The organism is Photorhabdus sp. RM323S (assembly GCF_042879375.1).
Classification (GTDB): domain Bacteria; phylum Pseudomonadota; class Gammaproteobacteria; order Enterobacterales; family Enterobacteriaceae; genus Photorhabdus; species Photorhabdus tasmaniensis.
In genome coordinates this window covers 173,015-230,685 of record NZ_JBHFKZ010000001.1, presented here as the reverse complement: position 1 = coordinate 230,685, position 57,671 = coordinate 173,015, and the positions used below count along the sequence as shown (strand labels likewise).

Annotated in this window: 48 protein-coding genes, 1 tRNA gene and 4 pseudogenes (2 of these 53 running past the window's edge); 21 read left to right on the top strand and 32 right to left on the bottom strand. The window is 42.4% G+C overall.

Annotated features, from left to right (window positions below; genetic code table 11):
* Window positions 1-476: the 5' portion of a prenyltransferase gene (locus ACGF7G_RS00965; protein ID WP_387462933.1), read on the bottom strand. 469 nt of this gene lie to the left of the window's left edge; the window shows 476 of its 945 coding nt (coding positions 1-476); it begins with the start codon at window positions 474-476; the stop codon falls past the left edge of the window.
* 610 nt (window positions 477-1,086) lie between these two features.
* Here ACGF7G_RS00965 and ACGF7G_RS00960 point away from each other — a divergent pair.
* Together ACGF7G_RS00960 and ACGF7G_RS00955 are read left to right on the top strand one after the other, a co-directional pair.
* A complete protein-coding gene (locus tag ACGF7G_RS00960; protein ID WP_387462932.1) occupies window positions 1,087-1,428 on the top strand; it encodes a hypothetical protein in 342 nt (113 codons plus the stop codon).
* Window positions 1,422-1,925, top strand: coding sequence for a GNAT family N-acetyltransferase (locus ACGF7G_RS00955; RefSeq protein ID WP_387462930.1), 504 nt, complete (start codon window positions 1,422-1,424; stop codon window positions 1,923-1,925). Before ACGF7G_RS00960 ends, ACGF7G_RS00955 begins: the two co-directional genes overlap by 7 nt.
* Here ACGF7G_RS00955 and ACGF7G_RS00950 read toward each other — a convergent pair.
* On the bottom strand, window positions 1,894-2,208 hold the full coding sequence (locus tag ACGF7G_RS00950; RefSeq protein ID WP_387462929.1) for a GIY-YIG nuclease family protein: 315 nt from the start codon (window positions 2,206-2,208) through the stop codon (window positions 1,894-1,896). The genes ACGF7G_RS00955 and ACGF7G_RS00950 overlap by 32 nt on opposite strands.
* Before the next feature lie 275 nt (window positions 2,209-2,483).
* Here ACGF7G_RS00950 and ACGF7G_RS00945 point away from each other — a divergent pair, with 275 nt between their 5' ends.
* Both ACGF7G_RS00945 and ACGF7G_RS00940 read left to right on the top strand, forming a co-directional pair.
* On the top strand, window positions 2,484-2,735 hold the full coding sequence (locus ACGF7G_RS00945; protein WP_387462927.1) for a DUF1471 domain-containing protein: 252 nt from the start codon (window positions 2,484-2,486) through the stop codon (window positions 2,733-2,735).
* A gap of 123 nt (window positions 2,736-2,858) precedes the next feature.
* Window positions 2,859-3,290, top strand: a complete 432-nt coding sequence (locus tag ACGF7G_RS00940) for a YhbP family protein (protein WP_133813795.1) — start codon at window positions 2,859-2,861, stop codon at window positions 3,288-3,290.
* 2 nt (window positions 3,291-3,292) lie between these two features.
* On the opposite strand, the gene nrdG is transcribed toward ACGF7G_RS00940, so the two are convergent.
* From nrdG to argF, 6 genes are all read right to left on the bottom strand, one after another.
* Window positions 3,293-3,757, bottom strand: a complete 465-nt coding sequence (gene nrdG, locus ACGF7G_RS00935; protein WP_387462925.1) for an anaerobic ribonucleoside-triphosphate reductase-activating protein — start codon at window positions 3,755-3,757, stop codon at window positions 3,293-3,295.
* Window positions 3,754-5,913, bottom strand: coding sequence for an anaerobic ribonucleoside-triphosphate reductase (gene nrdD / locus ACGF7G_RS00930; protein WP_387462923.1), 2,160 nt, complete (start codon window positions 5,911-5,913; stop codon window positions 3,754-3,756). The genes nrdG and nrdD overlap by 4 nt, the downstream gene beginning before the upstream one ends.
* 256 nt (window positions 5,914-6,169) lie before the next feature.
* Window positions 6,170-6,556, bottom strand: a complete 387-nt coding sequence (gene ridA, locus ACGF7G_RS00925; RefSeq protein WP_133813792.1) for a 2-iminobutanoate/2-iminopropanoate deaminase — start codon at window positions 6,554-6,556, stop codon at window positions 6,170-6,172.
* Between the two features lie 92 nt (window positions 6,557-6,648).
* The gene (gene pyrI, locus ACGF7G_RS00920) at window positions 6,649-7,113 is read right to left on the bottom strand and encodes an aspartate carbamoyltransferase regulatory subunit (protein ID WP_387462921.1); all 465 of its coding nucleotides are present in this window, start codon (window positions 7,111-7,113) and stop codon (window positions 6,649-6,651) included.
* An 842-nt stretch (window positions 7,114-7,955) separates the two neighbouring features.
* Window positions 7,956-8,879, bottom strand: a complete 924-nt coding sequence (pyrB, locus tag ACGF7G_RS00915; RefSeq protein ID WP_133813790.1) for an aspartate carbamoyltransferase — start codon at window positions 8,877-8,879, stop codon at window positions 7,956-7,958.
* Window positions 8,880-9,191: 312 nt separating this feature from the next.
* Window positions 9,192-10,208: an ornithine carbamoyltransferase gene (gene argF / locus ACGF7G_RS00910; RefSeq protein WP_387462918.1), complete on the bottom strand. Its 1,017-nt coding sequence runs from the start codon at window positions 10,206-10,208 to the stop codon at window positions 9,192-9,194.
* A 164-nt stretch (window positions 10,209-10,372) separates the two neighbouring features.
* Between argF and rraB the strand changes: the two genes are divergently transcribed.
* Window positions 10,373-10,780, top strand: a complete 408-nt coding sequence (rraB, locus tag ACGF7G_RS00905; protein WP_387462917.1) for a ribonuclease E inhibitor RraB — start codon at window positions 10,373-10,375, stop codon at window positions 10,778-10,780.
* A gap of 373 nt (window positions 10,781-11,153) precedes the next feature.
* Window positions 11,154-11,462: a hypothetical protein gene (locus tag ACGF7G_RS00900; protein WP_387462916.1), complete on the top strand. Its 309-nt coding sequence runs from the start codon at window positions 11,154-11,156 to the stop codon at window positions 11,460-11,462.
* Window positions 11,463-11,504: 42 nt separating this feature from the next.
* Here ACGF7G_RS00900 and ACGF7G_RS00895 read toward each other — a convergent pair whose 3' ends face one another.
* From ACGF7G_RS00895 to pepA, 7 genes are all read right to left on the bottom strand, one after another.
* On the bottom strand, window positions 11,505-12,278 hold the full coding sequence (locus tag ACGF7G_RS00895) for an amino acid ABC transporter substrate-binding protein (protein WP_387462914.1): 774 nt from the start codon (window positions 12,276-12,278) through the stop codon (window positions 11,505-11,507).
* A gap of 92 nt (window positions 12,279-12,370) precedes the next feature.
* Complete coding sequence (locus tag ACGF7G_RS00890; protein ID WP_133813784.1) at window positions 12,371-13,135, bottom strand: amino acid ABC transporter ATP-binding protein; 765 nt, start codon at window positions 13,133-13,135, stop codon at window positions 12,371-12,373.
* Window positions 13,113-13,814 (bottom strand): amino acid ABC transporter permease, encoded by a 702-nt coding sequence (locus ACGF7G_RS00885; RefSeq protein ID WP_133813783.1) that lies wholly within the window; start codon window positions 13,812-13,814, stop codon window positions 13,113-13,115. Before ACGF7G_RS00885 ends, ACGF7G_RS00890 begins: the two co-directional genes overlap by 23 nt.
* A 273-nt stretch (window positions 13,815-14,087) precedes the next feature.
* Window positions 14,088-14,861, bottom strand: a complete 774-nt coding sequence (locus tag ACGF7G_RS00880; protein WP_387462913.1) for an amino acid ABC transporter substrate-binding protein — start codon at window positions 14,859-14,861, stop codon at window positions 14,088-14,090.
* Window positions 14,862-15,224: 363 nt separating this feature from the next.
* The gene (locus ACGF7G_RS00875; RefSeq protein WP_387462912.1) at window positions 15,225-18,122 is read right to left on the bottom strand and encodes a valine--tRNA ligase; all 2,898 of its coding nucleotides are present in this window, start codon (window positions 18,120-18,122) and stop codon (window positions 15,225-15,227) included.
* A 13-nt stretch (window positions 18,123-18,135) separates the two neighbouring features.
* Window positions 18,136-18,585, bottom strand: coding sequence for a DNA polymerase III subunit chi (locus tag ACGF7G_RS00870; RefSeq protein WP_387462910.1), 450 nt, complete (start codon window positions 18,583-18,585; stop codon window positions 18,136-18,138).
* 64 nt (window positions 18,586-18,649) lie between these two features.
* Window positions 18,650-20,170, bottom strand: coding sequence for a leucyl aminopeptidase (pepA, locus tag ACGF7G_RS00865; protein WP_387462908.1), 1,521 nt, complete (start codon window positions 20,168-20,170; stop codon window positions 18,650-18,652).
* Window positions 20,171-20,461: 291 nt separating this feature from the next.
* On the opposite strand from pepA, the gene lptF reads away from it, so the two are divergent.
* A complete protein-coding gene (gene lptF, locus ACGF7G_RS00860; RefSeq protein WP_387462906.1) occupies window positions 20,462-21,562 on the top strand; it encodes an LPS export ABC transporter permease LptF in 1,101 nt (366 codons plus the stop codon).
* Window positions 21,562-22,638 (top strand): LPS export ABC transporter permease LptG, encoded by a 1,077-nt coding sequence (gene lptG, locus ACGF7G_RS00855; protein ID WP_387462904.1) that lies wholly within the window; start codon window positions 21,562-21,564, stop codon window positions 22,636-22,638. The genes lptF and lptG overlap by 1 nt, the downstream gene beginning before the upstream one ends.
* Window positions 22,639-22,749: 111 nt before the next feature.
* Here the strand turns inward: lptG and ampH are convergent, their stop codons facing one another.
* Window positions 22,750-23,967, bottom strand: coding sequence for a D-alanyl-D-alanine-carboxypeptidase/endopeptidase AmpH (gene ampH, locus ACGF7G_RS00850; protein ID WP_387462902.1), 1,218 nt, complete (start codon window positions 23,965-23,967; stop codon window positions 22,750-22,752).
* Window positions 23,968-24,466: 499 nt separating this feature from the next.
* On the opposite strand from ampH, the gene ACGF7G_RS00845 reads away from it, so the two are divergent.
* The 3 genes from ACGF7G_RS00845 to ACGF7G_RS00835 all read left to right on the top strand — a co-directional run bounded on the left by ACGF7G_RS00845 (window position 24,467) and on the right by ACGF7G_RS00835 (window position 25,937).
* A tRNA-Leu gene (locus ACGF7G_RS00845) sits at window positions 24,467-24,551 on the top strand.
* Between the two features lie 186 nt (window positions 24,552-24,737).
* Window positions 24,738-24,965 (top strand): Arm DNA-binding domain-containing protein, encoded by a 228-nt coding sequence (locus ACGF7G_RS00840; RefSeq protein ID WP_387462900.1) that lies wholly within the window; start codon window positions 24,738-24,740, stop codon window positions 24,963-24,965.
* Window positions 24,966-25,004: 39 nt separating this feature from the next.
* Window positions 25,005-25,937, top strand: a complete 933-nt coding sequence (locus ACGF7G_RS00835) for a COG2958 family protein (RefSeq protein ID WP_387462898.1) — start codon at window positions 25,005-25,007, stop codon at window positions 25,935-25,937.
* Between the two features lie 226 nt (window positions 25,938-26,163).
* On the opposite strand, the gene ACGF7G_RS00830 is transcribed toward ACGF7G_RS00835, so the two are convergent.
* The 6 genes and pseudogenes from ACGF7G_RS00830 to ACGF7G_RS00805 form a co-directional block, all read right to left on the bottom strand.
* The gene (locus ACGF7G_RS00830) at window positions 26,164-27,318 is read right to left on the bottom strand and encodes a restriction endonuclease subunit S (protein WP_387462896.1); all 1,155 of its coding nucleotides are present in this window, start codon (window positions 27,316-27,318) and stop codon (window positions 26,164-26,166) included.
* Window positions 27,311-28,945, bottom strand: a complete 1,635-nt coding sequence (locus tag ACGF7G_RS00825; protein ID WP_387462894.1) for a class I SAM-dependent DNA methyltransferase — start codon at window positions 28,943-28,945, stop codon at window positions 27,311-27,313. Before ACGF7G_RS00825 ends, ACGF7G_RS00830 begins: the two co-directional genes overlap by 8 nt.
* On the bottom strand, window positions 28,939-32,055 hold the full coding sequence (locus ACGF7G_RS00820) for a type I restriction endonuclease subunit R (RefSeq protein ID WP_387462892.1): 3,117 nt from the start codon (window positions 32,053-32,055) through the stop codon (window positions 28,939-28,941). The genes ACGF7G_RS00825 and ACGF7G_RS00820 overlap by 7 nt, the downstream gene beginning before the upstream one ends.
* Window positions 32,052-32,214, bottom strand: a pseudogene (locus ACGF7G_RS00815) (helix-turn-helix domain-containing protein). Before ACGF7G_RS00815 ends, ACGF7G_RS00820 begins: the two are co-directional and overlap by 4 nt.
* A 341-nt stretch (window positions 32,215-32,555) precedes the next feature.
* The gene (locus ACGF7G_RS00810) at window positions 32,556-33,668 is read right to left on the bottom strand and encodes a helix-turn-helix domain-containing protein (protein WP_387462890.1); all 1,113 of its coding nucleotides are present in this window, start codon (window positions 33,666-33,668) and stop codon (window positions 32,556-32,558) included.
* A 9-nt stretch (window positions 33,669-33,677) separates the two neighbouring features.
* Window positions 33,678-34,400, bottom strand: a complete 723-nt coding sequence (locus tag ACGF7G_RS00805) for a hypothetical protein (protein ID WP_387462889.1) — start codon at window positions 34,398-34,400, stop codon at window positions 33,678-33,680.
* 250 nt (window positions 34,401-34,650) lie between these two features.
* Between ACGF7G_RS00805 and ACGF7G_RS00800 the strand changes: the two genes are divergently transcribed.
* From ACGF7G_RS00800 to ACGF7G_RS00775, 6 genes and pseudogenes are all read left to right on the top strand, one after another.
* The gene (locus ACGF7G_RS00800) at window positions 34,651-35,634 is read left to right on the top strand and encodes a toll/interleukin-1 receptor domain-containing protein (RefSeq protein WP_387462887.1); all 984 of its coding nucleotides are present in this window, start codon (window positions 34,651-34,653) and stop codon (window positions 35,632-35,634) included.
* 77 nt (window positions 35,635-35,711) lie between these two features.
* Window positions 35,712-36,020 carry a hypothetical protein gene (locus ACGF7G_RS00795; protein WP_387462885.1) on the top strand — a complete coding sequence of 103 codons (309 nt, stop codon included), beginning with the start codon at window positions 35,712-35,714 and terminating at the stop codon, window positions 36,018-36,020.
* A gap of 30 nt (window positions 36,021-36,050) precedes the next feature.
* On the top strand, window positions 36,051-36,377 hold the full coding sequence (locus ACGF7G_RS00790; protein ID WP_387462956.1) for a TA system toxin CbtA family protein: 327 nt from the start codon (window positions 36,051-36,053) through the stop codon (window positions 36,375-36,377).
* A 113-nt stretch (window positions 36,378-36,490) separates the two neighbouring features.
* Window positions 36,491-37,324 (top strand): annotated as a pseudogene (locus ACGF7G_RS00785) (DUF4942 domain-containing protein).
* Between the two features lie 74 nt (window positions 37,325-37,398).
* On the top strand, window positions 37,399-37,794 hold the full coding sequence (locus tag ACGF7G_RS00780; protein ID WP_042527235.1) for a DUF6088 family protein: 396 nt from the start codon (window positions 37,399-37,401) through the stop codon (window positions 37,792-37,794).
* A complete protein-coding gene (locus ACGF7G_RS00775) occupies window positions 37,787-38,737 on the top strand; it encodes a nucleotidyl transferase AbiEii/AbiGii toxin family protein (RefSeq protein WP_387462883.1) in 951 nt (316 codons plus the stop codon). Before ACGF7G_RS00780 ends, ACGF7G_RS00775 begins: the two co-directional genes overlap by 8 nt.
* 516 nt (window positions 38,738-39,253) lie before the next feature.
* Here ACGF7G_RS00775 and ACGF7G_RS00770 read toward each other — a convergent pair.
* From ACGF7G_RS00770 to ACGF7G_RS00750, 5 genes and pseudogenes are all read right to left on the bottom strand, one after another.
* Complete coding sequence (locus tag ACGF7G_RS00770) at window positions 39,254-39,712, bottom strand: hypothetical protein (RefSeq protein WP_387462881.1); 459 nt, start codon at window positions 39,710-39,712, stop codon at window positions 39,254-39,256.
* A 156-nt stretch (window positions 39,713-39,868) separates the two neighbouring features.
* On the bottom strand, window positions 39,869-40,633 hold the full coding sequence (locus ACGF7G_RS00765) for a hypothetical protein (protein ID WP_387462879.1): 765 nt from the start codon (window positions 40,631-40,633) through the stop codon (window positions 39,869-39,871).
* 27 nt (window positions 40,634-40,660) lie between these two features.
* The gene (locus ACGF7G_RS00760) at window positions 40,661-44,038 is read right to left on the bottom strand and encodes an AAA domain-containing protein (RefSeq protein ID WP_387462877.1); all 3,378 of its coding nucleotides are present in this window, start codon (window positions 44,036-44,038) and stop codon (window positions 40,661-40,663) included.
* 632 nt (window positions 44,039-44,670) lie between these two features.
* Window positions 44,671-44,902 (bottom strand): annotated as a pseudogene (locus ACGF7G_RS00755) (type I restriction-modification system subunit M N-terminal domain-containing protein); the annotation flags it as partial.
* A 168-nt stretch (window positions 44,903-45,070) separates the two neighbouring features.
* Window positions 45,071-45,943: a phosphorothioated DNA-binding restriction endonuclease gene (locus tag ACGF7G_RS00750; protein ID WP_387462876.1), complete on the bottom strand. Its 873-nt coding sequence runs from the start codon at window positions 45,941-45,943 to the stop codon at window positions 45,071-45,073.
* Between the two features lie 768 nt (window positions 45,944-46,711).
* Between ACGF7G_RS00750 and ACGF7G_RS00745 the strand changes: the two genes are divergently transcribed.
* Entirely contained in the window at window positions 46,712-47,134 is a 423-nt protein-coding gene (locus ACGF7G_RS00745) for a cupin domain-containing protein (RefSeq protein ID WP_021324965.1), read from the top strand.
* 1,025 nt (window positions 47,135-48,159) lie between these two features.
* On the opposite strand, the gene ACGF7G_RS00740 is transcribed toward ACGF7G_RS00745, so the two are convergent.
* Window positions 48,160-48,972 (bottom strand): nucleotidyltransferase domain-containing protein, encoded by an 813-nt coding sequence (locus ACGF7G_RS00740; protein WP_387462874.1) that lies wholly within the window; start codon window positions 48,970-48,972, stop codon window positions 48,160-48,162.
* A 23-nt stretch (window positions 48,973-48,995) separates the two neighbouring features.
* Window positions 48,996-49,316, bottom strand: a pseudogene (locus ACGF7G_RS00735) (RtcB family protein); the annotation flags it as partial.
* A 1,402-nt stretch (window positions 49,317-50,718) separates the two neighbouring features.
* Here ACGF7G_RS00735 and queF point away from each other — a divergent pair.
* From queF to xni, 3 genes are all read left to right on the top strand, one after another.
* Window positions 50,719-51,567, top strand: coding sequence for an NADPH-dependent 7-cyano-7-deazaguanine reductase QueF (gene queF / locus ACGF7G_RS00730; protein WP_387462872.1), 849 nt, complete (start codon window positions 50,719-50,721; stop codon window positions 51,565-51,567).
* A gap of 109 nt (window positions 51,568-51,676) precedes the next feature.
* A complete protein-coding gene (ppnN, locus tag ACGF7G_RS00725; RefSeq protein ID WP_133813755.1) occupies window positions 51,677-53,044 on the top strand; it encodes a nucleotide 5'-monophosphate nucleosidase PpnN in 1,368 nt (455 codons plus the stop codon).
* A 50-nt stretch (window positions 53,045-53,094) separates the two neighbouring features.
* Complete coding sequence (gene xni / locus ACGF7G_RS00720; RefSeq protein WP_387462870.1) at window positions 53,095-53,853, top strand: flap endonuclease Xni; 759 nt, start codon at window positions 53,095-53,097, stop codon at window positions 53,851-53,853.
* Here the strand turns inward: xni and ACGF7G_RS00715 are convergent.
* From ACGF7G_RS00715 to ACGF7G_RS00705, 3 genes are all read right to left on the bottom strand, one after another.
* Complete coding sequence (locus ACGF7G_RS00715; protein WP_387462868.1) at window positions 53,850-55,226, bottom strand: TolC family outer membrane protein; 1,377 nt, start codon at window positions 55,224-55,226, stop codon at window positions 53,850-53,852. The genes xni and ACGF7G_RS00715 overlap by 4 nt on opposite strands.
* A 2-nt stretch (window positions 55,227-55,228) precedes the next feature.
* A complete protein-coding gene (locus ACGF7G_RS00710; protein ID WP_387462866.1) occupies window positions 55,229-56,557 on the bottom strand; it encodes an HlyD family type I secretion periplasmic adaptor subunit in 1,329 nt (442 codons plus the stop codon).
* A 66-nt stretch (window positions 56,558-56,623) separates the two neighbouring features.
* Window positions 56,624-57,671, bottom strand: partial view of a type I secretion system permease/ATPase gene (locus ACGF7G_RS00705; RefSeq protein WP_387462865.1) — the 3' portion only. 677 nt of this gene lie beyond the right edge of the window; only the last 1,048 of its 1,725 coding nucleotides appear in the window; the start codon falls outside the window, past its right edge; the stop codon is at window positions 56,624-56,626.

The window sequence follows — 57,671 nt, the reverse complement described above, 5'->3', positions numbered from 1 at the left end:
ATGGCGTACCAAGTGAGGTGCTGGTTTAACCATTCACTGATAAAGAACTCTTTCCCCATAAGGCAAGTCCAGATAAAGACTAATAGCCAGGTAAAAGTGACTGAGCCGACGCCTCGATCTAAAAATAAGCTGCCACCCAATTGCAATGCGATACAGCAGATACCAAGTACCCGTAGATTTTTTAGCGTAATAATACCCCGCTGTAAGATCCGCTGTGGGTGGTGTTCACAATCCAGTTGATAATCCTTATGCTCATCGAATATCCGTAATAGTAAAAAATAGGAGAAGGCCATCAGGCAGCCGAGCAGGATTTCCCATGACAGAACGGGTTTTTCCCCTATCGAATAAAAAGCGACGGAATAGCTGATGATATAAAAAATAAAGAAAAGCGGTGCATTTTGTAGCGGGAAACGTTCATCCATCCATAGCTTTATCCTCTTACCAATGAATTTTGAGTAGATCTCTTGGCCTTCCATACGTCATTCCTATTTATTGTATAAAGATTAAACTAATATACGTTTGTAACAATCCAATCCAAGGATAATAAATCCAAAAATAAATCTTAATAAAGTCTATACGTGCTTTTTAGCAGGTAGCCGTATGAAATACGTATCGACCAGCGTCATACGTTAAGCCAAAAATTTGCAATCCGCTATAATCAGGATGTGTAAATTTAAATATCAGTATGCAACTTATGTTTACATTTTCTTTCATAAATGTATGTTTGTCTGATGTTTTTGGTTTTTTGGATTGAAAGATAATGGGCCTTGATGTCATGTGTCGGTCCGATATAAATGACATCCATCCCGTTATCTACAACAACTATGCTCCACATAAATAAGCTTTTTGTGGGGCAAATCTGTTCTATATGAAATACTGGAATAAAGTAATAATAGTTAACAATTGTAATTAACCGAATGGTGAGATGTTTTGATTTAGAGCAGTTTATAGGCGGATATTACCCAAATAGTTGCAAGGTAAAATTTACAACTGGTTCTGTATTGGATTCTTGATGTAGGATCGGAGAGATACCGATATATTCTGGTTGAATAGCTATGCTACTTTATCAAGTAAGGAGTTTGAGCTGTGTTAGGAAAAATCCGCGATCTTAATCTGCGCTGGTTTACTACTGTCCGTGATAATCATTTAGTTGTCAGCCAGCATAAGCAGAAAGAGGTTAATTTCATCGGCGAAGCCAATAGTCTGATTTTAATCGCTACCCGCAAAGAAAAGCTGGATATTTTGTCTTTCCTGTGTCGTTTGTGTATTGCAGAGGATCCAGAATCAGGGTTGTATGTTAGAAATTGGATGGATGCGATAGCACTGAAATTTATGCCTGCTGTTTTTCGTACCGGTTTATTGCGATTGGTTGCGTTTGTTAAAGTCAGTTTACCGGAGGGCGCAGAACATGCGCGATTATCATGTTGATCAGGGTAGAAATTTCAGTAGATGCAGCAGGAATAGATCAGTTACTGCGGGGATCTTTTGATACTCCGGCAGAAGCGGAATTGGTACAGCAATTGCGGGAAGATGGATTACTCACGTTGGGTATGGTTGCTACGGATGAAGAAGGTCAGGTCATTGGTTATGTGGCATTCAGTCCGGTAGATATTAATGGAGAGGATCGCCAATGGGTTGGTTTAGCCCCGTTAGCGGTTGCTGAAGAATATCGTCGGCAGGGGATTGGTGAAAGACTCATTTATGAAGGTTTGGATAGCCTGAATGAATTTGGTTACGGCGTAGTCGTTGTTTTAGGTGATCCGTTCTATTATCGCCGGTTTGGTTTTACGCTTGCCAGTGAGCACCAGTTACAGTGTAAGTGGCCAACATGTGAACCCTATTTTCAGGTATATGAATTAGCTGACAGTTCCTTGGCTGATTATACTGGGCTGGTTACTTATTCTCCCCATTTTGACCGTTTCTGATTGATGCCAAATATTTTGCTATACAGATGGGCTGGCAAATAACCAGCCTCTCTTTTTGTTGTTTACTCAATTGCTTTACCTGATATTCCAGTTGTGAGGCACGGGATCTGTCTCCGGCATAACTGCTGAAAACCAGCTGTAATGGTCCTTTCCCTCTCAGTGCTTTTGCTCCTTTACCATTTGCATGTTGCGCAAAACGGCGGTTGATATCTGTCGTTATCCCGGTGTACAGCATTCCTGCTTTTGTTTTCAGTAAGTAAAGAACCCATTGATTTTTAGCCATATAACTTTTTCTTAATTTTTTATTTTTGATATTTATCTTTTATTAAGACGTTTTTTCTATATTATTTTTCTGAATAAATTAGTTTAAGTCATTATAATATAATAGTTTTATCAAGATTAGTTACATATCAAATTCCTATATATCGTATTTTTTGTTCAAAAAAATTGAAATAAAATAGCAATAATTGCTAATTTTTATTCTGGTCGTTAGAGCATACTATGATCCACATCACAGAGAGTAACTCATTCCATTAAAAATTGATCAAGGATCATGTTATGAAAAACGTAAAATATATCGCTGCTGCTTTGGCTTTAAGTGCTATCTCTTTTGGTAGTATGGCAGCAACAGAAGTTCAAACTACTTCATCTGCCAAGGTTGGCGTGGTTTCTGTAACCGGTGCTGATACCTTGGAAAGTTTGAGTGCTGAATTGTCCAAAAAAGCTGACAAAGCTGGTGCATCTTCTTTCCGCATTATATCTACTAGCGGTAAGAACCAATTGTCAGGTGTTGCTGAAATCTATAACTAATTTATAGTAGAACACACTGAACCCTGACTTTGTCGGGAGATGTCAGAACACGCCGCAGGATGATGTTTATCCCGGCGTGGTTCTGGGTTTCCAGACTAATAAAATCCTCCCATTGGAGGGAGTGTGAATACCACTGAAAACTTTCAGATTATCCGCCAATACCTCGCAAGACAGCACGTCTTCACGCTTTGCACAACAACAGAAAATGATATCTGGTGTGCAAGTTGTTTCTATGTTTTCGATGCCGAGAAAATAGCCTTTTGGTTTATGACTGAATCCCATACCCGTCATGGTGAAATGATGCAAATAAACTCACAGGTGGCAGGGACTGTTGCCGGGCAGATACGTAATATCGCGCAGATAAAAGGTATTCAGTTCAAAGGGAGTGTCATTTGTTTGGCAGGAGAAGAGGATAAAGCGGCCAGAGCACGTTATTGCCGCCGTTTTCCTGTGGCGATGGCGGCTAAAACACCGGTTTGGCAGCTGGATCTCAGTGAAATAAAAATGACTGATAACACGCTGGGATTTGGTAAGAAAATCTGCTGGCAGCGATAAAATTATCTCAGTTGATGAATAATCTGGTTGCGGCTGCCGCGCCATAATAAGCCGGGATCATAAAGATTCTGGATAAACTTGCCATCTATCAGCACATTAATATAGCGGACAACTTCCTGTTGGGCTTTGCTGAGTTCACTTAGCAAATAGCCAGTCCACAGCCAGATATCCTTTTCAGGGCACTCTGTCTTGACCCGTTTTACCAGTTTCAGGATCACAGATATGTTGTCTGGATGAAGCGGATCGCCGCCAGACAGGGACAACCCTTGCCGTTTAATGCGGTTATCCTGTAAATCGGCGACAATATGGTCTGCCATTTCCTGTGTAAATAGTTGGCCGGAATTTGTTCGCCAGGTGCTTTTGTTATAGCAACCGGGGCATTGGTGCTCACATCCTGCGACAAACAGCGTACAGCGGGTTCCGGGACCGTTAACCACATCAACTGGGTAATATTGGTGGTAATTCATTTTTTAGCCTGCCTGAATGCATCTAATTGCCCATTTGCCAGATGTTTTACTCTGCGTTTCACCTCTTCTTGCTTGCCTGCATTGAATGGGCGGGCGTCAGGGCTTCCCAGATAACCGCAGACGCGGCGGGTTACAGATACCCTGGAGGAAGCATGATTGCCGCAACGGGGGCAGGTAAATCCTTTACTGGCGCAGGAAAATTCACCGGTAAATCCGCAGTCATAGCATTCGTCAATGGGGGTATTGGTCCCATAATAGGGGGTGTGTAAGTAGCTGTAATCCCAGACATCTTCCAGTGCTTTTAAATTATGTTGCAGATTGGGATATTCGCCGTAACAGATAAAACCGCCGTTTGCCAGTGGTGGATAAGAGGCTTCAAAATCCAGTTTGTCGTAAGGATTGACCTTCTTTTCAACGTCAAGATGGAAACTGTTGGTGTAATAGCCTTTGTCTGTCACTCCTTCGATAACACCAAATTCAGCGGCATCAAGGCGGCAGAAACGATCACACAGGTTTTCACTGGGTGTGCTATACAGGCTGAAACCATAACCTGTCTCTTTTTTCCATTGATCAGTGGCTTTTCGCAGATGGTTAACAATTGAGAGCGCTTTGATGCGTAATTGTTGGTCATCAAATAGATGGGCCCGATTGCCATACAATGCGTTAATGGTTTCATGAATGCCAATATAGCCCAGAGAGATAGAAGCCCGGCCATGTTTAAAGATTTCAGCAATATTATCATTGGCTTGCAGGCGAATCCCGCAAGCACCTTCCATATAAAGGATTGGTGCAACCTGTGCTTTGACACCTTCCAGACGGGCAATACGGGTCAGCAATGCTTGTTTTGCCAGTGCCAGACGCTTATCCAGCAATCGCCAAAAATGTTTTTCATCTCGTTTGGCCTCGATAGCAATCCGAGGCAGGTTTAAACTGATAACCCCCAAGTTATTGCGACCTTCATGAATTTGCTCACCATTTTCTTCATAAACACTGAGGAAACTGCGGCAACCCATTGGGGTTTTAAAGGAACCCGTGACTTTAACAACCTGATCGTAGTTAAGAATATCAGGATACATTCGCTTGCTGGCACATTTTAGAGCTAGTTGTTTGATATCGTAGTTGGGGTCACCAAATTTATGATTCAGGCCATCACGGATAGCAAATACTAGTTTGGGGAATACCGCTGTTTTGTGGTTCTTGCCCAACCCGGCGATACGGTTACGCAGAATAGATTGTTGGATTAGGCGGCACTCTTTTGAAGTGCCCAGACCAAAGCCAAAAGTGACAAAAGGTGTCTGTCCGTTGGCGGTGTGCAGTGTATTAACTTCATATTCCAGTGACTGGAAAGCGTCGTAACACTCTTTTTCTGTTCGTGCTTCCGCGTAAGATTCTTTATCGGCAATATCCCATTCTTTAGCAACGGCCAAATGTTTGTCATAGCTGGCTTTAACGAATGGTGCTAAGACTTCATCTATACCGTTAATCGTAGTACCACCATAAATATGGCTGGCAACCTGGGCAATAATTTGAGCAGTTACCGCTGTTGCGGTTGCAATGGATTTGGGTGGCTCTATTTCAGCATTACCCATCTTGAACCCGTTGGTCAACATGCCTTTCAGGTCGATCAGCATACAGTTGAACATCGGGAAAAAGGGTGAATAATCCAAATCGTGATAGTGGATTTCACCTCTTTCATGAGCCAGTACCACGTCACGCGGCAGCATGTGCTGTTTGGCATAATGCTTGGCAACAATTCCTGCCAGCAGATCGCGTTGGGTTGGAATAACTTTACTGTTTTTATTCGCGTTCTCATTGAGCAGGGAGATGTTGCTCTGTTCAACTAAACCACGGATTTCCTGATTAAGGCGACTGCGTGATCCCCGGGCAAGATCCCTGTCATGACGATATTCAATATAGAGGCGGGCAAGGTGCTTATAGTTGCCTGCCATCAATTGGTTTTCTACCGCGTGCTGAATATTTCGTATATCAACTTGTCTATGGTCAGCCATTAATTGCGTTACTGTGGATGCCACTTGGGCACAGTACTCATCATCTATGACTCCAGCGGCAGAAGCAGCCTGTTTTACCGCATCTCTGATACGGATTTCATCAAATGGTACCTGACGACCATCTCGTTTTATCACAACAGTTTTCACACTATAACTCCTTGAGAATGTTATCCAAAGATATAATCCATTCTCGTTTTGATATTCAGCTTAAATAGAGGTGATGCTATATATGGTTTGTATTTTTATATTTAAGCACAATATGTAGTAAGTTAAAGTGAAATAATAACGACCTGATTTGATCTAACACAAAGAACAGGAAGCTATATCTGGGAGATGGGAAAAAATAAAAAAACCTTGGTCAGTGGGTGAACTGACCAAGGGTTGATAGGAAATGGAATAGGGATTATTTACGCACTGCGATAGCTTCGATTTCGATTTTAACGTCTTTTGGCAGACGGGCTACTTCAACACAGGAACGTGCTGGGAAAGCGGCATTGTGTTCTTTGAAGAATGCTTCATAAGTCGCGTTAACAGTGCCGAAATCATTCAGATCTTTAACGAAAACAGTTGTTTTAACGATATCTCCGACAGTCAGACCTGCTTTCTCAACGATAGCTTTAACGTTTTCCAGTGATTGACGAGCTTGGGCAGCGATATCTTCTGCGACATCTCCTGTTGCTGGATTGACTGGAATCTGACCGGAAGTGATTACCATACTGCCCAGATCAACACCCTGAACATATGGGCCAATTGCAGCAGGGGCTTTCTCGGTATTAATCTCGTATGACATAGGTTCTCCTGTTAATGTAATAACTGAATAAATATTTCACCAAAGGTGACTATTATAGTGCCCGTACCTGCCTCAGCAACTGGCATAGATATTTACTTGCTGAGTATCACCACATTGCGATCAAATTCTTTCTCGCAGTATTTGCAGGTCAATACCACATCTTCAAATGTGACTTTGACCCGAAAACTACTTTCTACCGGCTCATTGTGGCTGATGCAATTGCTATTAGGACAGACTAACACGCTATCAATACGCTCAGGCAGGTTAATTGGCAGTTTCTTCACAACTTCATAGTCTTCAATACAGTTCACTGTTGCATGTGGCGCATACATAGCAAGCTGATTAGCCTGTTGTTCTGTTAGAAATGTGTTTTCGATTTTGATGAGATCTTTTTTACCTAACTGATTGGAAGGCAGGTTCAGGCCGATGGTAATGCGCTGATCGGTTTCAGTCAGCTTAAATAGAGAGAGTAACTTGAAACCTACCTGAGCTGGGATATGGTCAATCACCGTACCGCATTTAATGGCTTCGACTTGTAGTTGATGATCTTGGGTCATAGTGTTCTGTATGAATACATTTTATTGACAACTATTTCTGTATTCATCCTCCAGATATATTGTTAAGAATCGGCATATCTTCCATTTTAGGTGGTGCCATCCTGTTTATCCAGATAAGACGCAGGTAATTCAGTGTCATTCTACGACTATTATGCCGAAAAGTTGTGGGACCTGGGAGAAGAAGATATTCGTATCCACTGCCAGCTATACGTTGGAAACAAGCTAACCTCCGACAATTGAAGGAAAAGAACCCAGAGAAATGGGCCGCCTCTGTGGAAAAACTCAAAGTAACATTGCCCAGTAATTGGCTGAATTAGTTTGTATATTCCACGATTTGTGGCTTTAAAGGCCACAAATATCATATAAATTAAACTTATGGGCAATTGTTAGTGTACCTTTAACGAGAGATTACTGATCCTGCCGTTGATAAAAGTATGAAGGCAGTCCCTTATTCATGAGTTGGTTTGTTCTCTGAGAAATCCTAATATCTTGGTACATTCCCTTCTAAGGGATATTGATCTTGGAATTATTCCATTGAACTCCTATTTTTTCTAAACAATGTTTTAAGAATCTAACTACGTAATAGCTAATAAAATAAATCCCAATTATCCCGGAAAAATCATTATTCGTTTTAATGCCCTTGGTTGATTTTTGACCGCTGACGATACGCCTCTATCATGAGGCAGTATCCAGTGAAGTGTAAAATATGTGTTAACTGAACTTCTAAATTTACTGGTTTATTATCTGAGTTCACTTTCGAAGGTGAATGAATAGACCTGCTATTCAATTACATACAGAAATAGAGCGTTATGTCAAAAGTAAATGATAACGATTTTCTTTAATCACTCATTTAGAACGAGAGACAATAGTGCCTGACGGGCATAAATACCATTTTCTGCCTGTTGGAAATAATAGGCATGGGGGGTTTTATCCACATCAGCAGAAATTTCATCAATACGTGGCAATGGATGCAAAATTTTGAGGTTCTCTTTCGCGCCCATCAGATCAGCGGCCCGCAGAACAAATTGCGCTTTTACATTGGCGTATTCGGATGGATCAAGGCGCTCTTTTTGCACGCGAGTCATATAAAGAATGTCGAGTTCCGGCAATACTTCTTCTATATTGGTATGCAGGCTGTAAGTTGCGCCTTTTTCATTCAGCATATGAAGAATATGGTTTGGCATTGCCAATGCTTCCGGCGCGATAAAATAAAAATGGTTGCCATTAAATTTTGCTAACGCTTGTGACAGTGAATGAACTGTGCGGCCATATTTCAGGTCACCAACCATAGCGATATTCAGACTATCCAGCCGTTGTTGAGTTTCTTGAATAGTGAACAGATCCAGCAAGGTTTGAGTTGGATGTTGGTTAGCGCCGTCACCGGCATTGATAATCGGAGTATGACCGGAAAATTCGGAGGCCAGACGTGGGGCACCTTCCTGCGGGTGGCGCATCACGATAGCGTCAACATATTGGCTAATAACGGAGATAGTATCTGCCAGCGTTTCACCTTTCTTACCCAGGGAGGTGTTGCTGCTGTCTGAGAAACCAACCACGGAAGCGCCAAGGCGGTGGATTGCGGTTTCAAAAGAGAGGCGGGTACGGGTAGAGGCTTCAAAGAAACAGCTGGCGATAACCTTGTGTTTCAGCAATTCAGGTTGTGGTCTGGCTTTCAGTGTGGCAGCGGTCCGCAACACCCATTCCAGATCTTCGCGGCTCAGATCATTTATTGAGATGATATGTTTGCGATATAACGGATTAGCCATTTTTCACTCTCCTCTAATGCTGACATCCGGGTGCGGTGATCACTTGATGATCACCGGGCAAAAAAAAGCCCCTCACTGAGGGGCAGTAAATGATCGGTTTAGCAACGGCAAAAATAATGATTGTTGGCTGCCTTTAGGCAGTTGCACCCGCACTTTAGCTTGATGAAAAGAGGCGCTGTTTTTCATAATTTCTCCCGGCAAATTGTGGCGAATTATACTCGTGAAAAATCTCACAGCAAGCGTTTGCCGAAGAAAAATGATATTGACAGGATTACCTCTTTACAGGTACCGCCCTGCGGATATCATAAATCATTAGATTTTAAGATCACTTGCCAGTGTTGCTACCATTACCGCTTTAATGGTATGCAGGCGATTTTCTGCCTGATCAAACACAATGCTATGTTTTGACTCAAAAACTTCATTAGTGACTTCCAGCCCCCCATACATATTAAATTCAGCAGCGAGTTGCTTGCCTAACGTCGTTTCTTCATCATGGAATGCGGGCAGGCAGTGCAGGAATTTTACCTGTGGGTTGCCTGTCATTTTCACCACAGCCATATTCACTTGATAAGGTTTCAACAGGTTAACCCGTTGTTGCCAAACTTCTTTTGGCTCTCCCATAGAAACCCAGACATCGGTATAAAGAAAATCAGCGTCTTTAACTCCCTCTGAGACATTTTCAGTTAGCGTAATTTTCCCGCCTGTTTTTTCGGCCAGTTTCTGACATTCAGCAACCAGTACTGTATCTGGCCAGTACTGTTCAGGAGCAATTAGCCGAACATCCATGCCTGTCAATGCCGCGGCTTCCAACATGGTATTACCCATATTGTTACGGGCATCTCCCAAGTAGGCGAATTTGATTTCTGACAGTGGTTTCTCTGGTTGATACTCCTGAATAGTCAGCAAATCTGCCAGTAACTGAGTAGGGTGAAATTCATCCGTCAGCCCATTCCATACAGGAACATCTGCATATTCTGCCAGGGCTTCAACTACTTTCTGAGCATGGCCGCGATATTGAATGCCATCATACATGCGGCCAAGTATACGGGCGGTATCCTTAATTGATTCTTTATGACCAATCTGGCTGCCACTGGAGCCAAGGTAGGTGATATTTGCCCCCTGATCGTAAGCGGCTACTTCAAATGAACAGCGGGTGCGAGTGGAGTCTTTTTCAAAAATTAGCACAATATTTTTACCTGTTAGCCAGGCTCTTTCTGTGCCGGATTTTTTAGTCGATTTTAATTCAGCCGCCAGTTTTAGGAAGATATGGATTTCTGCTGAGGAAAAATCAAGTAACCTTAAGAAATTACGTTGATAGAATGGATTCATTGTTGGATATCTCCACAGTTATTTCTTGCATTTAAATTCAATTTATATCTATAAAAATTCAATTTCAACTCCGAATTAGATTTCTTTGATGTAAACAGTGGTTAGCCTGCTTGTGGTGTGGGAGAATGAATGTTGGGACGGCCAACTGATTGAGGGTATTGGGTATGGCAAATCAAAAAGACTTAGAAGAACAACGCGAAGAAACGCGCCTTATTATTGAAGAATTACTGGAAGATGGTAGTGATCCAGATGCGCTTTATGCCATTGAACATCACTTTTCTGCGGAAGATTTTAATCTGTTGGAAAAGGCGGCAGTTGAAGCTTTTAAGCTGGGTTATGAAGTGACTGACGCGGAAGAATTGGAAATCGAAGATGGTTCTATTCTGATGTGTTGTGATGTCATCAGCGAATGTGGGCTGAATGCTGAATTGATCGATGCTCAGGTTGAACAACTGGTAAATCTGGCCCAGAAGATGGGTGTCAATTATGACGGTTGGGGCACTTATTTCGAAGATCCTGATGAGCAAGATGAAGATGATTTGCCGGAGCAGGGTGAGAGTCGGCTTCATTAATAAAATCAATATATTAAGAGTCCTGTGTTAGTTTTGGTCGTGGCTGATGCATGTGGTTCGAAACCAAATAGTCCTTATAGGTTTTTGCGAATAAGGACTATTGTATTTTAATGGATTATCTTATTAAACCATGTTCTCTGACTGTTGAAAGAATGGTTCCTTTCCTGATTTGATTTTCTTCGGTAATTTCCCTTTTTAATTCTTATTGAACGAAATTAAATTGAATATATATTGAGTTTATTACTTGTTAAATATCTTAAATTATATCTATGATATTGCAAATTTGTAGTCAGATATTGAATTGATAATGTGAGATAGAGGTTTTTAATTAATTGTCTTAGGGGAATCATATTGAATTAACAAGGTGTTTCAAATGGCTAAAATAACTAACATTAAGGACGTTATTAATAATGCCTCTAGGAAAATTTATATTATAGTCGGTGAGAGTAATAATAAGACTCATACTGTTAACAGTAATTCTGAATGGGTAGGTGATATTTGGGTGCCATGGATTAAGAATCAAGATGAAAGTAATAAGGCCATTCGTATAACAATAGAGGGTGAACCAGGCACAACGACTATTTGGGTTTTCCAAGATTATTTGAATCCACCTAATAAGGATCAAGTTAAGTATCATAAGGGTAAAGAGGGTAAACAAGTGGTGAAATTTAACATAATTTAATTAAGAGAAAACTACCTCTTGAAAGAAGAGGCAGTTATTTTCTTACTTGGAAACGTCGGTGCCGAAATATTGAGTAGAAATGCGTAGATAAGTGCCATCCGCTTTGATATCGGCTAACGCTTTATCGATAGCAGCTTGTAGTTCTGGTTCGCCTTTCCGGATTAGAATACCGACTTGATCACCATTGGGTTCAGTTGCGACAACTTTTACCGGTGCATTGGGTTTGTGTTTCTTAAAATCCAGATAGGATAGATTATCGTTGATAGTAGCATCGGCTCTGCCTGTAGCAACCAAATCAATTGACTGATTAAATCCTTCTGTGGGGACGATTTCTGCGCCGTGACGTTTTGCTAACTGAGCGTAATTGCTGGTCAAGCTGTGGCTTGATGTTTTACCTTTCAGGTCGTTGAACGTTTTAATACTATCATTATTTTTGCGGGTGATAAGTACGGCTTTAGAGATAATATACGGAGCGGAAAAGTCATATTTCTTTTTACGCTCTGGCGTAATTGCGACTTGATTAATTACCGCGTCATAGCGTTTGGCATCAAGTCCGGCAATCAGCCCATCCCATTTTCCTTCGGCGAATTCCGCTTTAACATTCAGACGGCGTGCGATTTCACGACCAATATCAACATCAAAGCCGGTTAAGGTTCCTGAAGCATCGTGATAGGTAAATGGCGGATAGGTTCCTTCGGTAGCGATTTTAAATACGCCAGCTGATTTAATGTTATCAAGACCAGACTCTGCACTAGCAGAATAGGCAATGCCAAATTGAATGATGCCAGCCAATAATACGGTAAGGAATGCTTTCATTTTATTTCTCCAAACTGTCAGAAAATTTATTTAATCGTAATTGACTTGATGGATTCAAAGCGCAATTACGGCAAGGTGTTTTTAACGGTGGGTTATATCTCCCAATCCGGTAAGGTATTCGTTAAAGTGGAAACAAATTCAACTGTCCGCGGCTTGAGGGCACGGGTAAAAATCGTTTTTGACGTCCCCGATTCGACAATTTCGCCAGATTCTAAAAATATGACGTTGTAGGCAAGATTAGCTGCCAGACGTAAATCGTGTGTCGCCATCAACATCGTCGTTCCTTCTTTAGCCAACTGTTTCAATACAGCAACCACTTCCAGCGATAATTCCGGATCAAGCGCGGAAGTGGGCTCATCACATAATAACACTTTGGGAGAAGGTGCCAGCGCCCTGGCAATTGCTACACGTTGTTGCTGACCACCGGATAGCGTGGCAGGCAAGACATCGGCTTTGTGTGACATGCCAACCTTTTCCAGTAGCTCAAGTGCTCGCTTTTTAGCCTTTTCAGGCGACCATTTCTGTACCCAAATAAGCCCTTCCATAATGTTTTCAATCACTGTGAGATGAGGGAAAAGCTGAAAATTTTGAAACACCATGCCGGTTTGCTGACGGATCCGTTGTATATCCTTATGAGCAATGCGCTCTTTACCGATGAAAGTCATGTTCTCATTGCCGATTTGGAGCTTACCTGCTTGGGGAATTTCTAATAAGTTGATGCAGCGTAACAGCGTACTTTTACCACTTCCTGATGGGCCAATCAGGGCGGTAAGACTGCCTTCCTCAATGGTCAGATCGATATTTTTCAGGACCTTTTGCCCGTCAAAACTTTTTTCAATGCCGGAGAGCTGAATCATCTTTTAATTCCTTTATATCACTTTGTTGCGAAAACTTCTTTTCCAGACGGGCTTGTAGTGATGACAATACTGAACTGATTATCAGATAAAGTATTGCCGCCTCGGTATAAAGTATGAGGGGTTGATAAGTCACCGCAGCAATACGTTGCGCAGCAAGGAAAAGTTCCGGTACGGTAATGACTGAGGCCAATGAAGTATCTTTCACCAGTGAAATAAATGTGTTTGAGAGTGGCGGAATAGCGATTCTCGCGGCTTGAGGCAGAATGATCCGACGTAATGATTGTGTCCAGCTCATACCAATAGAATAAGCCGCTTCCCACTGCCCTTTTGGTACAGACAATAAAGTGGCGCGAATTACCTCAGATGTATAGGCACCAACATTCAGAGTGAAACCAATAATGGCTGAGGTAAATGCGCCCAGCGTAATACCGACGCTGGGTAAGGCATAAAAAATAAGAAACAGTTGTACAAGTAACGGTGTACCACGGATCAGCCATACGTAGAATTTAGCGACAGCAATAAGCGGTTTTGGCCCGTAAAGCCGGATGAGTGCAACGATAAACCCAAGTATGATACCAAGAGTAAAGGTAATAAGCGTCAGCGGAATAGTGAAAGTAAAGCCCGCATAAAGCATAGGCCAAAAAGAATCGAGTACTAAATTAAACCAGGAGGGCTCCATATACTTTCCCTATTGTGTAATATAAAAATATATTTATTTTTATGAGATTGTTTTAAATATCATATGGCAAGCTGAGAGTTTATATATATAAAATAAAGTTATATCATATTGTCATTTTAGATATATCAAAGAATTTGTATAAATCAATATACTTCATGTCTGATGAAAATATTTCCTGATTCTTCAATTCAACTGGACAACGATAAAGTTCCCAGGTCAGAATTTGTATCCAATGTCGAGGGAACGGGTGCATTTGAGTAAGATATGTTTCACTTATTCGGGAGTATGGTTGCCAAAATATTGAGCCCAGATACGCTGATAGGTGCCATCAGCTTTGATATCAACAATTGCTTTATCAATAGCTGTTTTTAGCTCTGACTCGCCTTGGCGGAGTAAAATTGCTGTTTGCCCTGCGTTTGGATCAGACGCAACAATTTTCACGGGTGCATTTGGCTTGTGCTTCTTATAGTCCAGATAAGAGAGGCTATCGTTGATCGTGGCATCGGCTCTGCCGGTACTGACCAGTTCGATTTCTTGGCTAAATCCATTCGTGCCGATGATTTCCGCGCCATTATTTCTGGCTATCTGAGCGAAGTTGTTGGTCAGAGTATGTGCTGAGGTTTTACCTTTCAAGTCACTGAATGTTTTTATGCTGTTGTTATTTTTATTGGTGATAAGTACGGCTTGAGATGTGATATAGGGAATAGAAAAATCATATTTTTTCTGGCGTTCAGGTGTAATTGCTATTTGATTAATAACAGCGTCGGAACGTCCGGCATCCAGCCCGGCAATAAGACCATCCCATTTTCCTTCGATAAATGTCGGTTTGACATTCAGCCGATGGGCAATTTCACGACCGATATCGACATCGAAGCCAGTCAAAGTACCGGAAGCATCATGATAGGTAAAGGGGGGATAAGCGCCTTCCGTCGCAATTCTAAATATGCCTGTAGATTTAATCTTATCAAACGTTGATTCTGCATTGGCAGAATGTACGAGACCAAACTGGACGGTACTTGCCAGTAAGAGAGTAAGAAGTATTTTCATTTTATTTCTCCGGGTTATTAGCGTTATTAAATTATAATTTGATGTTTTACTGGTAATAATATATTTATTTGTGTGATTTTATTCCAGATACAATATGATAAATTTAATGATTTATATATAAAATAAAATTATATCATATTGTAATTTTAGATATATAAATGTGGAAAATTAATAAAATAAATATTTATTATACGCGTCCTTATTAATGAAATAGACGTTATTATTTTCAATATATTTTATGATGTTTATATAGAATGGGATGAGTTTACACTTTCTTATAAATTTTATCGTTTATGTTTTGAATTAAAAAGCCACTGACAATGCATTTCAGTGGCTTTGATGAAAATTTACTTGTTGAGAATGTTACAGCGCAGCAATGGTTTCTTTCTGAGCTAACAGCTTCTCTTTTGATGCATTACAGGTTGCCAGGCGTTCACGCTCTTTAGTAACAACGGCTTCGGGAGCGCGGCTGACAAAGCCTTCATTTGACAGTTTACCTTCAATGCTGCCAATCTCTTTATCCAGCTTCTCAATCTCTTTATCCAAACGGCTCAACTCGGCTTGTTTATCGACTAAGCCCGCCATTGGGATTAACACCTCTGCGCCATTAATCAGCTTGGTCACAGAAACCGGAGCTTCTTCACCAACAGACAGAATAGTGACAGAAGAGAGGCGGCCCATTGCCTGAATAAAATTCAGATTTTCTGCTACACGACGTTGTGCGTCAGCATCGGCATTACGCAGCAGAACTTCCAATGGTTTGCCTGGCGCGATGTTCATTTCAGCACGGATATTACGTACTGCAATGATCGCTTCTTTAATCCATTCCAGATCAGTCAGTGCCAATTCATCCGCTTTCGCCTGATAAAATTCTGGGAACGGTTGCAGCATAATGGTATCTGCTTCAATCCCCTTAACCATTTTCACCCGCTGCCAGATGGTTTCGGTGATAAATGGAATAATAGGATGAGCCAGGCGCAATAACCCTTCCAGAACTTCAATTAAAGTATGACGGGCACCACGAACTTCTGCTTCTGAACCTTTGTTAATCGCTGGTTTAGACAGTTCCAGATACCAGTCACAGAACTGGTTCCAAGTGAACTCATAAAGAATATTGGCAGCCATATCAAAACGATAGGTATCCAGTGCTTCACGATAGGCTTTTACTGTCTGGTTAAATTCAGCCAGGATCCAGCGATCAGCCAGTGACAACACCATTTCACCGCCATTTTGGCCGCAATCCTGACCTTCTGTATTCATCAGCACAAAACGGCTGGCGTTCCACAATTTGTTACAGAAATTACGGTAACCTTGCAGACGTTTCATATCCCAGTTGATATCACGGCCCGTAGAAGCCAATGCCGCCAGTGTAAAGCGCAGGGCATCGGTACCATGAGATTCAATACCCGCCGGGAATTGCTTTTCTGTACGCTTGCGGATTTTTTCAGCCAGTTGTGGCTGCATCATATTACCGGTACGTTTTTCCAGCAGGTCTTCTAGGGAAATACCGTCAACCATATCCAGCGGGTCAATGACATTCCCTTTGGATTTGGACATCTTCTGGCCTTCGTCATCCCGGATAAGGCCGGTCATGTAGACGGTCTTAAATGGAACCTGAGGTTTGCCATTTTCATCTTTGATGAAATGCATGGTCATCATGATCATACGGGCAATCCAGAAGAAGATGATGTCAAAGCCACTTACCAACACGTCCGTTGGATGGAAAGTTTTCAGTGCGTTAGTTTGTTCTGGCCAGCCAAGGGTAGAAAAAGTCCACAAACCGGAAGAGAACCAAGTATCCAGTACATCTTCATCCTGGTTTAGGGCGACATCTGCACCCAGATTATTTTCACGACGGACTTCTTCTTCATTGCGACCGACATAGACATTACCTTCAGCGTCATACCACGCTGGGATACGGTGGCCCCACCACAATTGACGAGAGATGCACCAGTCTTGAATATCACGCATCCAAGAGTAATACATATTTTCATACTGCTTAGGTACGAACTGGATATCGCCATTTTCAACGGCTTCGATAGCCACTTTCGCCAGAGGCGCTGTACGGACATACCACTGATCAGTCAGCATTGGCTCAATAACCACACCGCCACGATCGCCATAAGGAACGGTCAAATCATGAGCTTTGATTTCGACCAACAGGCCCAGTTTTTCAAACTCAGCAACCATCGTTTTACGGGCGGCAAAACGCTCCATGCCCCGGTATTCAGCTGGAATATCAGAACCGTAAACATCAGAAATCTCGCCATTGGTATCGAAAACTTCTGCTTCATTACGGATATTGCCATCAAGTGTCATGATATTGATCATTGGCAGAGCATGACGTTTACCCACTTCATAGTCATTGAAGTCATGGGCAGGCGTGATTTTCACGCAACCGGTGCCTTTTTCCATATCCGCGTGTTCATCACCGACAATAGGAATGCGGCGGTTAACCAATGGCAGAATGATCTCTTTGCCGATTAAATCCTTATAACGCGGATCTTCCGGGTTAACGGCTACGCCGGTATCGCCCAACATAGTTTCAGGTCGGGTAGTTGCAACCACCAGATAATCTTTACCTTCTGCGGTTGTTACGCCGTCAGCCAGCGGATAACGCAGGTGCCACATAGAACCTTTAACTTCCCGGTTCTCAACTTCCAGATCAGAAATTGCCGTGTGCAGTTTTGGATCCCAGTTAACCAGACGTTTGCCCCGGTAAATCAGGTTTTCTTTGTACAAACGGACAAAAGCTTCTTTTACCGCGTTGGACAGACCTTCATCCATAGTGAAACGTTCACGTTCCCAGTCAACAGAGTTACCCAGACGGCGCATCTGATTGGTAATTGTGCCACCGGATTCTGCTTTCCATTGCCAGATTTTATCGATAAAAGCATCGCGGCCGTAATTGTGACGGGTTTTGCCTTCTTCTGCTGCGATTTTTCGCTCAACCACCATTTGAGTCGCGATACCGGCATGGTCAGTACCGGATTGCCATAAGGTGTTTTTACCTTGCATTCGCTGATAACGGATCATGGTATCCATAATGGTTTGCTGGAACGCATGGCCCATATGTAGGCTACCAGTCACATTTGGTGGCGGGATAACAATACAGAAACTCTCACGGCGGGTATCGCCGTTTGGTTTGAAATAACCACTTTTCTCCCAATGGGTATAAAGAGGCTGCTCAATTTCTTTAGGATTATAAGTTTTATCGAGAGATGGCTCAGATTGCGTTTGGTTAGCGGGTGTTTTTTCCATTTTATCTTGGTACTTAGTCTGTTGGCGGCGTTGCCATGGTCAAATTAAAGCCGACGCTGCGATATGTTTTATATCGTTCACGCGCCAACTGTTTCAAATTTTCATCTATAGGAACGAAGTCTATCACTTCATGGAAAGCGGTGGCAAAGTCTGCAAAATGTGGCAGCAGATTTATCAGGATATCACGGGGTGCATTTCCCCGTTTTTGTGGCCAGCATAACTCAACCGGGGCACCATATCTTGGCCCTTCACCCGCGAGGTTATGTGGAACGAACTGATGAGGCTCCCGTTGCCATAAAGCTTCATCTAACTTTTCTGCCTGTTGTTGATCTTCACAGGCAATCAGTACCCGCTTTCCTGCTCGCCATTTGTCAGCCGCAAGTTGACATGCCAGCCATTCGTGAGCCTGTAAATCCTCTTGAGGTGATGGCTGTTCCAGTAAATAAAACGTGGCACTTTTCATTAATGTCTCTGTTACGAAAAAAGGGCATTGTAAATGCCCTTTAATAAGCGAGGGAGGGATCAAATCAATCGTCGTTATTGATACCAGCATTGCCTGCACGATTTAACAGGAATTGTGACAGTAATGCAACCGGGCGGCCTGTTGCGCCTTTTGTTTTACCTGAACGCCATGCAGTACCAGCGATATCCAGATGTGCCCAGTGATATTTTGTGGCGAAGCGGGACAGGAAGCAGGCTGCGGTAATCGCGCCACCCCCACTGCCACCGGTATTTGCCAGATCAGCGAAATTAGAATCGATTTGTTCGAAAAACTCGTCAGTCATTGGCAGACGCCATGCGCGATCACCCGCCTGTTCAGAAGCATTTAGTAGCTCATGGGCTAATGGATTATGGTTGGATAGCAATCCACTGTAATGATGACCAAGAGCAGTGATGCAAGCACCAGTCAGCGTGGCGATATCAATGACCAATTCTGGATCAAAACGCTCAACGTAAGTTAACGTATCACACAGGACCAGGCGGCCCTCTGCATCAGTATTAAGCACTTCGACAGTTTGACCAGATAGCGTGGTTAAAACATCACCGGGGCGGTAAGCGCGACCACCAGGCATATTTTCACAGCCTGCCATTACACCGATAACATTGAGTGGTAATTGCAACTCAGCAACCACACGCATGACGCCATAAACTGTTGCGGCCCCACACATATCGTATTTCATCTCATCCATGCCACCCGCAGGTTTGATTGAAATACCACCAGAGTCAAAAGTCAGGCCCTTGCCAACCAGGATAATGGGTTTGGCATTTTTATCCGGACTGCCTTTATATTCCATGACTGACATTAGCGATTCATTCTGAGAACCCTGACCAACAGCCAGATAGGCGTTCATTCCCAGTTCTTTCATCTGCTCTTCGCCAATGACTTTGGTTGTAATGTGGCTATTGGCAGAATCTGCGAGTTGGCGTGCTTGAGAGGCGAGATAAGCGGCATTACAGATATTTGGCGGCATATTGCCAAGATCTTTGGCCGCTTTGATACCGGCAGCAATGGCGAGGCCGTGCTGGATTGCACGTTCACCGCTGGTTAACTCCCGACGGGTTGGAACATTGAAGACCATTTTACGCAGTGGGCGACGTAACTCATTTTTATTACTTTTAAGCTGGTCGAAAACATAGAGAGACTCTTTTGCTGTTTCTACCGCTTGGCGCACTTTCCAGTAATTATTACGGCCTTTAACGTGCAACTCTGTTAAGAAACAGACCGCTTCCATTGAACCTGTTTCATTAAGGGTGTTGATCGTTTTCTGGACAATCTGTTTATACTGACGCTCATCCAGTTCGCGCTCTTTACCGCAGCCGATGAGCAAAATACGTTCAGATAACACATTGGGAACATGATGTAGCAGCAGCGATTGACCAACTTTGCCTTCCAGCTCACCACGGCGCAGCAAGGCGCTGATATAACCATCACTTATTTTATCGAGTTGTTCGGCGATAGGGGAAAGGCGGCGAGGTTCGAAAACGCCGACAATGATACACGCACTACGTTGTTTCTCCGGACTACCGCTTTTTACACTAAATTCCATGCGTTCTCCTGAATCTTAAAGACAAAGACGGACGCTATCGTTAAAATATAGCGTTCCGCATTAATCTACCCCATAGAAAGTTCACTCTTTATGTTAAGCTAAACGCACTACTTAATAATTGTTTAGCTAACTATTTCAGTATGTTCTGATTGGGAACCTAAATAAATATGAAATGCTTCGAGAACATTTTAGCAATAGGGAAGCCAAACTGATGCATATAATAAATAGTAGATATACAATGAAGTTAGCCATTTTCCTGCAAAAAGACAAGTTTTCACAGGCGTAATAAGCGTGATCATCATTAGATATCTGGTACGGGAAACCCTGAAAAGCCAAGTTGCGATACTCTTTATCCTTTTACTGATCTTTTTCTGTCAAAAGTTAGTAGAAATTCTGGGTGCAGCAGTGGAAGGAAACGTCCCGGCAAATTTGGTTTTATCCTTGTTAGGGTTGGGTGTGCCTGAAATGGCGCAACTTATTTTACCCCTGAGTCTTTTTCTTGGGGTGTTGATGACTTTCAGCAAACTCTATACTGAAAGTGAAATTACTGTTATGCATGCGTGTGGCTTGGGCAAACGCGTGTTGGTGGTTTCGGCACTTATCCTGGCGTTGTTGACTTCTGTGCTGGCGGCGGTGAATGTTATTTGGGCAATGCCATGGTCCTCAAAATATCAGGAGCATGTGGTGGCTGACGCCGAGGCTAATCCAAGCCTGGCGGCGATAATGGAAGGAAGATTCAAACCTTCTAATAACGGCAATTTGGTGCTCTATATTGGTAACGTGTACGGCGACAAATTCGAAAACGTATTTCTTGCCCAGCTTCGTCCGGTTGATAACCAGCGTCCTTCGGTTGTGATCTCGGATGGTGGTCATATGGTGGAACGGCCTGATGGCAAACAGATGGTTGTCCTTAACCACGGTACTCGTTACGAAGGTACCGCAATGTTGCGGGATTTCAGAATTACCGAGTTCAATGATTATCAAGCGGTTGTTGGGCATCAGGCTTCGACTGTAGATGGCGATAAAATTGAACAAAAGTCCATGACTCAGTTATGGCAAAATGATGATAAAGATTCCCGTGCTGAGTTCCATTGGCGCTTAACCTTGGTGCTCTCGGTATTGATTATGACCATGATGGTTGTACCGTTAAGTGCGGTGAACCCACGTCAGGGCCGGGTACTCAGCATGTTGCCTGCAATGCTGCTTTACCTGATCTTCTTCTTACTGCAAAGCTCCCTGCGTTCTAATGGTAGCAAGGGCAAATTGGATCCGATGATCTGGATGTGGACGGTTAACGGGGCTTATCTGATGCTGGCGCTGATTCTCAATACTTGGGATACCGTACCGATGCGCAGGATTCGGGCTCGTTTCAAAGGTAGAGGAGTAGCCTGATGTTTGGTGTATTGGATCGTTATATTGGGCGGACTATTCTACAAACCATTCTGATGACACTATTTATGCTGGTATCACTCTCCGGCATTATTAAGTTTGTTGACGAGTTGAGAAGAGTGGGGCGGGGGGAATATACCACTCTTTCCGCTGGTCTTTATGCTTTGCTGAGTGTGCCGAAAGATATTCAGATATTTTTCCCGATGGCAGCTTTACTTGGGGCCTTATTGGGGCTTGGCACGCTGGCAACCCGCAGCGAGCTGGTGGTTATGCAGGCTTCTGGTTTTACCCGTATGCAGGTTGCTGGCTCAGTCATGAAAACGGCAATTCCGCTGGTGATCCTGACCATGGTTATTGGTGAATGGGTTGCGCCACAAGGTGAACAGATGGCACGTAACTACCGGGCTCAGAAGATATTTGGTGGTTCTTTGGTTTCAACAACTAAAGGCATGTGGGCGAAAGACGGGACCGATTTTATCTACATCCAGCAGTTAATGAGTGATACAGAGCTTAAAGGCGTCAATATCTATCATTTTGATGATGATAAAAAACTACTCTCTGTAAGATATGCAGCCAGTGCTGTTTATGATGAAGATAGTGACTTATGGAAGCTTTCTCAGGTGGAAGAATCTAACCTGACAGACAACAAAAAAATCACGGGATCACAGAGTATCTCTGCTGACTGGAAAACTCGGCTGACACCACAAAAATTGGATGTTGTCGCGCTCGACCCTGAAGCACTTTCCATCAGTGGCTTGTATCAATACATCAAGTATCTCAAACAGAGTGAGCAGGAATCAGGGCGTTATCAACTGAATATGTGGAAAAAGATATTTGCCCCACTTTCAGTTGCGGTAATGATGTTGATGGCGCTCTCTTTCATCTTCGGACCGCTGCGTACTGTACCGATGGGAGTTAAGATAGTAACGGGGATCAGCTTTGGCTTCTTATTTTATGTCCTCAACGAGATCTTTGGCCCACTGAGTTTGGTTTACAGTATGCCGGCAGTTTTGGCAGCGCTGCTACCAAGTTTGCTGTTCCTTACTGTGAGTGTTTATTTATTGCTTAAGAGACAGTAATTTTTAGCAATCGTGGTGCGGGTGATAGGAACAAGATATTAGAGAAGCTGCGGGGATGGAGAACTAAGCGGGAAACTCCATCCCAGGTATCTCGATTTATAAAACTCAGATTCAAACTTGTTTGTGATTCCTCAACAATGCAGTTACCAGTTGATTAACCCCGGTTGTTACACTGCTGAACTTACTGTGTTGCTTCCGGGTAATCACCACAAATACTCCGATATTCTGCTCGGGGATCATTGCCATATACGTATTGAACCCACCACCGCCACCGGTTTTCTGATAAATACCCGATACATCACCACGGGAGTTCATGTAAACCCAGCCAAGGCCGACGCCATCTGCCTGACCGGCAACATCCATCCCTTTAATTGAAGCCAGATCGGAACGCTTAAAATAAACTCCCTGCTCGCGGCTGGCGGTCTGCTTACGTAACTGATTGTCTGATGACAAAAACTGCTGCATCCAGCGCTGCATATCTCTTGGCGTGGAATAGATTCCACCACTACCTGCTGCCGCAACAGTATTAAGACACGGACTGGGTTTATCACTTTCCATCAGACGGGCACATTGAGAGCGGCTGGGTGTCAGTGTCGTGTCTTTCATATAGTAAGGGCCGGTGATCTTATCGTGCAACAAGCGGGTGTATGGCTTACCTGCGGCCTTAGAGAGTGCATCCGCTAATAAATCGTAAGCCAGATTGGAATAAGATACAGTTGTGCCTGGAGATACATCTAATTGAGCTGTTTTCAACCAAGTCCAGCGATTGGCTTGTGTAGGCCAGACAAAAACAGGGCGTCCCCATTGACCTCCCGGCTGTTCACGAGGTAAACCACTGGTATGGCTTGCCAGGTGGAACAACCGGATAGGTTGAAGAGGGCTGTATTGAGGCACTCTCACGCCATAATAGCTGTAGTCCTGCAATGGATCGGTGGAACGCAGAACCTTATCCTCTTCCAGCTTGATCATAATCTCACTGGTCATCAGCTTAGTCAGCGAAGCGATGCGGATAACTGAATCAGGCTTAGGACGGATGCCGTTTCCCGGACGAGTTTCACCGAAGCTGCGGTAAACCGCCTGATTATTATCAATCACCACCATTGCCATACCTTGGGCATTGCTGCCATTGAAAATATCCTGCGCGTACTGATCAACCAATTGCGAAGCTAGCTTTTTAGTTCTCGCGTTTCCCTCAAACACCTCCCATTTCAATGGTTGTTTCTTGGGTTGCAGAAACTTTGGAGAATAGGTTTTATCGGAAGAAGAACAGGCTGCGAGAGCCAAAACCATGGCAGAAACAGGGAAGATCTTAAAAAACTGTTTATTCATTTTGAATTAACCAATTAGGCATACTTCCAGTAAACTCACGGACAGGATAGAGATATCAAAATACGGTTACTTATTCTTTTTAAACAGCATCATCAACGCGCCAATGACAATGCCCAAAAAGATACCAGCACCAATCCAGCTAATAATCGTCATAACCATTTACCTCATAGTGAATTATCATCCAGATTATATAAGGTGATTATAAGTTGTCTATCGGCGTCAGAGTGTTTCAGTCAACTATGGTGATATAAAACTGTTTTAGTTTTTTTTCGGTTGTGAGCTGGTGCTGAGTAGGAAGATTAATTTCAGACTGAAAAGATGTTGCTGAGTATGCTTTATACTCGCTTGGGTTTTTTGTGTTTAAGAATTGAACGTGCATTTGCATGGAATAGATGGAAGTGATCTTTTTTTCGACGGTTAAACTGAGTCAGTAGGATAACTATTGCTAACAGATCACTGACAGGTATAATGGCCCCCGTTATCCGCATACTACTTCAGTGCCGAAGTGGCGAAATCGGTAGACGCAGTTGATTCAAAATCAACCGCCTTCGGGTGTGCCGGTTCGAGTCCGGCCTTCGGCACCAACAGTATGTAAATAGACGTTCACAGACGTCTTTTTTTATGCCTAAAATCCAGCATTTACTCACTTTTCTCGTTATATTAACTCTCTCAAGGTCAACCGACTTCAACGCACATCTACCAACAGATGTTGGTACAGATGATGGTATTTCCGGTTCGATAATGCTTGTACCAACAGGGAGGGGACAAGTATGGCGCTGACAGATATCAAAATCAGAACAGACAAGCCAACGGATAAGCAATACAAGCTAACCGATGGCAACGGTATGCATCTTCTCGTCCACCTGAATGGTTCTAGATACTGGCGTCTGCAGTACCGCTGTTGTTCAATGCTAAAAAACTCGTATTGTGAGCTTGGTCCGGGCGATAGGGAGCTTTACACTGTGTCATCTCAAAAGCAGCAACCAGAAAGCTTCTAAGAAGGTAGCGTTCTTACTGTTATATCTAAGGCAGGAGCCATGACTAGTCGCCCGCAAATGATTATTAATGTTCTTCAGGCTAATCCTGATGAACAATTCACAGTTCGTCAGCTTGCCCAAAAGATCATAGATCACTATGGTGCAGAGCTTGCCGACAAGCGTCAAAATCCTCGTTTTGCCAGCGATGAAGATTTCTTGAGTCAAATAGCCGCTGAAGTCGGTGGTAGTAGAACCGTTCAGGCAAAAGCCATGTGTTCTCAGGTTATGACACGAGACAAGCCTCGACCTAGGCTATTTTACTGGGGTAAAGAAAGTGACAATGGCGTGCAACAAGAGTCGTCTTTTGACATCGCCCCGACTCCATCTGCTGAAACAGTAAGCTTTTCTGAGCATGCGCTTTACCCGCTTTTGATTGAGTACCTTTCTGAAGAAGAAGAATTGCTTTGCCGTCGTATCAATGAGAAACGTTCTAGCAACAACAAAGGCCTTGGAGCAAACCATTGGCTTTATCCTGATATTGTTGCGCTGCAGCCTCTCGATAAAGGCTGGGATAGCGTTGTGCAAAACTGTGTACGGTATAGCGAAGGGCGTTTAACCCGCCTGTGGTCGTTTGAAGTAAAACGTCAGCTTAACCGTAGCAATGTTCGAGAATGTTTCTTCCAGGCCGTGAGCAATTCAAGTTGGGCACACTTTGGTTATTTGGTCGCGACCGAAATAAATGAAGATAAGCAGCGTGGCGTTGAAAGAGAGCTTCAGATGTTGTGTGCATTGCATGGTATCGGTGTGATCCTGCTTAACCCGCAAGATCCGAGTAATAGCCTGACTCTCATCCCAGTGCGAGAGCGAACCAGCATTGACTGGCAATCTGTCAACCGCCTAGTGGTAGAGAACAGGGATTTTAAAGAATTTATCGATCTGGTGTCTGATTATCACCAGACAGGAAAAATACATAAAGCGTTGTGGAACAAATAAGTCGGTCCAAGATTTCAGCCACAAACATAAGCGAGATAGAAGAAAAAGAATTAAATCACTGTGGATTGCCTGAAGCTAAGAACTTGAAAAGACCTTGTCCTTAATACAATGTGTCGCCCGCACAATAAAGGTGACTGCCTGAGCGATCACCTTTAGTCGTATGGTAGTTACACCGAATGGACAGCGTCTATTATCGTAAGCAACAACCGGAACATTATATTCATACTCATCTCACTGTTACCTGTCCATTCATTAGCATCGGGAGAAGCCAGTCACGGAGTTTTATTAGCTCCCAGTTTTCAAGGCTACGGGAAAAAATCATCTTATTGTATTCAGAAACAATATTGTCATACCGTTTCAATATTTCTTGTTGAGGATAAACAACTTTAAGTGAGTGCAAATCGTTCTTCGTGATAGAACCGAAGGTGGTTCCCTCAGAATTCCGGCGATCAAACACCTGTTTAAAATACTTCATTACATAAAATAAAAAACCATCTGAATCACTTTTACTATTTAATGCTGCTAGTCCTCGTCCAATACAACAGTCGGCATTAGCAATATTCATATCACCTACCGGGGCGCGAACACTCAACAGAATATCGCCTTTTTTTGCCATTCGTGCTGGCGACGTCGTATATTGACGAGGAATAGGGAAAAGCCAACCAAAATCAGTTGAGCCTTGAAAAAATAAAGATCCATTCCCATCTTCATTGTAAGACTCTCCTGCGGGTGATTGTCCCATGGTAATATTCGCTATTTGAGAAAGGGTTATGACCTCCCAATCGACAGGAATCTTCCGCTTCAGAGAGGGATTATAAACCATCTTCCCACCGGAGGTTTTATACGGTTTACCATTTGCATCCGGGAAATCAAACTGTACAAACCAATAGTCGTATAGTGTTTTCGCCATCGCTTCTAGTTCAGTGTTAATGCGATTATTAAGAGCGATTTTTAGATCAATAACCTCTAGAAGTTCACGTGTTTTTATTTGTGTTGTTAAGTCATCTATAGCTGGCACAGACATTTCATGAAGCTCATTCCTGTTGACTCCCGGAACGGCACTTTTGTCAGACGTGCGAATTCGTCCTAAGCAACTAAGTAGGTAATAAATATATTTAGGGTCATTGCCTTTGAAGTTTTGCACATACAAAGCTGTATTGTGTGGCCAATATTTATCTTCAGAATAATATATTTCACCCAAGGTGCCGTATCGTCCGGTTATAACTCCCGGCCCCTCGACCTTATACTCTTTATGCCAGCCAGATATACCTGCAGAACTAATTACAGGATATGGTCCTAACTCCCTGTTTTTTTCAGGTAAATCATATCCCCTCTTAAGCATAATTAAATCGCCCAAACGCTTGGGTTCAACCTTACTCATATTTCAATCCCGCCAACTTCTTCTTAATATCCACTTCCAGATCGCGTGACTGACTAAACAAACTATCCAGATTATCGCTAAAATTTTTTATTTTCTCAGAAAATTGCTTCGGGGTAATATCGGTATATTCAATCTTGACATCAAAATATTGTCCGGCACTAAGTGAGTAGTTTTTGGCTGCGATATCATCATAAGAAACCACCACGGAGAAATCTTCTTCACTCCACTTCTTATTAAATACTTCGCAGATATGCTGCTCTTCTTTTTCACTCAGTACCGTTTTCTGGTTTTTGCCATCTTTGACCTTCTCCCCCAGGTTCGAGGCATCAATAAGTACCACACCTTCTTTATTACTATCGTCGATAAATAGAATTGAAACGTTGGTGCCAGTAGTTGCGAAGATATTCGATGGCATAGAAACTACACCCGCCAGCATCTTATTGTTCACCAGATGCTCACGAATACCTTTATCAATACCGGACTGGGCAGTAATAAAGCCTGTTGGCACAACCACTGCGGCTTTACCACCCGGTTTTAGCGAGTAAATGATGTGTTGCAGGAACAATTGGTAAATGGACATTTTGTCCTTTGCCGCTTTCGGTACTTTTGGGATACCGGCAAAGAAGCGCTCCTGATTCTCTTTGCTGTCCAGATCGTCACGAAAGTCGCTGAAGTCCATCTTAAACGGAGGGTTAGAGACAATATAATCAAAGCGTTTTATCTCCCGACCGTCTTTGTGATATGGGTGCAAAATCGTGTTGCCCTGAACCACATTCGGAATGGAGTGCACCAGATTATTAAGGATTAAGTTTAAGCGCAGCAGGCTGGAAGATTTCTGCGAAATATCTTGGGCAAAAATACTGCAACGATCCTCGCCGATGGCGTGAGCCACATTCATCAACAGCGTACCGGAACCGGCTGATGGGTCATAACAACTAACGTCCCGCACTTTACCTTGCTGCTCTTTTGGAACCAAGATCTCTGCCATTATGCGTGCTACGGCATGCGGCGTGTAGTACTCGGCGTATTTGCCTCCAGAGTTGCTGTTGTAGTCTTTAATCAGGTACTCAAAGATGGTGGCGTAGAAATCAAATTTCTGTGTAAAAATACGCTCAAAACTGAACTGACCAAGCTTATTGATAATGGCGCGGCAGAAGTCATCACGTTTAGATTCATCCGCAATATATTGGCTAATGCGGTCGAACAGCACCACTTTCGCCCCACCATCAGTTTTCACCGCAAAGACATCATTGTTCGTCACGGCGATATCCAGCAAGGTATCGTCAAAAGTCTTAGCAAAATCTGCAGCGTTTTGATTATTAAACAGATAGCTGATGAAGTGGTGCGGCTTGAGGGTTGCAGTATCCGCACTCATCTTGAGTTGCAGTTTGTTTAGCTGCTCTTCACTCATAGCGCTTAGCACATCTTCCCAGCGCTTCTCATCAGCTAGCTTTGGATCAACTTTTTTCGCCTCAAAGGCAAATTTGTCGTTCAGGAATTTGTACAAGAATGCCTGCGTGATGATTTTGAATTCGTTACCATCGTTACCCAGACCGTAGTTGGCGCAAATGCTTTTCAGGTTATCGATCAGGGTTTTAGTTTTGTCTCTAAATTCTAGCTCTACCACGTTCTTGCTCCGGTATTAAATTCGTTCAGGTATTCTGCAACAATCAGACGGTTGATGTCTCTGGCAGCGTCAGCACTCAGGTTGATATGGTGCACATCTTCAAAGTGGTTGAGCACGCAAGACACCAACTGTTTCTCAAAATAACTTTCATTGTTCAGGATCTGGCTGTTGTTCAACACTTTTTCATCCGCATCCTGTTTCACACCAAACAAAGCCTCAAAAATTTTACGCTCTGGCTTACCAAATGCGCCACGCTCCTGGAGCCGCTTATGGGTTCGGACATACTTCCTGTCCCCCCGATACTTCTGTAGCAGCAGGTTGTTCTGGCGGTTCAGCTCTTTGATGCGGTCATGAATTCTATTGAGTGTGCCAATATTTGCAACCATTTCGTTCTGCGTGACGTCACTGAGTTTCTTTTTCTTAAAAAGGCGTTCCAGCTCTTCTTTGAGAGTAATGAAGTGAGGGTCTTGCTGATCAAAGTTGCTAGCTAATGCTTCACGGGTACGCCGGAGCGTCTGTTTCAGCTTGTCGGCCAGAATCAGCTCCTCTTCACCAACCTTCACAAACTCGAAAATGACATCTTCCAACGCACGATTTAGCAATCCGGAGATATCCTCACCCTGTTCCAGGTTTTCTCTCAGATTAAGCAGGTCAAGGCGGGCACTGGCGACACGGTAGAGGACATTGAGCCGGTTAAAATCGAGCTCAGTGAGGAAATCGTAATCGCCCTGCAGACGAATAACGTTATACAGACTTCTGGCATCAGCCAGAGCGTTTTTCAGCACCAGCGCGGTTTCACGAACCTGGATTTCGTTGATTTGGTCGGAGAAAATTTCTGCATTTTCGGTATCAAACTGGAACAGTACATCCTTGATATGTTCGATTTCCTGGCGAATTTCCTCCTGCGATTTGAACAATTGGGAGTAATTCGCCATTTCGTCACCCAGCTCATCCTGTAGCTCTTCGAAGTAAGCTTTATTGGTGGCATCAAATTCCTGACTAATGTCGGCAAAATCCACCACATAGCCATAATGAAAATTCTTGTAGGTTCGGTTTACGCGGGTTAACGCCTGCAACAGACCATGTTTTCGGATCACGCGGCCCAGATAAAGTTTTTTCAGACGTTTTGCATCAAAGCCAGTAAGCAACATGTTGTAGACAAACAGCAAATCGATTTTCCCGGCTTTAAAATCGTCTACCCAATCTTTCCGCTCTTGCTTTGTGCCAACATCATGCAGAATTAAGGCTGCGTTCTGAATGGACCTCTTCTTACGACCGGGAACGCTGTAAACTGCCTGAGGCTCGGCGGCTTGCGAATAGCCTACACTTTCTTCCTGCTCAGATTGCTTATCAGTAGAAGTAAACTCTTCATTAAAAAGTTCAAACATCTGTTTCGCCTGCTCAGAACTGGCGCAGATAACCATTCCACCAATGGAGTCGTCATTGTAGGTTTGACGGCTATTTTCGAAATCAGTAGTAATGTAATCCAGCATCGGTTTTACAAAGCTTGGGTGAGAATAGACTTGAGTCTGTTGCCCGCTACCCATTTGTACCTCTGCATCTTTCAGTGCTTGCAGTAACACCATTCTGTAGTTACTGGCAATTTCTTCGCGGATAAGGCGCAGTGTATAGCCGTCTGCAATGGAAGCATCGTAATAATATTTGTGAATGTATTCACCAAACAGTAACCGCGAGTTGTAATCGGTTCCAAGAAGGGGGGTTCCGGTCAGGCCGATTTTAATGGCATTGGTATCTGACTGGGTCAGATTGGCAAGGAAGCTTCCCGTCGGATTATAACTACGATGAACTTCATCCAGAAAATAGACGCGCTGAATACTGACATCGTAATCTTTAGTCGTAACGACATCAGGGTCATCTTTAAATTTCTGAATATTAACGACAGTGATTTCAGGCTTTCCAAGATGGTTGTGAATAACCTGCGTTGCCTTAATATCGCGGGAAAAGGCCTCACGAGAATCGATAAGATGTACCGTTAATCCGCGGGAGGTAAATTCACGCTGCGCCTGTTGCAATAAATCCAGGCGATCGACAATAAAATAGAACTTAGGGATCACCTGTTTTTGCTGAAAATAATTCGTCAGAAAACTCACGTTGTAATAGGCCAGCGCAGTTTTGCCGCTACCTTGTGTATGCCAAATGATTCCTTTTTTGAGTCCTGCATCTAACTTGCGTGCTATCGCTTTTGTAGCAAACAACTGCGGGTAGCGCATGATGTGCTTCTCAAGGCCTGAAAACTCTGTGACATAAACCAGCGCATAGCGCAGAATAAATGCTAGGCGATCACGGCTCAGGAGCGAAGTACAAATGCGATTAGTCGGTCGATTATGATCTTTGTTGGTCTGGAACTCAGGGCTGTTGCGAATCACTTCAAGGTTATTGTCTTTCAAAACAACCCGTTCAGTTTCTTCAGACAACGGTTTTAACATTGCAGTCAGGTCAAAAGTTTCCTCTTCACGGAAATAGTTGAATACTGGATTATGGTATGAACTGCTGGCGTAGAATGCTCCTTGAATCGGTTCCGGGTCGCCGTCGTCATACTCCATGTTGTTGGAGAAGACCATAAACTGGGTGATGTTGGCAAAACGCCTAAATTTCGGGTTCTGAAAACGTTCATTGATTCGTTTTCGTTCATCAATAATGCCTTCCCGATTATTTGGCTTTTTAACTTCGATGAAAACCAATGGCATACCATTAATCAGCAATGTGATATCAGGACGGAATTCTTCATCGCCATTGACACAAGTCAGCTCGGTAACAACATGGAAGCTATTGTTATTGAAATTTTCAAAATCGATCAGTTTGATATTAGAACGGTCTGTGAGCTTTTCGAAAAATGCGCGTCCTAAATCTTCGTTATCAAGTAAGAGTGTTATCTCTTTCAGAAAACGCTCGACATCATCTGGGTTTGTACTGGGATTGATCCTGACAATAGCGTCTTTAAAGATCTCAGGAAAAATATTAGTTCCTTTGTCCCAATTCTGCCCTTTGAGTGACAGATAGGTGTAACCCAACCTAATGAGGTGAAGAATCGTTGGGATTTTTACGCGAGTATCTTCAGTAAATTTCCCTATTTTGGTGGTAGTTATCATTCCTCAAGTATCCTCTCAAGCAATTTGCTTATGTCACATTGGAAGAGGGCACAAAGCTTGTCTACCGCTTCCAAATCAACCTTTTTAGCAGTTTCTTTGTACATCAGCGATGCGTATTTTATGCTCACCCATTAGTCGGGCTAGATGGCAACGGATCATTGTTGTCCTGCTATGCAAACGTGTTAATGACTATCGGAACACTATACGGCTTTTTAGGCTGACCGAACATTTTTTCAGTTCAACTTAAAAATTTCGTCATTATGTGAATTATTTGTAGTTCTCAAGATGATAGACCGTTAGCGTTCGTGACCCTACTCGGGGTTAGGATCATTCGGTGAACTCACGTCGCACAACAACGTGAGTTCTATCGAGTATTTTGGAGGGAATCGCGATGTTCGAGTCGGTAAGACAATACATTCTCAAGCCGGTTGAATACGCAACCATTGAGAGGATTTTGATAAATGCTTAGCTAAATGGTCGTCATGCTAACTTATTCGTTATTATTTAACCAAACTCAAATGTGGAGGACGTTTACCAGACGCTTGCTCAGATAAACCTTCCCCATTGATGGTGCACATAAAGAAGCTATTATTGAAAGTAAGAGCACTTACTTCATCTGCGGGGAACCGTAGCCGCTCAAGAATCTCACTACGTTTGATCCCACATGAACGCAGTGCTGAAAACACCTTTTCCAACACAAGTGATTTCTCACGATCGTCCATGCCTTGTGGTTCGCTGGTCCGATATCCCCGACGAGCCAACTCAATTGATAACTGTCGATAATGCCATTCGGTAGATAAACCCACGTCGAATGTACGACGGACCAAAGCTGCGAGTGACACTTTCCAATTTTTTTTCATCGAGATAAGTAGATCGAGCGATGGCATTCTTGGAACTGTCGCCAAAACGCTGCGTTCGGGCATCAAAAAAGCTGATGCAAAGTGGTCCGCATCTAACTCAGCTTGCCTGCCGTTATTGCTTGAATGTTTGTGAAGAACTAAATGCCCTAATTCATGAGCAGCATCGAAGCGACTACGCTCTGGTGTTTTCATTGTGTTCAAAAGAACAAATGGTTTTTCGTCAATCCAAAATGAAAAAGCATCGACTTCAATGCAGTTTTCAGCAAGCGAGAATACACGCACGCCATTAGCTTCCAGAAGGTGAACTAAGTTAGAAATCGACAATTCACCGACACCCCAGTGCTCTCTCACTGCTCGGGCTGCGCGATCAGGTTCTGAATAACCATCGAAGCTACAATCAGGAATATTAGGTTTCGGTAGTTTGAATTGTTCTTCAATCCAGATTGATAACTCTTGGGCCAGTTTGCCTGCACCAAGCGCGGAATCTCTTTTCTGCGCGCTTAGCTTAGTCATTGCCCGAAAACTAACCGATTCAGGAGAAAGAGAGGGGACATCTCTGTCGAGGAAAAACTCAACAGGGTAGCCAAGAACCGCTGAGATTCTCTCTATACTGTCACTGGCTACAGCATCAAAGATACCTGCCTTCTCATAGTTCGAAATCGTTCTGCTGGTCAACTCAGCTGCTTCGGCTAAAGCTCTTTGTGTCAGACCTCTTCGTTCTCTTGCTATACGTAAACGTTCTGAATTAAACATAGTACATACTTAGCCTACTTTTAAAATGTTGAGGTCGATATCCGGCGTAAACTGCGGTGCATCATTGCTTTGGATAATCGGCTCAGGTCCGCGAATATCAAGTATCAAACGCGTAGAAAAACTATTAACTACATTCTTATCGTTGTAAGAAATAGGTCGTGAAAGTTCTGCGCGGATACTTACACGGTGAAAGTCATCGATTTCATAAAAATCGTAGAGTAAAAACCATAAGTCCATTCCGATTTTATTCGGCAGGAGAGGGACTACATCGCCTTCGGGTAGATCAAGGTCCAACTTAAGTTGGTTATCGTCGAACTTCAGATCTCCTTGTCCTGGGGTATTATTGTGAATCAATCCCATCAGGTCGCAAGTAAAGTCACCTTTCTTCAAGCGAGATTCGGGGTATCCATGAATAAGTCCAGTTTGATTGCAGCCACGGCATAGGTAAATTGCAACATTATCATCGCTAGCGGTCAATTCAACATTTCGGATAGACAGCCGTTTGTACCCTTTAGGCGCAAGAATTTCACGGGCTCCGCTTACCCCCTCACCATAAAAATACTGTCCGCGTGAAATTGCTGGATGGTTTTGGGTAGTTGAGTACCGGCCTGATAAACCTCGTTCGAGAATACGACCAAGATCACTTTGGCTGAGATTCATAGGCTGGAGATAGGACTCAACGTCATCAGGGTCGGCCAGCACGACAGTTTTTGCGAGATTATGAGAGTACATCGGTAGCGCCTCTTATGGATTTTCTGTTTTTTATACCTCATTTGAGAATTAAAAACAAGAAAATTACTGGATACAATTCCAGTGGGGATGTATTGCTAACTTCACTATTTAGGTGCATGAAAAGTAAAGAATAACTGAGAACTCTATAGCCCTAAAGTTCCAATCTATAATAGTGAGACAAGTGACCTTTACCTATATCTGGAGCAGAATAGAATGATTCAACTGCTACACCTCAGGAGTATCCGCCGTTATGACCAGCCTAGTTTTTTCTTATTCCCATGTAGATGAAGCACTACGCAATGAGCTTGAGAAGCATCTTTCGCCTCTGAAGCGGATGGGGAGGATTACCACATGGCACGATCGCCGTATCGTCCCAGGTCAGGAGTTTGAACATCAGATTGACCTCTATTTTTCACAAGCAAATATCATCCTGTTGCTGATCAGTAGCGATTTTATCGCTTCCGATTACTGCTATCAGGTCGAGATGACTAACGCACTGGAGCGTCACAAGCGTGGAGAGGCAGTGGTCATTCCGGTGATCCTCAGAGAGTGCGCTTGGCACCAGTTGCCATTTGGAAACATCATGGCGGCGACGATTGACGGTAAGCCAATAACCAAATTTGCAAGCCATGATGAAGGCTACGTTCAGGTGGTTAATGCTGTATCTCGCGCTATTGCAAATATGGGGATGAAAAAACCGCAGCAGGGTACAAATGCTCATCCTCCTGCCCAAGCTAATCCGAGTATTCAGGCAACTGACCCTATATTTACGCCACGCTCCAGCAACCTTTCTCTGCCAAAAAACTTTACCGACCTTGATAAGGATCGCGCCAGCCGTGAAGGATTCGAGTACGTCGCACGTTATTTTGAAAACTCACTGAATGAGCTTAAACAGCGCTATGCTGGGTTAGATGTTGATTTCCATCAGCGTGACGCAGATTCCTTCACTTGCGCAGTTTATATCAACGGTAGCAAAGTTGGTCAGTGTGGTATCTGGCGTGGCAATCAACACCATGGAATGGGGGATATCTGTTATAGCCAAGAGAACGTTGTTCGAAATAGCTTTAACGAAAGCCTGAGCCTTGTTGATAACGGTCAAACTCTTGGTTTTCGTGCTCTGATGGGAAGCTATAGTGGCGGCATCTCACGGGAAGGGCTGTTGACGAACGAAGGGATGTCGGAACATCTCTGGGGAATGTTTTTCGGAATAATCAAGCAACGTATGTCCCGATGATTTAACTACGCCATAATCTGGTATGTAGCCCGATTTGTGCAAAGCCGTTCCTATCAAATTACGATAAGGATTTAGAAATGGTACAACTTAATCTTGCCAAGGTGTTGTTACTTGGGGACGAAAGAAATGGGTACGTACGTTATGAAATATTCTCAAAAGAAGGAGAACGCGCGGACTATCCTGAAAAAATTGTGGTTTATCGTGAGAAGATGTTGGAGGCGAACAGCGATAAGTATTGGGCTAAAACGGATGAGATCATCAGTCTGGAGCATCTCGGATTCCAAAAGGATGGATTTCAAATGGCAATTACTTACCACATGCGTTCTGCGCGGGATATGTTTTCGGCGATAGATGAATGCAAAAAACATTATCGTAAGACCTGCTAACCCGAAGATTTTAGAACAGACTAATTCAGCATAGTTGATTTCAGTTCTACTTCACCGGCCACGGTGCCGGTTTCGTCACGCCTGTCGCCCGTTCAGGTCTGGCAGCAACTGTTAACGTATCTGCTGGAACATCATTACGGTCTCACACTTAACGACACACCATTCCATGACGATTCAGCCATTGAGAAGCATATCGAAGCGGGAGTAACGCTTGCAGATGCAGTGAATTTCCTGGTTGAACGCTATGAACTGGTACGCACTGACCAGAAGGGATTCACATGGCAGGAGCAGAAGCCATTCCTGACCGCTACCGATATTCTCAGAGCCAGACGAGTTACCGGGATGATAAATAGGTAATTTCTTCGAGCCTCATTCCTGATTTTTACCTCTGCACTTTCCTCCCTTTTTATTCATCTCATAATGCGCCTGCCACTCCCGGCAGGCGTGTTTGCTTTTATGGACGATTAACGATGCAAACAGAACCCGACGTGTTAACGGAACACAATGAACTCATCCTTTCGACCAGTATCGAACACATTGTCACTGGCCGCGATACCGCACTGGTACAGGTTGAACAACTCATCCAGCAGCTTGATGCCATTTCACGGCTAACCTCGGAAATCGGCGGCGGTACAGCACAAGACTGGGCAATGAAATCCGGGCACCGTTACGATAGCTGGCTGACAGAAAAGGTGGATAAAGCAATGCCTGTCATCACCCGTAATATCGGCCGCAATATCTGGCGCGATTTGATGTTGAAGTCTGGCATGATGGCCTTGATGGATGCACAGGCCCGCGACCAGTGGCATAAGAACCTAGAGGAGGGAGACCTTCCAGTCATCAGCGAAGCCAATATCCTCAGTACCTTTGAGCAGCTACATCTTAACAAGCTGGATGTATTTGAGCGTGGCATCATCAACGTATTCAAAGGGCTGTCATGGGATTACAAAACCAATAGTCCCTGTCGCTTCGGGAAGAAGATCATTATCAATAATCTGGTGAGTCATAACCGTTGGGGATTCAGTCTTAACTGGGGCTGGCGGCGGGATTAACTGGCAGACCTGGAGAGAATGCTGTTTTTGCTGGATGGTAAACCGATTCCCGACAACCGTGGTGATATATCTATCCGGTTGGTGGAGCATATTCGTGATAATCCGACGAAGGAAGTTTACGAAGATGAGTTCTTCAGTATTCGTTACTTCCAGAAGGGCACGGCGCACTTAACTTTCAAGCGCTTGGAGTTGATTGCGAGGATGAACGACATCATTGCTAAACACTATCCGGGAATGCTGGCTGCAGGGTAAGTTAAGTGTCGTATGTTTGCTGTTAAAAATGTCGTATGTTTGCTATGATGAAGAAACGACCAAAGGAGGATAACATGACCACAAAAGCTCGTATTCAGTCACGGCTGAAACGCTCAAAGCGTTATGTTTTCACTCGTGACGATTTCAAAGATCTTGCTGGCTACGATCAAATTGGCAGAGCACTGCGTGAACTGGTGAAGGAAGGGCAACTGCTGAAAGTAGGCTATGGCGTCTACACCAAAGCGCGGCAAAATGCGATTACCGGTAAGTTGATGCCTGCGGCTCCCGGAGGTTCCGCTGCGGTAGTGATTGAAGCGCTGGAACGTCTGAAAGTGGATTATCGCCTGGTAGGAGCAACAAGCGCCTACAATAGTGGTAAATCTACCCAGATCCCCGCGTCACTGGAAATCAAAACCTCACCACGTTTTAAGAGAACATTGTCAGTAGGGAACAGCAAATTAAATGGATAATTTAACAAAGCTATTCCCAGACGTTGCCGATGCTCTGGGCATTGAATCTGTTGCAATTGTAGAAAAAGATTATTACATCGTTGAGTTATTGCGATTGCTCCAACCCCTGGCCTTTGATACGCATCAACTGGTTTTCGCCGGTGGAACAGCATTGTCAAAAGCGGGTATATCTTTGAACAGGATGTCGGAGGACGTGGACATTAAGCTTGTCCCTGTCGCCGGTTTTTCCCAGCAATATTCCAGAGGTCAGCGTAAAAACATTCGTAAAGGGATTATTCAGGCCATTATCGAAACGATTGCAGCCTCAGGTACGTTTCGCATGGATGAAGAGTATCCAAAGGTTACTCGTGATGAATATCGCTATAATGAAATTCCGGTGCGTTACCCGCAGGAATATGCACAAATTCCCTGCTTAAGGCCATTTATCAAACTGGAACTGATGGAAACGGATTTGCTTGAAGCTGCGGAAAACCGTCCTATTAGCTCATTGGTAATGGATCTAACAAAGAAGGGTGAAGTAGTGAGGGCTTTTCCCTGCGCAACTATCGCCAGCACGCAGGCTGAAAAGCTGATTTCGATGATGCGCAGAACGGCTGCAAGTATGCGTGATGTGGAACGTGCAGTGGATGAGTCACTGGTACGTCATATTTACGACAATTTTTGTATTGTTAGAGAAAAAGGTGCTGACGTTCCTGTTTTAAAGCACTTCGTGCAGGAATGCATTGAGCAGGATATTGAACGTTACGGCACCCAGTACCCAGAGTTCTGTGAATCACCTGTTGAAGAACTGAAAATGGGGCTGGAAGAACTCGCGAGCAACCCTGTTTATAAGGAACGCTATCTGCAGTTTGTTACACCAATGGTCTTCGGTGAAAGCCCCGTTTCCTGGGAAGAGGCCTATGCCTGTTTTCGCAAAACGGCATTGGATGTGGTTGATGCATAGCGACAGAGATATGCTCGATTGTTAGCATCTTCCCAGGTAATTCTTGCCCCGATTCGAGTCCCAAAATCAATGATTTAATGTGTTGGTATCGATGTTGGTACATTATCTAAAAGTTATTTTTAATTACTTTTAAATCAAAGGATTAATCATTATGTGCGAGTCCGGCCTTCTCACCAAAGTCCATTTACCTAAGAAAACTCCTTATAAATCAAATGGAATAGTCTATCAAGGTCTATTATCGTCTGTGGCAATCCACATATCTGTGGGATAATTAGGGGCATCTTCTGATTCGATTAAGAATGTGCCCCCAAAAGATATTAGATTATAACGTTTTATAGAGTTAAATTAAATATGATGATGTTAATGCAACGTAATATTCTTTACGTTATACATTTTATTAAAACGCATAAAATTGTAGGTTGTGGTTAATTGCGATTTTTATGAAGTGGGTATATAAAGCACCAGTTTGGCGCTTTATTAAATTAGCAGTATAGTAAGTTTTATATGTGTAAAATATTAGGACTCATTACCATCAGATAAGCTAATTGTATAATAACCAAATAAAAATATACACAAGCAAAAAATGAAATAAAATCCTAAGAAAACTATAACTGCTTTAAGAGCTTCTTCTGGCTTAGCTAGCATCCAGTCATAGAAGGATGTGCATATTATTCCAATTATTAGCTTAATTACAACATCTACTCGATTACTTATGGCATCTTTATTATTGCTTCTGCTTGGACGTATAAATATCTTGGTTCGATGATGCTTCAAATCCCAAAAAATAAACCATAAAAATAGGGTAAAACCCACAACATTAATAAACCAGTTTGGCGGTGCGTTCAGATTAATTTTGCCAGTTAATACACAATATAATCCAGTGCCTAGCAAGGCTAACAAAATATCCTGAACGTAGCCTCTTGCTCTTGAGTAATACCTTTTATGTATGTCGGATTTAACTAGGTGACTTTTCATTATACATCATCCTTATCTAAGTAAATATTTATTTACCGTGCCTTTATTAATACCAACCATAATCTGGTCGGGACTAGGGTTTAGAGTCTCATGGCAGATTTTCGGATATATTCCGATGTATCTGCCAATCGCAAGGGTACCATCAATAGGCTATCATCAAATACAGTACTCATTATAAGTAGTATCATGTGTAATGAATTTATGATCTTCATTTTTGAGCCAAAGACGTTTTCCTGCTTCATATGCTAATAGCCAGCTTTCAGAGTATAAAGATTCTTTATTGTGAAATTGTTTTAAATAATCTTCATGTGTATTGTTTTTTATAATTTCTGAACTGAAAAGGTCGAGAACGATTAGTACACAGATTGAACTTGATATTTCTTCTATATTCCGTATTACATCTTTTTTTAGATTTAATCTAAGTTCTTTACATATCCATAGAAGCCAAGAAACTTCGTGATGATGGTCAGAAATTGAGTGAGCTTCCATTAGGTTATTATAAAACCTTTTTATGGCTGTGTAGTTCATATCATAATTGTAATGATGATAGGTTATTAAGATATTTGCAATAATTTGAAGTGTGTTAGGGAAGCTAAATCTGCACTTGAGTAAATAGGCTTCAAAGACGTCCCAGTTAGATTTTTTGATTATTCGTGATGATACTTGATTTAGTCCATATTTTATTAAGCTTTCATTTTTGTATTGCTTCTCATATAGTTCACTAAACTTGCTGAGTTCAATTGCTCTTAGCGTAGGAGATATATTGGGAATGCTAAGTGATATTTTACTTCTTCGATAATGTTTTTGTATCTTTGCCCAGTAATTATCTATTTCTTTAGCAAGGTAGAAATACCCAACAGGATTTACTAATCGCGTTACACGGTGATAGTATGAGGAGCGGGTAATAGAAAATTTATCCATGATTTCTTCTCCGTATATTCCTATATTTTAGGGCGTCATCTTAAATTGGTCTTGATAGTAGTTCATATTATCGCTGTGGCTACTATTTTTTGTGCTTAATTCTGATGCTACCATACTAAAGTAGGTTTTATCCTGCCAAACGTTAATGTCACCAATAATATAAATATTTTTACGGGCACGAGTGAGAGCAACATTCAGTAAATTAGGTTTACTTGCAGCCCACACTGCGCCACCCGCATTTTGAATATCACATCCAAGGACAAATATTACGGTATGGTTCTCTTTCCCCTGAAAGGTATGTACGGTTCCTATATTTTGACTAATCCATTTAGAGAATTGTTTCTTTTTATTCTCCCCTTCAAGATATTGATGAAAATAATCTTTATGGGACGATAGTTCTGTACCTAACTGCTGTTTAACTGCTTTGAATGGCGAAATAATATAAATCTGAGAAAGATTTTTTTCTTTTTCTATTAATGTAGTTAATAGCGTTAAGACTTCTTGAGCCAATGATGGTTTGTACTGCTTTAGAGTACAGCTCCCGCCAGAGTGAATCCAACGGTTATTGCCTAATATAGGATGAGGTTGAGGTTCGATTTTATTTGCCGATTCACCGTGAATCATGCGGTTATCGTAAGCGATTTTGTTTGCCAGGCTAAACATAGGTTCAATACAGCGGCGATGAACCCATAAAGGAATTCCAATCCAAGCTGTTTTATCCATGATTGGAAGTTCACAACCGTAACGATTTGCTCTGTCAGCAATAGTTTGAATTGACCATCTGTTAGGGTTCCATTCCTCCGCATCTTTTTTAAGTATGGTACCACTGATATATTCAACCAACTTTGGCGGGGTGGTGAAAACAGGTTCTATTTGTAAAGGATCTCCAACCACGATAGCCCTTTTACTTCGCCATAAACCTCCCACCGCAGCCTGAGGTATAGCTTGTCCGGCTTCGTCAATCAATAACCAACCAAGTTCTTCACTTCCTAAGCTTCTAAACATCGAACCTAAGGAGGCAAAAGTTGTTGATACTACAGGCACTATCATAAATAGCAGCTGCCATATTTTTTTATCGTTAGGATCAATCTTTCCATCAAGCATCTCTGGCAATTTGAAAACTTTTTTGCGGAATATTTCATGCTTTAGTACTTCTAAAAGCCAGGCTTGGTGTAAGTCAAGTGCAGCGATAAAAAGCTGTGAGCGGAGATGGTTTATTGTTGGATCTTGCCAGTAGGCATTTCTTTGTAGCTCACTATCATTAATGTATTTTTCAGTGCTCGGAAGTTTCATCTCAGGATGTTCATGACAGAAACGCGCAAGTTTCTGCTGTTTAAGTGTATATGCGTCCTGTTTTTTCTGTAGTAACTGTTCTGCCCCTTGCTGCCTTTGTAACAATAACGGTTGCTGTTGAGTACAAATATCAATTTCTTTGAGTAAATCTATACGCTGTTGCTTTAATGTCCGCTGGTGAAGATTGATGTCACTGACGTGATTTAGATAGCTAGCGTAGCGGGAGCGATTAAAAATTCGGATAAGAATATTAGGCTTATTACGCTCCTGCTCTGCTGCATGTAAATCTTCAATTTCTATCTGGCTTTCTAATACTTCCAGATGATGACTTTGTTGTGCCAATCTCTGTTGGAGATTGGTGTAATCAAAAGCCGCTTCGTCTCTGGCTTGCTTAACTGTTTGTAACCAAGTCTCAAGGCTATTCTTTTTAAGAAATAAGGCTATTTCATTGGCTGATTGACAACTTGCTATAAGCTGTTCTAGATTTTTTAGTATTTGATTAAAACGTTTTTTAGCGTCAGAAAAACTCTCTCTGGTTTGAAGTTCTCGCCAACGCCAGAAGTTCAAAAAATCTTTTGATGCCGGGCGATTAGTTTCTTCTTGGCTATATTTTTCGTAGTATTTATCGAAGAAGAAGCGTTGTTTGAATTTTATCCTGTTTTTTTTGCGTCCGAGCACGGCAGAAATAGTACCCCAGCAGCGTTCCTCAAGGGATGTTATTGGCTGTAGTTTTCCTTTACGACTTTCGGCATTCAACTGATTGGCAACGGATTTAAGATAATTCACCATTTGGTAAGGTTGGCCAAGAGCTTTCAGCTGTGGGAGCTCACGGGAAATATTTTCGACAGCAGCGTTATTTGAAGAAGCAACGACCATTTCAAAACTTGTCAGATCAGTACACAGATATCCTTCTTTATCCAGTGCATCCTTAGCTTGAGAGAATCTAGCGAGGGCTCTGGCCCGTTCAACAAGGTTATAAGCGATAATATCACGTAGCAGAGTTGTCTTACCTGTTCCTGGCGGGCCATTTACGGATAATAAACCGCTGGCGGTGAGCTCCATCACTGCCGTGTTTATGGCAAATTGTTGCATTAAGGACATATTATGTGTCGGTTCTGAGGGCCAGCGTCCTAATGGGGTATGGCATGGAGCCAAGTGGTTGATGATAAGTTTTAGCCCTGGTTGGCTATAAAGATCAGCGTGTTTTTGGGTTGTGACGGTAAGGTAATCAATAAGAGAACGGCTCGTTGTTCCTGTTGAGAATGAGCGTATTGCTTTTTCTATATCGTTTATATAGAAGCTGTTTAGAATAGGCATAATACGTTCATCAGCCACAGCTTCATCACTTTCATCGTCATCGGTTTCTTCATTGAGAGGCGAATGGGCGATTTTTTTTATGCTATTCTGATTATCTTCCAGTTTATTGTGTGATTCTTTTTTATCTTTAAGTTCTTTCCAATCAAGAATAAATGCCCATTCCGTATTTTCTGGATAGAACTGAGCCCATTGGCAAAGAGCTTTTAGCAGTTTGACAATCCCTTCAGAAGAAAGTGTTTTTACATCCGGCTTTTCAGAATGATAGGGAAGGAGATTTTCGATACGTTTTAGTTGTTCAGTTAGAAGGGTACAGCGTTGATCGTAAGCCTGTAGAGATAGGGTGCCCGCAGTTCCAGCCTGTAAATGACCGAGTGCCCAAGGTAGAGTACTCAATGACATCTCACCGAAGTTAGGGACACCATACTTGTCTATCGTCAACTTTGCGAAGCAAGTTTCTCCTTCAAGATCTAACCGTTGTTCTAGTTCTAATTTTTCTATTTCATTGGTCTCTGAAGCAATACATTCATCAGCAATTTTATTGAGTAGCGATTTATCAAAGATACCAAGGTAAAGTGTATATCGGACTTGATCGGTTTTGATACGTAGACGGCGTCGAGTTTGGGCGCTTAACCAAGGGAGAATGCTTTCACGAGAGTATCTTAGTTCATCAAAAGTAACATTGACTCTTCCTCCATTATCCGTTTCTTTATCGGGTAAAGAATATGGCTGAAAAAATTCTATCAAATGCCAGCTTTGTAAAATCCGTATCATTTGCTGATGGTTATCGTTATTCATTATTTTTTATATCCTTAACGTTATATATCCATTTCAAGCAAGAGCTTATTCAGATCAAGAAAAACTCACTCCCTTCTCAATCCTCTCATCAAAACTTCAAGAATAAATTGGTTCGTTAAACGCGCAATATTCGGATCAGATAGATAAGCATGTGAGTGCTTTTCAAAGGCTCCCATACTTTCAATAACCGCATTTCCCACTGCATTAGGGAAATCGCCATGCATAATCTGATCGACGCTGTTATTGGTCAATTGCGCCATGACCGATTCATTCTCAGAAACTTTAGTTGCGGCACCATATAGCCAAGTGAGCTTATCGCCCTCGGTAGTTTCTGCTCCAAATAAGTCATTCATCTGCTCAAGAATATGCGAAAGTAAGTCTTTCGGACGTTGAGAGGCTGAACTACCGACGTTGGTGATACCTTTTAACCCTTCGCCACCTTCTTGCAATTTCAGATCCTGAGTATGTTTTTCCCATAATCGGTAGTGAGTCAACTGTATCTGGTTGATATCCAAATCATCATCCAGACGCTCTTCACGTAGTAACGGTAGCAGGTGACGGGCAAAGACGTTTAATCGTTCCAGATCCACGCCATGCAGGTCGACAATCTGTGAAGCGAATTCGTAGAAACGGGTAAAGTGTTCACCGGCGGTTTCATTCGAGCTTTCCGCAAAGCGGCGGATCAGATCTTCAAAGATTAAGCCCATATCGTGGTTACTGACGGACGCTGGACTCAAATCCGCTTCGGCGGCGTAACACCGTAAACGGCAAAATAACGCGTCCGTATTCGGACTGTTTGAAATCACCGCGCAAAAGGTCGGCGACAGACCACAAAAAGGCGGCCATTGAAGAAAAGTTAGTCATTATTTTTCTACCTGAAGTTTTTTCTCTATTGTCCATGATGCGAGGCCAGTCGCAAGAACAATGAATGCATTTCGTGTCTTGTTGCATGATTGTGTTGCATATGACAGGAAATTTAATGGCAGAAGAAATGGACGGATACATTAGGGGAAAATCCTAATATATCTCAAGCTATCTCCTAAACACCTGTTCCTGATGCCATTTGACAAAGCGTTCTGAAGGATAATGTTCCCGGTTTTTGGGTAACAATAGAGCGTGCCCAGCGAAATACCAAAACAGTCGATCAACCATATGACTGCCATTTACACCTTCAGAAACCAGTAATTTCATATTATCGTCCAGCCCAATTGCACCCATATCGAATGCAGAATGATGCAGGGAACAAAGAGCCAATCCGTTGCTGACGGTGCATGGGCCGCCATATTGCTTCCATTTAATATGCGCTGCTTCTAGCCCAACAGGTGTACTATCGTGTCGTAGGTTATAGCCGCAGATTGCACATTGATAGTTATAAGCACGAAGTACAGACTGACGAAAATTAGGATCGCGTTCTTTGCGCAGGTCTGTCAGTGCAAAATCCAGACGATTAGCAATGATTTCTTGGATACTTTCGGGAAAATGTTCGCTCAAAATCTGACAGGCGAGTTTATCGATCAGACGTGGTTTACTGCGTAGTAGCTGATAACTTTCCTGATCAAATCCACCTGCGACGTTGTTTTCAATCAGTTCTCGTTTGGGGGGTTCCTTGCTACCTTTTTGTGACGTGCAATATTCTGTGTTTTGTAATTCCCAGAATCCATCACCCTGTAAACGCCAGAATGGCATAGTGGGATAATGCGCTCGTCGCTTTGGTCCAAAGCAAGTCAGAAGATCAAGCAGCGGTTGATGAATCTCGTTACCGTAATTAAAGAGTCGGTCATGATCTTTTTTGTATTCAGACAATACATACAGTAACAACAATGGCTTATGCGGCGCACGCTGATCGCCTTTACGCCAGATGGTAAGGTTAGATATGGCAACTTGCAGTGTTTTACTGGTTGTCATAGGTTGTTTTGCTAATAGATTGAAGTTATTGCGATCATGCTCGCAAAGATGATGGTTTTCAAGGTACTTGCCAGCAATTCAGAATCAATAACTGAGATTTAATTGTGTATTTACACCAAATCACCCCGCCATTAATATGAATAGTCTCTCCCGTCAAATAGGAGTTAGTGCAAAGAGCGTTGCTTGTGCGATATTCATGGGTTGACCGACCTTTCGTGCAGACAATGATTTTTCCAATTTGGCGAAGAAAGTAGTATCTAATTGAAACGATATCCGGGCAGTTAACGAATATTTCTCAAATAGAGTATTTGAGGCACTGTCGCTCAATAAGCTTTTTCCTGAAAGTGGCAGCCGGATTAATGGTATATATTTTTTAACTAAAAAAAAGAATTTCTGTTTTTAGGCATAACTAAGGTTGATTTAATTAGCGCTATTATTGTCCTAACTTAATAATGTAATTAATCTAACTTTTTATTGAGATTGTTTTATAGGGAAATTATCTTCTGCGATGATCTTTAAAATAAGGATTTTATAGTGACCTTTATCACAGTGTGAATCTTTGTAAAATAATGCTATGGAATTACATATTTCTATTTGATATATTGTTAATAACCAGTTAATTTATTTATCGATATTGCTTGTGGTGATTAAAATATCGCTGGGAAATATTTTTTATTTGATAGGTAGATGGTATTATTTCAATTAATAAATAGAGGTAATAGTTACTTTAAAATAAAATTTTATTTGTAGAGATAAAAGGAAGGTAATATGGAATTTATTAAAAATAGATTTTGTCACTGGAATGGTGAACATCTCGTTGTAGATACAATGGCTAGAAATCATAAAATGGTTAATAGTATGGGTACGGGCGAGGGATTAGTTTCGTTTGATGGCTTTGGTGCTGATTTAATTCGTTTCAGTAAAAATGAAGGGATGCAAAATCATACTCACTTAGGGCATCATATCTTATTTGTACTCGCAGGAACGGGTTATGTTATTTATGCCGGTGAAAAGCATGAAATAGAGCCTGGAGTTTGTTATTTTGTGAATGGCGAAATAGATCACGCGATTAAGGCAACCAGCGATTTGGTCATGGTTGTTGTTGGTAATAATCATTGCGCGGTTGATTCACAAGATAGGACGACTCTGGTGCCATATAGAGATGGAACCCCTGAAGAATTAAAGGTTTAACTTGGGGTAAGTTGAATGAAACATGCGCTAGTACTTGGTGTGTTGCGAGAATGCCATGATATTCTGCCAGAAGTGGATTATAAATTGCTTTAGGTAATAAAGTGAAGTTAATTAGTTGGAGGTAACTGGCAGAGAAGAATATCTAATATTATATTTATGAAGATAATTATAACTCAGGAAAAGTAACTGGAATGATAAAAGGATAATGTGATATTTTTTCAATTAATATAATAGGGGCATCTCATGAAGGGGAGCCAGTACTAGCTTATGAAATATTAGATTTACTAGTATGAAATAGAAAAGTATATTAGAGATAATGTTTTGTTATAATAATAAAGGTGTAAGGTGACTATTTAGATTGCCTCTGTCTAATGTTTAATTTGGATAATGATTTCAATGGGTGTTGGTTATTAACTCATGAATGAAAATTAATTTAAATAAGTAATAATTAAGTCAATATAATATTAGGGGAAATATTCCCTGTTAATATAATGTGGCTATTATTTGATTATGATTTCAGGGGCTGTATTCTTATAAAATAATATATTCATGGCGATAAATATATTGTCGAGGTGATTTTTTATTATTGGAGTTAATAATGTAAATATATATAAGCACTGGGAGTGATAGAGTGTCAAATATAGTGCCGGGATAAATCTATATAAGAAATATATTAATGTTATTATAAACAGTTTAGCTAATTAACTTAATCCTAATACCTCTAATACTTCTGCTATTCCATGTTGGCTTTCTGGGAGAGGGCTGATGGCTTCTGACTATATAGCAATAGCTGACTTTTCTTGCACGTTTGTGCAATGTGTCGTCTAGGTAATATTCTTCCATTGGGGGTTGTTTACTTCTTATGAATAGAAATGATATGAGCTATATGCTGACAGCCAGTAACTTATTCGAATTACTGGCTGTAGGTCAACAAGGGTGTAAAAATCTGTTTTACTGGTCCTTTGTAAATGTTCAACTTTGTCGTTGAGATCTTATGTCATTAGACAGCTTTTTCAGCCATTCTTTCAACATACATGCTCTTTATTATTGCCAAGTACTGTACTCATCAGAAGCAAATCCAGTTTAGTATCCGGGAGAAGTTTTTCATCTTTTTTCAATTCGCGGCGGGTAAATGAATGATCCAGCTCACGGCGGATAAAGTTATGGATGTGCTTAAAACGTGGGCTATAATCCGTTTCGTCGGCGTTACGTTTGATGGCAAGTAGAGTCTGTATTTCTTGCATCAGAGTTGCATCTTTAACCGTTTCCGCCAGCAGAACGTCGAAGCACATTGGTGGTACGCCTTTACCTGCTTCTATCCAACGTACAGCCAGTAACGGGCGCAGTACATAAAGATATTTTTTCAGCCGTATTTTTTCGCCTTGCAGATAACCACGGAAGTTTTTCTTCGCCATTGACAGATAGTGGTACCGCGCTTTGTTGTTGGAAAAGTAGTCCGGTAGTAGGGCGCGCAATGCTGTCATAAACTCTGTATCCTCATGGTAGACCACCGGTGAATCAGTCCATTCCATCAGTGTCGGGTTGGCTCGTTTCAGCAGCCCCAGGGTTTTACGCAGTTCCCAGCCACAAATATCCAGTTCGTCGCTGATCGGTAATTCGATCACATCCCTTGGTGGGTCAACGCGTAAGTACCATGATGGAGTATGAACATAGATAAAACGTACATCGTAATCACTGTTTGTCGAGGCAAATCCCCAACCGCGGCTGCCGGATTCGCAGGCATAGAGTATTCGTATTTGCTGTTCCGTCTCAAGTTGCGCCAGTTTTTGGCATATGTGTTGTTTCATGGTGTTACTGACACCAAATTTTTCTTTCATTGTGATTATCCTTTTACGCAAACCACTTGACGCAGGGTGTGAACGAGGCTGTCCAGTAAATCGTTGGCGTTCAATGAGGTACGTACTGCCATCATTCTGCAGCCAATATCTACGCCTACTGTGGCTGGAATAATCGCCCCATGTGTCGGGATTAAGCTGCCGATGGTTGAGCTTTCACCAAGATGTACATCAGGCATAACTGCCAACTGGCTGAATATAAAAGGCATTTTTTCTGTGTTCAGTAGTTGTTCACGAGCATCTGCTTCTACTGGTACGCTATGAGTCCACATTTTTACGGGTGCGCTGTTTGGTGCAGTCATCAATTCGTAATCGTTTGTTCTCACATTGTTCTCCTAGTTATCTATCCATTTTATCCGTCACTACTACTATAATTTAAGGTAATGAATATTCTCCCCTTTTCAGTCAATGCTGCTGAATTTACTTTCATATTAATTTCCTTATGAATTATTAAAAAACATTGTAAATAAAAACTTTATTCTACTATTAATATAGTATTCTGTTTAATGGTAATTGCAATTATTTGATATTTAAATTTTATTGAATAATGTTGAAATTGTGATGTCAATCCATATGAAAAGGTATTTTTAAACATTACATGTGAATTCGTTTTGGTATTTAAATTATCTTGGTGGTTATAATTGCAAATAAGATATAAAATCACTGAATTATTATATGCAATGGTGTTTTTGAAAAATTATGTTTATTAATTTTAAATAAGATGTAAATATATATTTAATTGCGGCGTGGAATGATGAATTTAATTCTAATTGAGCTGTAGGTATTATCTGTTCGTAATCTAATTATTATTATGATGGTAATGAAATCATAAATTTATTTAGTGTTATCAGTAAAATTATCAAGATGTATAATATGTAATCTTTAATTTTTCCATTAATTTATTTTTTATTAATTCTAAATTATATCAATGGCTTGTAAATTGAATTCAGCTCCATGATGATTTTTTATTATTTTTCTTGACTAACAATTATATTATATGTTGAAGAAATTAAATATTTAATACTATATATTATCGATAATTTTCAACGTATTAATGATTTATTATTGTTTTAATATATATTGAAAATAATCACAAGTTATTATGTTATTTAGTATTAATTGTTTTCTTGGGAATGGTAATGGAAATAAAAATCATTCTCATTGTTAAAATTATAAATTATCTTGTAACTGTTTATCATGTTCAGAACTTCGTTAGCATGTTTACAGATTGATTATTAAGTGTAATCACTGCTTAATTTATACTTTAATGAAATAAAATGATCTATACGGTTAGATTCCATGCCAAGTCATTAATGATGTATTTTCAAATACTTTATTTTATTGCTTTATTAGTTTAATGAATGCATTTTGTCAAATAAATACGTTATTTCCTTAAAATGAATATGTGAAGTCATTATCTCTCAATAATAAAAAAGTTCGTGGTAGTCACTTCGTCTGCTCCTCAATAAACTGCCCGAGGCCCCTTTCAACCCGCAATAATTTAGTCCGTCCGATTTATCCTTACCGAAAATTTTGATGAAAAAAATCCATGCTATCGTGTCATAACCAAAATTATCATCCTATTGGTGACTGCATTTTCCACAACCAAACTTAACTATGTGAAATAAATCACAAAATAAAACAAAAAAATAAAATTCTGACAAACACCGTAACTTGCTACACTTGAACGATGGCTACTATTACTACTATCAGATTTTAAGGAATAACATGTCGTTATATCAGGATCACCAAGCTCTTGAGCAACTTACGCTGGGTAAAACCACTTCATATCGTGACCAATATGATGCTAGCTTATTGCAAGCAGTACCCCGCAATATGAACCGTGAACCTCTGAAAATTTTCCCTGATAATTTACCGTTTCACGGTGCTGATATCTGGACATTATATGAACTGTCATGGCTGAATAGCCGGGGTCTGCCGCAAGTTGCGGTCGGGCATGTTAGCTTAAACGCAGCGAGTAAAAACCTGATTGAATCTAAAAGTTTTAAACTCTATCTAAACAGCTTTAACCAGACCCGCTTTGAAAACTGGCAAATTGTCGAAGAAACACTACAGCGCGATCTGGCCGCTTGTGCTGAAGGTCATGTGGAAGTAACACTTCATCATTTGGATCATTTCAGTCATCAACCCATCTCCGTTTTTACCGGTGAATGTATTGACGATCAGGAGATTGAAGTGACTGAATATAATTTCAATCGTGATTATCTGCAAGGTGCAGCACAAGGCCCACTGGCGGAAGAAATTTTGGTTAGTCATCTGCTGAAATCCAACTGCCTGATTACCCATCAACCTGATTGGGGTTCGATCCAAATTCGCTACAAAGGGCCAAAAATCAACCGGGAGGCGTTGTTACGTTACCTGATATCATTCCGGCATCATAATGAATTTCACGAGCAATGTGTTGAGCGTGTTTTCAATGATTTACTACAGTTATGTGTTCCAGAAAAGCTCTCGGTCTATGCGCGTTATACCCGGCGCGGAGGATTAGATATCAATCCATGGCGCACAAATAATGAAGACTTTATTCCAATGACAGGCAGACTGGCACGTCAATAAATCACTTTTCTGAGTGCCGTTTGTACAAAATAAGCTGAAATAGACAATGTAATACATTCAGTTTAGTGATATTGATGTGTAACCCATACAGGTATATAAGGAGTCATTCTTGATTACACATATCAACCCACTCGGCTCAATGGATTTATTATCTCAACTTGAAGTAGATATGCTAAAGAGTACCGCAAAAAGTGATCTGTATCGCCTGTTCCGTAACTGCTCACTGGCTGTACTCAATTCAGGTAGCCAAACCGATAATAGTAAAGAGCTGCTCTCTAAATACACAAATTTTGATATTAACGTATTGCGTCGTGAGCGCGGGGTAAAATTGGAACTGGTGAACCCACCAGAAGACGCGTTTGTTGATGGGAAAATTATCCATTCACTACAAGCTAACTTATTCGCAGTACTTCGGGATATCCTGTTTGTTCATGCTCAAATTACCGATTCAGCACAACAGCATCATCTTGAGCTGGAAAATGGTGCTCATATTACCAACAGAATATTCTCTATTCTGCGCAACGCCAGAGCGCTGCATACCGATGAAGATCCCAATATGATCGTCTGTTGGGGAGGCCATTCAATTAGTAAGCTAGAGTATCAGTATGGCCGTAAAGTCGGTAATCAGCTTGGGCTACGTGGGCTCAATATCTGTACCGGCTGCGGCCCTGGTGCAATGGAAGCACCGATGAAAGGCGCAGCGGTAGGCCATGCCCAACAGAATTATAAAAATAGCCGTTTTATCGGTATCACTGAACCCTCGATTATTGCGGCCGAACCCCCTAACCCACTCGTGAACGAACTGGTTATCATGCCAGACATAGAAAAACGTTTGGAAGCTTTCGTTCGCATTGCTCACGGTATCATTATTTTCCCAGGCGGCGTCGGCACAGCAGAAGAATTACTCTATCTGCTCGGCATTCTGATGAACCCGGAAAACCAGGGGCAAGTACTGCCATTGATTCTCACCGGCCCGAAAGAGAGTGCAGACTATTTCCAGGTCCTGGACGAATTTATTATTCACACATTAGGAAAAGAGGCTCGGCGCTACTATTACATTATTATTGATAATGCGCCGGAAGTTGCCCAATTAATGAAAAAAGCGATGCCATTAGTGAGAGATAACCGACACAGTACCGGTGATGCATATAGCTTCAATTGGTCAATCAAGATCAACCATGATCTGCAACAACCATTTGCGCCAGCGCATGAAAATATGGTTAATCTCAATCTCTATCCCGAACAGTCGTCCGAAAAACTGGCGGCATCGCTACGCCGTGCTTTCTCTGGGATCGTTGCAGGCAATGTGAAAGAGATTGGTATTCAAGCGATTGAAAAACATGGCCCATTCAAAATCCACGGTGATGCTGAAATAATGCACCGTATGGATAATCTGTTGAAAAACTTTGTGGAACAACACCGGATGAAGCTACCCGGTGGCACAGCCTACAAGCCCTGCTATGAAATTATCCGCTAAAATTCTGTTGCTCCACGGATGGAGCATAACTTTGCTAAATAGTGACCTATATGATACACCTGCTGATTGTTGATGCTCTTAACCTTATCCGCCGTATTCACGCTGTGCAGGGTAGCCCATGTATTCCCGCCTGTGAACATGCGTTAAGGCAATTGATCCAACATACCAATCCCACTCATGCTGTTGCTGTATTCGATGAAGAAGATCGTAGTAATAGCTGGCGCCACCAAATATTGCCTGACTACAAAGCGGGCCGTTCACCAATGCCTGAAAATTTGAAACAAGAAATGCCACAGATCAGAGCGTCATTTGAGCAACAAGGGGTTGCCTGCTGGCATGCCCAAGGGCATGAAGCTGATGATCTGGCAGCAACGCTGTCAGTAAAAATCGCTTCCTCTGGTCACAATGTGACAATTGTTTCTACTGACAAAGGTTATTGTCAGTTACTTTCACCCAATATCCGTATTCGGGACTACTTCCAGAAACGTTGGTTGGATATGCCATTTGTTCAACGAGAATTTGGCGTTTTACCGGAGCAATTGCCTGATTACTGGGGCCTGGCGGGTATCAGCAGCAGTAAGATCCCTGGGATCCAGGGAATCGGCCCTAAAACCGCAACCACTTTACTGCAACAAGTCGGTACACTGGATAACCTTTTCCAGAACCTCGATCAACAGCCCGATAAATGGCGCAACAAACTGGAGTCAAATAAAGAAATCGCTTTTATCAGCCGGGAAGTTGCGTCATTACGTACCGATCTGGCTTTAACTGGCAATCTGCAACAACTCCGGCTGATCACTTCAAGCTAGCGAAAATAACCGGCTATCTTATCCAGATGTTCACCTTTTAATTCTCCGGCCTCATTAAGCAGGCCGATCCAGGCTTTAATATAGTTGTATTTTGCCTGAGAAAGATCACGCCGGGCAGTATATAACTGTTGCTCTGCATTCAGGACATCCACATTAACCCGCTGTCCAAGAGCAACACTTTTACTGGTCGCATCTACCTGCAAACTGGCTGATTCAACGGCTACTTCATAAGCATTAATCCGTTTTTCGCTATTCAGGTACTGATTATAGTTGCGTCGTAATGTATTAAGGATTTCTCCCGCCTGAGCATCAAGATCATATTTGGTTCTGCCATATTGTGCCGCTGCCTGACGCACAGCGGCAGACGTCCCGCCACCATTATAGATATTCATGCTCATCCGCACGCCAATGGTATCGGTTCGATATTTTTGATCTACCGTATTATCGCTGCTGGATTCGTTTTCAGAATGGGAGGCATAGAGTTCCAGCTTGGGTAAATAACCTGCCCGGTTACGTTGCACCTCATGATACGCCGCTTTCACTTCCTGACGGGAAGCGGCCAGAACCGGATTGTTAGCTAAGGCCAATTTTTCCCATTCTTCATAACGGCCAGGCGACAACTTCAATATCCGAAATTGTTTTTTATCCAATAATCGTTGCACCGGTAAATCAGCAGGCAGAGGAACACCGACAATCAGTTGCAAACTGCGGATTGCCGCATCCAAATCGTCGTTGGCTGCTATCTCATCGGCAACAGCCTGACTGTAACGGGATTGTGTTTCCACCACATCAGTACGAGTCCCTTCACCAGAAGTAAACAATTTTTTATTCAGTTCCAGTTGTTTTTCATAAGCCATTTTCTGCCGCACGACTAAATCAATCTGATCCTGAGCATAAGCCACATCCACGTAAGCATTCACGACCCGGACAGCCAGTTGCTGAAAATCTGCCCGAAAACGTTCATTACTCATCAAAGTGTGAGCCTGACTGGCTTTATAACGCGCCAATATTTCAAAATCCATCAATGGCTGAGTTATCACAATCGCTGCGTTATAACTGCGATATTGGCGATCCCGGGTTTCAGTGATCCTATTTCCCCGGCGATCATAGCCAGCAGGATATTCCGTATGTTGCCAGTTCTTCGGTGAATTCTGATAAGACATCATCACTTTAGGTAACAATTCTGCTCTGCCAATTTTTTCGTACTCAGCCCCCCCTTCCTGCTCTTTTATTGCAGCAAGAAAAGTAGGATCATTTTCTAATGCCAGCGCATAAGCCTCTGTCAAACTTAGCGACCATGCAGGAAAAGAGCATAAACTGACGCTGAAAAGAATAAGCAAACCCATTGATAAAGAAGCATGATTCAATTTCATAATTACTCCTCGATCAATGATGTTGAAGCCCGATCCACCAGTGGCTTAAACAGATAACTAAACAGGGAGCGGGAACCCGTTTTAACAAAGACCTCAACCGGCATCCCTGGCCTGATGTCCAACCCTTTCAGTTTCTCCATCCCGTCAGGAGAAACAACGGCTCTCATCTGATAATAAGGTTGGCTGGTTGCTGGATCGACCAACCGGTCTGCGGAAACCATGACCACTTTTCCTTCAATTTTTGGCGTCCGGTTCTGGTTAAAAGCAGTGAACATCAGATCCACATCCATCCCTTTGCTAATCTTATCTGCCAAATTAACTGCAACACGGGTTTCTACCTCAAGCGCCATCTGGTCTGGCAGGATTTCCATCAGTTTTTCGCCGGGAGCAACAACACCACCTTGCGTAAAAATATTTAATCCGACAACCGTGCCATCAACTGGCGCGACAATTGAGGTATGGGTAAGTTCGAACTGTGCGGTATCCAGCTTATTTCTGTATTCGCTGGCAGTAACCTGCACATCCGCCAATTGAGTGCGAACTTCCCGCTGATAGTCTGCTTTGCGCTGAATAATACGCTGCTGTGTTTCCTGTAACTGTTTTTCAAGCTGACCAGCACGTCCTACCATTTCCGCTATACCGCTGTTGAGTTCAGCCTGCTCACGCAACAGCTCCAGATAGCGGTTACGTGGGAAATAGCCCTCGTCCGCTAAAGATTTAAGATTAGTTATCTGTTCCTTAAGCGCCACCTGCTGTACACGCTTGCTGACAAGAGAAGATTTCAACCCTTTAATCTGAAAATCTGTGCCTTCGACAGACTGTTCAAGCCCTTCCAAGTCGCTTTGCAACATTTCACGACGTGATGCAAACAGTTGTTTTTGCAGTACGATGATCTCTTTCACCCGGGGTTCAGATTGTAATTGCTGTAATATTTCAGGGAAAATCAGAGTTTCATCACCATGCTGTTCCGCCAATAAACGGGCTTCCGTTGCCAGCGTGGTATACAGTTGATCCTGAAGCGCATCGACTTGGGCTTTTGCCTGCACCTGACTGAGCTGGACCAGTGTCTGACCCGCTTTGATTGTTTCGCCTTCAACAACCCTAATCTGGCTGATAATACCGCTTGCCGGGGCCTGAACTGTTTTACGGTTGCCATCCACCACCACCACGCCGGAAGACGCAACCCCTTTATCTAATGGTGCCAATGCTGCCCAAATAAGAAACCCTAGGATCCCCACGCCAATCACTAACCATCCTAGTCGTAAAAAATGCTTTTCTTCCAGAGGCAACAATCCTTTTCCATCTCTTACCGGCGTAACCTGATCAGACATATCCACTCCCGGACAGAAATCTCCGTCTCAGCTATTTAATATTATTATGATTGAATGCCTATTTACTTATGATGCCTGTGCTACTGCCTTAGCCGCAGAATGTTCCTGATTTTGTTGCGATAAAGCCGCTATCACTTGCTGAGATGAGCCAAACATCTTCATTTTTCCCTGAACCAGCAACAATATTTTGTTTGTCTGTGATAACAACGACATGCGATGAGTAATCACAATCACTGTTTTTCCTTGCGCTTTCAGTTGGGCAATAGCCTCATTCAGTGCTCTTTCCCCCGCTTCATCCAGGCTGGAATTAGGTTCATCCAACACTACCAATGACGGCTCATCATATAATGCACGGGCAAGACCAATTCGCTGCTTCTGTCCACCAGATAACCCAACCCCTCCGGTGCCAATAACCGTGTCATAACCCTTATCAAGAGCCAATACCAGCTCATGAACACCCGCTTTCTGTGCCGCCTTAACAACCTTTTCCGGCTCCACTTCATTAAAACGGGCAATGTTCTCAGCGATAGTGCCGCCAAATAGCTCAATATCTTGCGGCAAATAGCCTATTGATGAACCCAGTTCATCTTTATTCCATTGATAAATATCGGCATTATCCAGACGTACAACACCTTCCTGTGCAGGCCATATGCCGACAAGTAACCTGGCAAGGGTTGATTTCCCGGAAGCACTAGGACCAATTAATCCCAGCACATCTCCCGCATCCAGCGTAAAACTAACATCCTGTAAAACAACCTTATTGTTTCTTCCGGGAGGCGCTGCGGAAACTTTATCCACAGCCAAATTGCCTTTTGGTGCGGGTAATGACATTCCCGGTTTCCGTTCCGGTTGTTGTTCTAACAGGTTTGTTAACCGTTGCCATGATAAACGGGCACCATTCCAGCCCTTCCAGGCTTGAATAAGTTGTTCAATCGGTGAAAGCGCACGCCCCATTAGAATTGAAGCCGCAATCATCATTCCCGGTGTGATATGCCCGCCAATCGCCAACCAGCCCCCTAATCCGAGGATCAGCGACTGTAATGCCATACGCACAGTTTTAGTGACTGAATTAATCACAGAAGCCCGCTCACTGGCAATGCGCTGGAAATTTAGA

Coding starts and splice junctions, on each gene's coding strand:
- pepA (WP_387462908.1), bottom strand. CDS start 20,170: ATGGAATTTAGTGTAAAAAGCGGTAGTCCGGAGAAACAACGTAGTGCG.
- ACGF7G_RS00830 (WP_387462896.1), bottom strand. CDS start 27,318: ATGAGTAAGGTTGAACCCAAGCGTTTGGGCGATTTAATTATGCTTAAG.
- ACGF7G_RS00870 (WP_387462910.1), bottom strand. CDS start 18,585: ATGAAAAGTGCCACGTTTTATTTACTGGAACAGCCATCACCTCAAGAG.
- ACGF7G_RS00835 (WP_387462898.1), top strand. CDS start 25,005: ATGACTAGTCGCCCGCAAATGATTATTAATGTTCTTCAGGCTAATCCT.
- ACGF7G_RS00885 (WP_133813783.1), bottom strand. CDS start 13,814: ATGGAGCCCTCCTGGTTTAATTTAGTACTCGATTCTTTTTGGCCTATG.
- ACGF7G_RS00740 (WP_387462874.1), bottom strand. CDS start 48,972: ATGAAAGAAAAATTTGGTGTCAGTAACACCATGAAACAACACATATGC.
- ACGF7G_RS00710 (WP_387462866.1), bottom strand. CDS start 56,557: ATGTCTGATCAGGTTACGCCGGTAAGAGATGGAAAAGGATTGTTGCCT.
- argF (WP_387462918.1), bottom strand. CDS start 10,208: ATGAATCCATTCTATCAACGTAATTTCTTAAGGTTACTTGATTTTTCC.
- ACGF7G_RS00945 (WP_387462927.1), top strand. CDS start 2,484: ATGAAAAACGTAAAATATATCGCTGCTGCTTTGGCTTTAAGTGCTATC.
- ACGF7G_RS00760 (WP_387462877.1), bottom strand. CDS start 44,038: ATGAATAACGATAACCATCAGCAAATGATACGGATTTTACAAAGCTGG.
- ACGF7G_RS00800 (WP_387462887.1), top strand. CDS start 34,651: ATGACCAGCCTAGTTTTTTCTTATTCCCATGTAGATGAAGCACTACGC.
- xni (WP_387462870.1), top strand. CDS start 53,095: ATGATACACCTGCTGATTGTTGATGCTCTTAACCTTATCCGCCGTATT.
- queF (WP_387462872.1), top strand. CDS start 50,719: ATGTCGTTATATCAGGATCACCAAGCTCTTGAGCAACTTACGCTGGGT.
- ACGF7G_RS00805 (WP_387462889.1), bottom strand. CDS start 34,400: ATGTACTCTCATAATCTCGCAAAAACTGTCGTGCTGGCCGACCCTGAT.
- ACGF7G_RS00775 (WP_387462883.1), top strand. CDS start 37,787: ATGGATAATTTAACAAAGCTATTCCCAGACGTTGCCGATGCTCTGGGC.
- ACGF7G_RS00840 (WP_387462900.1), top strand. CDS start 24,738: ATGGCGCTGACAGATATCAAAATCAGAACAGACAAGCCAACGGATAAG.
- ACGF7G_RS00770 (WP_387462881.1), bottom strand. CDS start 39,712: ATGAAAAGTCACCTAGTTAAATCCGACATACATAAAAGGTATTACTCA.
- ACGF7G_RS00765 (WP_387462879.1), bottom strand. CDS start 40,633: ATGGATAAATTTTCTATTACCCGCTCCTCATACTATCACCGTGTAACG.
- ACGF7G_RS00900 (WP_387462916.1), top strand. CDS start 11,154: ATGGCTAAAATAACTAACATTAAGGACGTTATTAATAATGCCTCTAGG.
- ACGF7G_RS00955 (WP_387462930.1), top strand. CDS start 1,422: ATGTTGATCAGGGTAGAAATTTCAGTAGATGCAGCAGGAATAGATCAG.
- ACGF7G_RS00875 (WP_387462912.1), bottom strand. CDS start 18,122: ATGGAAAAAACACCCGCTAACCAAACGCAATCTGAGCCATCTCTCGAT.
- ACGF7G_RS00880 (WP_387462913.1), bottom strand. CDS start 14,861: ATGAAAATACTTCTTACTCTCTTACTGGCAAGTACCGTCCAGTTTGGT.
- ACGF7G_RS00750 (WP_387462876.1), bottom strand. CDS start 45,943: ATGACAACCAGTAAAACACTGCAAGTTGCCATATCTAACCTTACCATC.
- ampH (WP_387462902.1), bottom strand. CDS start 23,967: ATGAATAAACAGTTTTTTAAGATCTTCCCTGTTTCTGCCATGGTTTTG.
- ACGF7G_RS00780 (WP_042527235.1), top strand. CDS start 37,399: ATGACCACAAAAGCTCGTATTCAGTCACGGCTGAAACGCTCAAAGCGT.
- lptG (WP_387462904.1), top strand. CDS start 21,562: ATGTTTGGTGTATTGGATCGTTATATTGGGCGGACTATTCTACAAACC.
- pyrI (WP_387462921.1), bottom strand. CDS start 7,113: ATGACCCAAGATCATCAACTACAAGTCGAAGCCATTAAATGCGGTACG.
- ACGF7G_RS00810 (WP_387462890.1), bottom strand. CDS start 33,668: ATGTTTAATTCAGAACGTTTACGTATAGCAAGAGAACGAAGAGGTCTG.
- ridA (WP_133813792.1), bottom strand. CDS start 6,556: ATGTCATACGAGATTAATACCGAGAAAGCCCCTGCTGCAATTGGCCCA.
- ACGF7G_RS00950 (WP_387462929.1), bottom strand. CDS start 2,208: ATGGCTAAAAATCAATGGGTTCTTTACTTACTGAAAACAAAAGCAGGA.
- pyrB (WP_133813790.1), bottom strand. CDS start 8,879: ATGGCTAATCCGTTATATCGCAAACATATCATCTCAATAAATGATCTG.
- ACGF7G_RS00745 (WP_021324965.1), top strand. CDS start 46,712: ATGGAATTTATTAAAAATAGATTTTGTCACTGGAATGGTGAACATCTC.
- ACGF7G_RS00895 (WP_387462914.1), bottom strand. CDS start 12,278: ATGAAAGCATTCCTTACCGTATTATTGGCTGGCATCATTCAATTTGGC.
- ACGF7G_RS00715 (WP_387462868.1), bottom strand. CDS start 55,226: ATGAAATTGAATCATGCTTCTTTATCAATGGGTTTGCTTATTCTTTTC.
- nrdG (WP_387462925.1), bottom strand. CDS start 3,757: ATGAATTACCACCAATATTACCCAGTTGATGTGGTTAACGGTCCCGGA.
- rraB (WP_387462917.1), top strand. CDS start 10,373: ATGGCAAATCAAAAAGACTTAGAAGAACAACGCGAAGAAACGCGCCTT.
- ACGF7G_RS00890 (WP_133813784.1), bottom strand. CDS start 13,135: ATGATTCAGCTCTCCGGCATTGAAAAAAGTTTTGACGGGCAAAAGGTC.
- ACGF7G_RS00795 (WP_387462885.1), top strand. CDS start 35,712: ATGGTACAACTTAATCTTGCCAAGGTGTTGTTACTTGGGGACGAAAGA.
- ACGF7G_RS00820 (WP_387462892.1), bottom strand. CDS start 32,055: ATGATAACTACCACCAAAATAGGGAAATTTACTGAAGATACTCGCGTA.